Origin of the sequence: Desulfatibacillum aliphaticivorans DSM 15576 (genome assembly GCF_000429905.1) — a bacterium.
Taxonomy (GTDB): domain Bacteria; phylum Desulfobacterota; class Desulfobacteria; order Desulfobacterales; family Desulfatibacillaceae; genus Desulfatibacillum; species Desulfatibacillum aliphaticivorans.
This window is the reverse complement of sequence record NZ_AUCT01000027.1, coordinates 1-57,671: the sequence shown is the minus strand read 5'-3', so window position 1 is coordinate 57,671 and position 57,671 is coordinate 1. Positions and strand designations below refer to the sequence as shown.

General features: G+C 52.8%; 45 protein-coding genes, 1 tRNA gene and 1 pseudogene. 21 read left to right on the top strand and 26 right to left on the bottom strand.

What is annotated here, in order from left to right; genetic code table 11:
* Positions 1–315: 315 nt before the first annotated feature.
* The 4 genes from G491_RS0121095 (at position 316) to G491_RS0121080 (ending at position 6,973) form a co-directional block, all read left to right on the top strand.
* Positions 316–939, top strand: a complete 624-nt coding sequence (locus tag G491_RS0121095) for a TetR/AcrR family transcriptional regulator (RefSeq protein WP_028315982.1) — start codon at positions 316–318, stop codon at positions 937–939.
* Positions 940–1,012: 73 nt separating this feature from the next.
* Complete coding sequence (locus G491_RS0121090; RefSeq protein ID WP_028315981.1) at positions 1,013–2,350, top strand: efflux RND transporter periplasmic adaptor subunit; 1,338 nt, start codon at positions 1,013–1,015, stop codon at positions 2,348–2,350.
* Between the two features lie 13 nt (positions 2,351–2,363).
* Positions 2,364–5,558, top strand: coding sequence for an efflux RND transporter permease subunit (locus G491_RS0121085; protein WP_028315980.1), 3,195 nt, complete (start codon positions 2,364–2,366; stop codon positions 5,556–5,558).
* Between the two features lie 5 nt (positions 5,559–5,563).
* Positions 5,564–6,973: an efflux transporter outer membrane subunit gene (locus G491_RS0121080; protein ID WP_028315979.1), complete on the top strand. Its 1,410-nt coding sequence runs from the start codon at positions 5,564–5,566 to the stop codon at positions 6,971–6,973.
* 94 nt (positions 6,974–7,067) lie between these two features.
* On the opposite strand, the gene G491_RS0121075 is transcribed toward G491_RS0121080, so the two are convergent.
* The 8 genes from G491_RS0121075 to G491_RS0121040 all read right to left on the bottom strand — a co-directional run bounded on the left by G491_RS0121075 (position 7,068) and on the right by G491_RS0121040 (position 15,960).
* Complete coding sequence (locus G491_RS0121075; protein ID WP_028315978.1) at positions 7,068–8,579, bottom strand: long-chain-fatty-acid--CoA ligase; 1,512 nt, start codon at positions 8,577–8,579, stop codon at positions 7,068–7,070.
* A gap of 262 nt (positions 8,580–8,841) precedes the next feature.
* Positions 8,842–9,684 (bottom strand): prolipoprotein diacylglyceryl transferase family protein, encoded by an 843-nt coding sequence (locus G491_RS0121070; RefSeq protein ID WP_028315977.1) that lies wholly within the window; start codon positions 9,682–9,684, stop codon positions 8,842–8,844.
* A gap of 9 nt (positions 9,685–9,693) precedes the next feature.
* Entirely contained in the window at positions 9,694–10,308 is a 615-nt protein-coding gene (locus G491_RS0121065; protein WP_168161239.1) for a phosphatase PAP2 family protein, read from the bottom strand.
* A gap of 163 nt (positions 10,309–10,471) precedes the next feature.
* Complete coding sequence (locus tag G491_RS0121060) at positions 10,472–13,951, bottom strand: type II secretion system protein (RefSeq protein ID WP_028315975.1); 3,480 nt, start codon at positions 13,949–13,951, stop codon at positions 10,472–10,474.
* 33 nt (positions 13,952–13,984) lie between these two features.
* Positions 13,985–14,422: a type II secretion system protein gene (locus G491_RS0121055; protein ID WP_015949543.1), complete on the bottom strand. Its 438-nt coding sequence runs from the start codon at positions 14,420–14,422 to the stop codon at positions 13,985–13,987.
* Positions 14,419–14,916 (bottom strand): type II secretion system protein, encoded by a 498-nt coding sequence (locus G491_RS0121050; protein WP_028315974.1) that lies wholly within the window; start codon positions 14,914–14,916, stop codon positions 14,419–14,421. Before G491_RS0121050 ends, G491_RS0121055 begins: the two co-directional genes overlap by 4 nt.
* Positions 14,897–15,403, bottom strand: coding sequence for a hypothetical protein (locus G491_RS0121045; RefSeq protein WP_028315973.1), 507 nt, complete (start codon positions 15,401–15,403; stop codon positions 14,897–14,899). Before G491_RS0121045 ends, G491_RS0121050 begins: the two co-directional genes overlap by 20 nt.
* A gap of 2 nt (positions 15,404–15,405) precedes the next feature.
* Complete coding sequence (locus G491_RS0121040) at positions 15,406–15,960, bottom strand: RNA polymerase sigma factor (RefSeq protein WP_028315972.1); 555 nt, start codon at positions 15,958–15,960, stop codon at positions 15,406–15,408.
* A 196-nt stretch (positions 15,961–16,156) separates the two neighbouring features.
* On the opposite strand from G491_RS0121040, the gene G491_RS0121035 reads away from it, so the two are divergent.
* The 3 genes from G491_RS0121035 to G491_RS0121025 are packed head-to-tail and all read left to right on the top strand — an operon-like array spanning position 16,157 to position 20,171.
* Complete coding sequence (locus G491_RS0121035) at positions 16,157–17,080, top strand: glycosyltransferase family 2 protein (RefSeq protein ID WP_028315971.1); 924 nt, start codon at positions 16,157–16,159, stop codon at positions 17,078–17,080.
* Entirely contained in the window at positions 17,067–18,017 is a 951-nt protein-coding gene (locus tag G491_RS0121030) for a lysylphosphatidylglycerol synthase transmembrane domain-containing protein (protein WP_084511621.1), read from the top strand. Before G491_RS0121035 ends, G491_RS0121030 begins: the two co-directional genes overlap by 14 nt.
* Positions 18,018–18,077: 60 nt before the next feature.
* The gene (locus G491_RS0121025) at positions 18,078–20,171 is read left to right on the top strand and encodes a hypothetical protein (protein WP_157468453.1); all 2,094 of its coding nucleotides are present in this window, start codon (positions 18,078–18,080) and stop codon (positions 20,169–20,171) included.
* A gap of 71 nt (positions 20,172–20,242) precedes the next feature.
* Here G491_RS0121025 and G491_RS36575 read toward each other — a convergent pair whose 3' ends face one another.
* From G491_RS36575 to G491_RS0120980, 9 genes are all read right to left on the bottom strand, one after another.
* The gene (locus tag G491_RS36575; protein ID WP_051327425.1) at positions 20,243–20,644 is read right to left on the bottom strand and encodes a type IV pilin protein; all 402 of its coding nucleotides are present in this window, start codon (positions 20,642–20,644) and stop codon (positions 20,243–20,245) included.
* 261 nt (positions 20,645–20,905) lie between these two features.
* Positions 20,906–21,961 carry a sigma-54 interaction domain-containing protein gene (locus G491_RS0121015; RefSeq protein WP_211239166.1) on the bottom strand — a complete coding sequence of 352 codons (1,056 nt, stop codon included), beginning with the start codon at positions 21,959–21,961 and terminating at the stop codon, positions 20,906–20,908.
* A 348-nt stretch (positions 21,962–22,309) separates the two neighbouring features.
* Entirely contained in the window at positions 22,310–23,530 is a 1,221-nt protein-coding gene (locus G491_RS0121010; protein WP_028315967.1) for a type II secretion system F family protein, read from the bottom strand.
* A 22-nt stretch (positions 23,531–23,552) separates the two neighbouring features.
* Positions 23,553–25,265 (bottom strand): GspE/PulE family protein, encoded by a 1,713-nt coding sequence (locus G491_RS0121005; RefSeq protein WP_028315966.1) that lies wholly within the window; start codon positions 25,263–25,265, stop codon positions 23,553–23,555.
* 1 nt (position 25,266) lies between these two features.
* Entirely contained in the window at positions 25,267–26,862 is a 1,596-nt protein-coding gene (locus tag G491_RS34340) for an ExeA family protein (RefSeq protein ID WP_051327423.1), read from the bottom strand.
* Positions 26,863–26,882: 20 nt separating this feature from the next.
* Positions 26,883–28,583, bottom strand: a complete 1,701-nt coding sequence (pilQ, locus tag G491_RS31805) for a type IV pilus secretin PilQ (protein WP_051327422.1) — start codon at positions 28,581–28,583, stop codon at positions 26,883–26,885.
* A gap of 4 nt (positions 28,584–28,587) precedes the next feature.
* The gene (locus tag G491_RS0120990; protein WP_028315965.1) at positions 28,588–29,124 is read right to left on the bottom strand and encodes a hypothetical protein; all 537 of its coding nucleotides are present in this window, start codon (positions 29,122–29,124) and stop codon (positions 28,588–28,590) included.
* Between the two features lie 40 nt (positions 29,125–29,164).
* Positions 29,165–29,785 carry a hypothetical protein gene (locus G491_RS0120985; protein ID WP_157468451.1) on the bottom strand — a complete coding sequence of 207 codons (621 nt, stop codon included), beginning with the start codon at positions 29,783–29,785 and terminating at the stop codon, positions 29,165–29,167.
* 79 nt (positions 29,786–29,864) lie between these two features.
* Positions 29,865–32,102 (bottom strand): hypothetical protein, encoded by a 2,238-nt coding sequence (locus tag G491_RS0120980; protein WP_028315963.1) that lies wholly within the window; start codon positions 32,100–32,102, stop codon positions 29,865–29,867.
* A 465-nt stretch (positions 32,103–32,567) separates the two neighbouring features.
* On the opposite strand from G491_RS0120980, the gene G491_RS0120975 reads away from it, so the two are divergent.
* Positions 32,568–34,982: a penicillin-binding protein 1A gene (locus G491_RS0120975; RefSeq protein ID WP_028315962.1), complete on the top strand. Its 2,415-nt coding sequence runs from the start codon at positions 32,568–32,570 to the stop codon at positions 34,980–34,982.
* On the opposite strand, the gene G491_RS31800 is transcribed toward G491_RS0120975, so the two are convergent.
* On the bottom strand, positions 34,960–36,021 hold the full coding sequence (locus tag G491_RS31800; RefSeq protein ID WP_035219693.1) for an elongator complex protein 3: 1,062 nt from the start codon (positions 36,019–36,021) through the stop codon (positions 34,960–34,962). The genes G491_RS0120975 and G491_RS31800 overlap by 23 nt on opposite strands.
* 181 nt (positions 36,022–36,202) lie before the next feature.
* Between G491_RS31800 and G491_RS0120965 the strand changes: the two genes are divergently transcribed.
* On the top strand, positions 36,203–36,523 hold the full coding sequence (locus G491_RS0120965) for a DUF167 domain-containing protein (RefSeq protein WP_028315961.1): 321 nt from the start codon (positions 36,203–36,205) through the stop codon (positions 36,521–36,523).
* 254 nt (positions 36,524–36,777) lie between these two features.
* Positions 36,778–36,854 (top strand) — tRNA-Met (locus tag G491_RS0120960).
* Between the two features lie 92 nt (positions 36,855–36,946).
* Here the strand turns inward: G491_RS0120960 and G491_RS0120955 are convergent.
* The 6 genes from G491_RS0120955 to G491_RS31795 form a co-directional block, all read right to left on the bottom strand.
* On the bottom strand, positions 36,947–37,858 hold the full coding sequence (locus G491_RS0120955; protein ID WP_028315960.1) for a DUF5655 domain-containing protein: 912 nt from the start codon (positions 37,856–37,858) through the stop codon (positions 36,947–36,949).
* Between the two features lie 9 nt (positions 37,859–37,867).
* On the bottom strand, positions 37,868–39,568 hold the full coding sequence (locus tag G491_RS0120950) for a restriction endonuclease subunit S (protein WP_028315959.1): 1,701 nt from the start codon (positions 39,566–39,568) through the stop codon (positions 37,868–37,870).
* A complete protein-coding gene (locus G491_RS0120945; RefSeq protein ID WP_028315958.1) occupies positions 39,561–40,601 on the bottom strand; it encodes a PDDEXK nuclease domain-containing protein in 1,041 nt (346 codons plus the stop codon). Before G491_RS0120945 ends, G491_RS0120950 begins: the two co-directional genes overlap by 8 nt.
* The gene (locus G491_RS0120940; protein WP_028315957.1) at positions 40,598–42,064 is read right to left on the bottom strand and encodes a type I restriction-modification system subunit M; all 1,467 of its coding nucleotides are present in this window, start codon (positions 42,062–42,064) and stop codon (positions 40,598–40,600) included. The genes G491_RS0120945 and G491_RS0120940 overlap by 4 nt, the downstream gene beginning before the upstream one ends.
* 23 nt (positions 42,065–42,087) lie before the next feature.
* Entirely contained in the window at positions 42,088–44,475 is a 2,388-nt protein-coding gene (gene hsdR, locus G491_RS0120935; protein WP_028315956.1) for an EcoAI/FtnUII family type I restriction enzme subunit R, read from the bottom strand.
* 434 nt (positions 44,476–44,909) lie between these two features.
* Positions 44,910–46,322, bottom strand: coding sequence for a sigma-54 interaction domain-containing protein (locus tag G491_RS31795; RefSeq protein WP_035219690.1), 1,413 nt, complete (start codon positions 46,320–46,322; stop codon positions 44,910–44,912).
* A 327-nt stretch (positions 46,323–46,649) separates the two neighbouring features.
* Here G491_RS31795 and G491_RS0120925 point away from each other — a divergent pair, with 327 nt between their 5' ends.
* The 7 genes from G491_RS0120925 (at position 46,650) to G491_RS0120895 (ending at position 53,506) form a co-directional block, all read left to right on the top strand.
* Positions 46,650–47,510 carry an SDR family oxidoreductase gene (locus G491_RS0120925; protein WP_084511619.1) on the top strand — a complete coding sequence of 287 codons (861 nt, stop codon included), beginning with the start codon at positions 46,650–46,652 and terminating at the stop codon, positions 47,508–47,510.
* Between the two features lie 182 nt (positions 47,511–47,692).
* Positions 47,693–48,892, top strand: a complete 1,200-nt coding sequence (locus G491_RS0120920; protein ID WP_028315954.1) for a substrate-binding domain-containing protein — start codon at positions 47,693–47,695, stop codon at positions 48,890–48,892.
* Positions 48,893–48,970: 78 nt separating this feature from the next.
* Entirely contained in the window at positions 48,971–49,747 is a 777-nt protein-coding gene (locus G491_RS0120915; RefSeq protein ID WP_028315953.1) for an ABC transporter ATP-binding protein, read from the top strand.
* Complete coding sequence (locus G491_RS0120910; protein WP_028315952.1) at positions 49,740–50,462, top strand: ABC transporter ATP-binding protein; 723 nt, start codon at positions 49,740–49,742, stop codon at positions 50,460–50,462. The genes G491_RS0120915 and G491_RS0120910 overlap by 8 nt, the downstream gene beginning before the upstream one ends.
* Positions 50,463–50,481: 19 nt before the next feature.
* A complete protein-coding gene (locus tag G491_RS0120905) occupies positions 50,482–51,471 on the top strand; it encodes a branched-chain amino acid ABC transporter permease (RefSeq protein WP_028315951.1) in 990 nt (329 codons plus the stop codon).
* A 3-nt stretch (positions 51,472–51,474) separates the two neighbouring features.
* The gene (locus G491_RS0120900; RefSeq protein ID WP_028315950.1) at positions 51,475–52,596 is read left to right on the top strand and encodes a branched-chain amino acid ABC transporter permease; all 1,122 of its coding nucleotides are present in this window, start codon (positions 51,475–51,477) and stop codon (positions 52,594–52,596) included.
* Between the two features lie 46 nt (positions 52,597–52,642).
* Positions 52,643–53,506, top strand: a complete 864-nt coding sequence (locus G491_RS0120895; protein WP_248635467.1) for an alpha/beta fold hydrolase — start codon at positions 52,643–52,645, stop codon at positions 53,504–53,506.
* Between the two features lie 61 nt (positions 53,507–53,567).
* On the opposite strand, the gene G491_RS31790 is transcribed toward G491_RS0120895, so the two are convergent.
* Positions 53,568–53,951, bottom strand: a complete 384-nt coding sequence (locus tag G491_RS31790; RefSeq protein ID WP_084511618.1) for an amino acid racemase — start codon at positions 53,949–53,951, stop codon at positions 53,568–53,570.
* Between the two features lie 189 nt (positions 53,952–54,140).
* Between G491_RS31790 and G491_RS0120885 the strand changes: the two genes are divergently transcribed.
* The 4 genes from G491_RS0120885 to G491_RS0120870 are packed head-to-tail and all read left to right on the top strand — an operon-like array spanning position 54,141 to position 57,356.
* Complete coding sequence (locus tag G491_RS0120885; protein WP_028315948.1) at positions 54,141–54,857, top strand: alanine--tRNA ligase-related protein; 717 nt, start codon at positions 54,141–54,143, stop codon at positions 54,855–54,857.
* A complete protein-coding gene (locus tag G491_RS0120880; protein WP_035219688.1) occupies positions 54,850–55,782 on the top strand; it encodes a cysteine synthase family protein in 933 nt (310 codons plus the stop codon). The genes G491_RS0120885 and G491_RS0120880 overlap by 8 nt, the downstream gene beginning before the upstream one ends.
* Before the next feature lie 53 nt (positions 55,783–55,835).
* The gene (locus G491_RS34335) at positions 55,836–56,867 is read left to right on the top strand and encodes a serine O-acetyltransferase (protein WP_051327420.1); all 1,032 of its coding nucleotides are present in this window, start codon (positions 55,836–55,838) and stop codon (positions 56,865–56,867) included.
* 18 nt (positions 56,868–56,885) lie between these two features.
* Positions 56,886–57,356: a GTP-binding protein gene (locus G491_RS0120870; protein WP_028315946.1), complete on the top strand. Its 471-nt coding sequence runs from the start codon at positions 56,886–56,888 to the stop codon at positions 57,354–57,356.
* A gap of 134 nt (positions 57,357–57,490) precedes the next feature.
* On the opposite strand, the pseudogene G491_RS36765 reads toward G491_RS0120870, so the two are convergent.
* Positions 57,491–57,608: pseudogene (locus G491_RS36765) on the bottom strand (hypothetical protein); the annotation flags it as partial.
* Between the last annotated feature and the right edge of the window lie 63 nt (positions 57,609–57,671).

The window sequence follows — 57,671 nt, the reverse complement described above, 5'->3', positions numbered from 1 at the left end:
ATGCCTTTGGAAGCGGCCCAGGCCCGGGAAATATTTTCGCGTTCAAAAAACGACTCAGGCGGCAACTTTTTCCTTCCTGCTTGGCCCGAGAAGGCCCGCCATATTTAAAATACAACTATAATATAATTTTCAGGCAGTTAAAGCTGAGAACCAGCCAAAAGGCCTGGACCATAATATGTACGAGGCAGGTTTCTTTTTGGTTAAGAAAGAAAATCCCCTTGACTTTATGAGGTTTAGTTCTATTTTATGAATCTAAATTCACGGAATGAGGAATAGTTCATTCTCGTGAATTAATATTCTTTAAGAGGTAAAATCATGAAGGGAAAACGGCTTTCCAGGAAAGAAAGGGAAAGGGAGCGCCAGAGGCGTGAAATCATGGCGGCGGCCCACATCTTGTTTTCAGAGAGGGGCTATCACGGCGTTTCCATGCAGGAAATCGCCGACCAGGCCGAATTTGCCGTAGGCACCCTTTACAATTTCTTCAAGAGCAAGGGGGATTTGTACCAGGAGTCCATGCTCGAAGAAACGGAAAAATTTATGGGACAGTTAACCAAAGTCCTTGACGAACCCGTGGACGAGGTTGCAAAATTGCGGAGCCTTGTCAGGGCGAAAGGGATATATTTCTTAAATAACGCCTCCAAAATACGCATATTTCATGCAGAGCTTCGACAGGCCTCCGACAGCGCTATCACAGAACTGGATTCTAAAATCCAGACTAAACGCCTCAGCTTGATGAAAGATGTAGCGGCGGTTTTTGAAAGCGGCATGAAAAAAGGGACTTTCCAGCGCATCGGAGATTCCTATATTTTAGCCAAGTCTTTGGACAACATTACGCACTCTTTTTTATTGTCTTGGATAGAAAATCCCGAGCAGTATCCTTATCCGGAAGATCCCGACGTGATTTTAAACATCCTGTTTAAAGGGCTTATCCAAGACTAAATCCATATTCCACACACCGGGCGCATGATATTGCCTGCGCCCTTGAACCATTTTTTTTATTGGGAGAACATCAATGACATTGCCCCGCCAACAAGACGCCTACCGGTTGATCGGCTTATTAGCCTTTTTGCTGTTCGCATCCTTATTGTTCGGATGCAACGAGCAACAACCTCAGAACGCTGCTGCACCAGCAGCGGCCATGCCGCCGCCGGAAGTGGGAGTGGTTACGGTCTCGCCGCAGTCCGTCACGCTCACCACGGAATTGCCCGGACGCACCTCGCCTTTCCTGATTTCCGAGATCCGGCCCCAGGTAAACGGGCTGATCCAAAAGCGCCTGTTTGTGGAAGGCGCGGACGTGGAAGCCGGCCAGGTCTTGTATCAGATCGATCCGGCGCCCTTTGAGGCGGCTTACGAAAACGCCGAAGCCAACTTGTCCGCCGTCAAAAAGTCCGCGGACCGCGCTCAGGCCGGCCTGGAAGCGGCCATGGCCGGCGTGGCCCAGGCCGAGGCGTCATACAAGTTGGCTATGACCAACGGCGATAGATTTACCAAGGCTTATGAGCAGCAGGCCGTTTCCGCCAGCGAGCGGGACCAGGCGGTGACTCAGGTGGAAGTGGCTCGCGCCACCCTGGAGGCCGCCAAGGCCCAGGTGGATAGCGAGCGAAAGGCTTTAGCCTCGGCCAAAGCGAGCATCAAGCAGGCGGAGGCAGCCCTGAAGACCACACGCATCCAGTTGGATTATACACAAATCACGGCGCCCATTTCCGGCCGCATAGGCAGGTCCGCCGTGACGGAAGGCGCCATTGTCACCGCTTATCAGCCTACTGCTTTGTCAACTATTCAGCAGACCGACCCTGTGTTTGTGGATGTTCCCCAATCCACGCTGGACGTGCTGCGGCTTTCCAAGCTGGCCAAGAGCGGCGAAATCCAGACCGACGGAGAGGGACAGGCTGAAGTGGGCCTGATGCTGGAGGACGGCACGGAATACCCCCACAAAGGAACCTTGGAGTTCCGAGACGTTACCGTTGACCCCACAACCGGGTCCGTCACCCTGCGCATGGTCTTCCCCAACCCGGACCAGACCCTGCTGCCCGGCATGTTCGTCCGCGCCGTCGTCCAGGAAGGCGTGGCTAAGGACGCCATCCTGGCGCCCCAGGACGGGGTGCGGCGCAACCCCAAAGGGCTGCCTTTGGCTTACGTGGTTAACAAGGACAATGTGGTGGAGCAGCGGCTTCTGACTCTGGACAGGGCCATCGGGGACAAGTGGCTTGTGACTTCCGGCCTGCACGACGGAGACCGGGTTATTGTGGAGGGATCCCAGAAAATCCGCCCAGGAGCGACTGTAAGGGTCGCTGATATGGCAAAAACCGGCGCCGGCGCCGCCGCTCCCAAGGCGCAGCCAGAGGCTTAAAAGGAGAAAGACGATGTTAGCAAATTTTTTCCTGGATCGCCCGGTTTTCGCCTGGGTTATCGCCATTATCATCATGCTGGCGGGCGGGCTGGCAATCTACAACCTGCCCATATCCCAGTATCCGCCCATCGCACCGCCGTCCATCGCTATTGAGGCCATGTACCCCGGAGCCTCGGCGGAAACCGTGGAAAACACGGTGGTCCAGATCATCGAACAAAAAATGGTTGGTTTTGAAAACCTGCTGTATATGTCCGCGGAGAGCAGTTCGTCAGGCGTGGGCAGGATTGAAATGACCTTCGTGCCGGGCAGCGATCCCGACATGGCGTGGGCCAAGGTGCAGAACAAGCTGCAGCTTGCCATGCCCAGCCTTCCCGAGGTGGTCCAAAGCCAGGGCGTCAGCGTCAGCAAGTCCACCCGGAACTACCTGATCATCGTCGGCATCATTTCCGAAGACGGGTCCATGGACTACAGCGACCTGGCCGACTACGTGAACTCCAACCTGGAAAAAGTTTTGGCAAGGGTTCCCGGAGTCGGCGAGGTGGAGGCGTTCAGCCCCCAATACGCCATGCGGATCTGGTTTAACCCGGACAAGCTGAACAGCTACAACCTGACGGTTCAGGACGTGATCGCCGCCTTAAGGACTTATAACGTGGAGGTTTCGGCCGGGGCGTTCGGCGCGCAGCCGGCGGTGGAAGGCCAAAAAATGAACGCCTCCATTGTCGTGCAAAACCTTTTGCAAACGCCTGCGCAGTTCGCCGCCATTCCCATCAGGAACAATCCTGACGGTTCGGTCATCAAGGTCGGAGACGTTGCAAGGACAGAGTTGGGGTCGGAAAGCTACGCGGTCGTGCCCTTGTTCAACGGCCAGCCTTCGGCGGCCCTGGCCATTCGGCAGGCGGCAGGCGCCAACGCATTGGAGACCGCCCAAAACGTCCGGGACAAACTTGCAGAAATGGAAAAATACTTTCCGCCAGGACTGAAGGTGACTTACCCCTACGATACCACCCCCTTTGTTCGGGTGGCCATTCACGAAGTGGTCAAGACCCTGTTCGAAGCGGTCTTCCTGGTGTTTTTGGTCATGCTTCTGTTTTTAGGGAGCTTCCGGGCCACGCTCATCCCCACCATCGCCGTGCCCGTGGTTTTGCTGGGCACCTTCGGCGTGCTGGGTTTGTTCGGCTTTTCCATCAACATGCTGACAATGTTCGCCATGGTTTTGGCCATCGGCCTGTTGGTGGACGACGCCATCGTGGTCGTGGAAAATGTGGAGCGCATCATGGAGGAGGAGGGGCTGCCCCCCAAGGAGGCCACCCGCAAGTCCATGCACGAAATCACCAGCGCCCTGATCGGCATCGGCCTGGTGCTTTCCGCCGTGTTCGGCCCCATGGCTTTTTTCGGCGGCTCCACGGGCGTCATCTATCGCCAGTTTTCTCTGACCATTATCTCGGCCATGCTGCTTTCCGTGGTTGTGGCCTTGATTCTGACCCCGGTGCTTTGCGCTTCCTTGCTTAAGGAAGGGCATCAAACCCGGAAGGGTAAAAGGACATTTACTCCGCTTCGCGCCTTTGTGGATCTTTTCAACAGGGGCTTCAACTGGGTTCGGGACATCTATTTAATGATGGTGGGGGGCATTCTCAGGTTTAAAGTGGTTTTCATGCTTTGCTTCATTGGAATCGTGTTTGCTTTCGTTCATTTTTTCCAGCAAATGCCCACGGCTTACCTGCCCAATGAAGACCAGGGAATCGTTCTGGCTATGGTGCAACTGCCCACCGGGTCCACCATGGAGCAGACGGACGAGATTTTGGCTGAAATCCAGGATTATTTTCTGGAGCAGGAAAAAGAAGCCGTCAAATCAGTTCTGACGCTTTCAGGGATGAGCTTCGCAGGCATGGGCCAGAACAACGGACTTGCCTTTATTAAACTGAAGGATTGGGACCTCAGACTTCGGCCTGATTTGAAGGCGGACGCCGTGGCAGGCAGGGCCATGATGCGGTTCTTCCAAATCCGAAACGCCCGCGCTTACGCGTTTACGCCGCCCGCCGTGTCGGAATTGGGCACGGCCAAGGGTTTTGACTTCCAGTTGCAGGATCGAAGCGGTTTAGGACACCAAGCCCTCGTTGCCGCGGAGTATCAATTGCTGGGCATCGCGTCCCAAGACAACCGCTTGGCCAACGTGCGGCCCAACGCCATTCCTGACCAGGCGGAATACCGGGTGGACGTGGACTGGGAGAAAGCGGGAACGCTGGGAGTGCCCTTGTCGGTCATCCATAGCTCCGTTTCCGCCGCTTTTGGAAGCGCTTACGTAAACGACTTTATCCAGGCGGGCCGCGTCAAGCGTGTGTATATTCAGGCTGACGCTCCCCACCGCATGCTGCCGGAGGATCTGAACAAGCTTTACTTCCGGGGCAATTCCGGGACCATGGTTCCCTACTCCTCGGTGGCCACGGGACGATGGACCGAAGGCGCCCAGCAGCTTCAACGGTACAACGGCTTTCCCTCCATCAACTTTCAGGGGGAAGCGGCGCCGGGCAGAAGTTCGGGCGAAGCCATGCAAGCCATGGAGGAAATCATGGACAAGCTGCCGCAGGGCTTTGGTTTCGACTGGACGGGCATTTCGTACCAGGAGCGGATGGCAAGCTCTCAGACGGGCCTCTTGTACGCCTTTTCCATCCTGGCGATCTTCCTGTGCCTGGCGGCCTTGTATGAAAGCTGGCCCATTCCCATCTCCATTTTGCTGGCATTGCCTTTGGGCGCCATTGGAGGCGTGTTTGCCACGACTCTGCGCGGCCTGCCTAATGACGTGTACTTCCAGATCGGGCTGCTGACCACCTTGGGCCTGACCACCAAGAACGCCATTCTGATCGTTCAGTTCGCCAAAGCCAAGCGGGAGGAAGGCATGGATCTGGTCTCGGCCACCCTGGAAGGCGCCAAGCTGCGGTTCAGGCCCATTATCATGACATCGCTGGCCTTCGGGTTCGGCGTGCTTCCCTTGTTCCTGGCCAATGGCGCCGGCGCCGGCGCCCAGATAGCCATCGGCACCTCGGTGCTCGGCGGCATGGTGACAGGTACGGTTTTGGTCACCTTGTTCACGCCGTTGTTTTACGTGATAATCGCCAGGCTGTTCATCCCCAGAAAAAAACTGACCGGCGCTCAACCTCAATCGTCCGAAGCAAACGAGGAAGAACCCGAAACGGCGCCAGCCGAAGGATAGGAATTATGAAAAGATACTTGATAATCCCCGTTGTCGGTTTAACCCTGCTGGCTGCAGGATGCTCCCTCAAGCCCCAGTACACCAGGCCCGAGGCTCCTGTCAGCCAGGACTGGCCGGAAGCGCAGGCCGCGGCTCAGGCTGTGGCGGAGCGTTCCCAACCAATGGATTTGGAGTGGCGGGAGTTCATTACGGATCAGGCTTTGCAGGTGGTCATTCAAACCGCGCTGGAAAATAACCGGGACCTTAAGCTGGCGATCCTGAACGTGCAGCGGGTCCAGGCCTTGTACGGCGTCCAGAAGGCGGAGCTGTTTCCGTCCATTGGCGCCAGCGGGTCTTCGTCCCATACCAAAACCCCTGCGGACCTCTCCTACTCCGGTCAGATCACAGAGTCGGATAGCTACAGGGTGGACCTGGGCGTGACCGCCTGGGAAGCGGATTTTTTCGGCCGCATCAGAAGCCTGAAAGACGCCGCCCTGGAAAGCTACCTGGCGACTGAAGAGGCGCAGCGCAGCGCGCAGATCGCCCTGATATCCGCAGTGGCCAACGCCTACCTGAAACTGGCGGCGGACCAGGAGCACCTGAAACTTTCGGAATCCACGCTGCAAAGCCAAAAGGACGCCTACCACCTGATTAAAAGCAGGTTCGAGCTGGGTCTGGCTTCCGAACTGGACCTGCTCCGCGCCCAAACCCAGGTGGAAACGGCCAGGGGCGACATCGCTTTATTCACGCGATTGATTTCCCAGGATAAAAACGCCCTCATCCTTCTCAGCGGGACTACGGTTCCCCTGCCGGAGCGGGTGTTTCCTCAAAAGCTGGAAAACGTGCAGCCTTTTAAAAGCGTATCGGTCGGAATTCCTTCTGAAACCCTGCTCACCAGGCCCGACATCCTGGCGGCCGAGCATCAGTTAAAGGCGGCCAACGCCAACATCGGCGCGGCCAGGGCGGCTTTCTTCCCGCGCATCGCCTTGACCGGGTCCGTGGGAACGGCCAGTGTGGAACTAAGCGACCTGTTCGGCTCGGGTCAGGGAACCTGGAGCTTCATGCCCCAGATTTCCGTGCCCATTTTCGACCCCAGGGTTTACTCCGCCTACAAAGTTTCGCAGGCGGATATGGACATCGCCGTGGCGCAATATGAAAAGGCCATCCAGACCGCATTCAGGGAAACGGCAGACGCCATCGCCGTGGAAAACACGGTGGGCGAGCAACTCTCCGCCGGGGAGGCCCTGGTGGAAGCCCTGGACAAGTCTTACACTCTGGCCGGCGTACGTTACGACAAGGGCATCGACAGCTATCTGAGCGTCCTGGACGCCCAGCGCTCCTTGTACTCGGCCCAGCAGCAGTTGATCGACATTCGCATCGCCAAGCTGGCCAACCAGATTCGCTTGTACACGGTTCTGGGAGGCGGCGCCCAATAGCAATTGCAAGATAATTCGCCGCAAACCTAAACAGGCCGGGAGGATGTTTCCTCTCCGGCCTGTTTGTATTCAAGCTAATATTGAGAAATCAGGACTATTGATTGTACTGGTCTCTGAGGATGCGTTTGAGGATCTTGCCGGTGGGAGTCCTGGGGATTTCCTCGGCGAACACCACCTGCTTGGGAGTCTTGAAACGGGCCAGCTTGTCGCGGCACCATTCAATAAGCTCGTCCTGGGTCAGGCTTTGCTCCTTGTTCAAAACGATGACGGCCTTGACCGCCTCGCCCCATTTTTCATCCTGTACGCCGATGACGCCCACGTCCGCAATGGCGGGGTGGCTGAGGAGCGTGTCCTCCACTTCCGCGGGATAGATGTTTTCGCCGCCGGAGATGATCATGTCCTTTTTCCGGTCCAGGATGTACAGGTAGCCGTCCTCATCCATCTTGGCCATGTCGCCGGAATGAATCCACCCGTCAATGATGGTCGACGCCGTGGCTTCGGGATTGTTCCAGTAGCCTTTCATGGGATGAGTGGTCAAAAGAAGGAGCTCGCCCAATTCGCCAGTGGGCACTTCCTCGCCCTTGTCGTCCACCAGTTTGATGTCACAATGGAACATGGCCGGGCCGGTGGAGCCGGCTTTGACAATGGCCTTGTCCGCATCGATGACGGCCGCCGGACCGGTGCACTCGGTCATGCCGTAAAGCTGACGTACGTTCATGCCCTTTTCGGCGAATTCCTTGATCAGGGTTACGGGAACCGGCGCGGCGTAGACCAAGGCCATTCTGATGCTGCTCCAGTCAAAGGTCTCAAACTGGGGCACGGAGCGCAGGAACATGAGCACCTGGGGCACGGAACCGAACCAGGAGATATTTTCCGTGGCCAGCAGTTGGAGGAATTCCGCCGGGTCAAAGGCCCTCTGGAAAACCATGGTCATTCCAAATTGCACGCAATGGGGCACGGGCGCCAGAGCTCCGATATGGAACAAAGGCAACGGCATAAGCATCTTGGTTCCTACGTCGCCCAGAGTGGCCCGGAGGTTGACCGCTTCGTGGAAGTAGCCCGCGTGAGTCAGTTCCGCGCCCTTGGGCTTGCCCGTGGTGCCGGAGGTGTACAGGATGGTCAGGGTGTCGTCGTCGCCGCCCACATGCACGGGCTCGTCCGGAGAGCCGGATGCCAGGAAGTCACTGTAGCTTTGAGCCCATTCCGGGATGGAATCGCCAAGCGCATAAATGCTGTTGGTGCAAAGATCGCCCTTGATGGCGTCAATCACCGGGAAAAAATCCGTTCCCACCACTACTTTGGAGGCTTCGCAATTGTTGATGATGTATAGGACTTCAGGCGGGGCGAGGCGGAAGTTCACCGGCACCAGAATGGCGCCCAACTTTCCCAGGCCGAAATAAAGATCGAAAAACTCCGTTTCATTCAATCCAAGATAGGCCACCCGGTCTCCCGGTCCTATCCCTGCGGACTTCATTGCGTTGGCAAGACGGTTTGACCGCTCGTTCAACTCCTTATAGGTGAAACGGAGCCCGCCGATAACCAGGGCTTCCATGTTAGGGCTGTGTTGGGCGCGTTTGGTAAGAAAACTCCCGATGTTGATCTGCATGAAAATCCTCCTTACATAGTGGTGCGATTAAGAAATGCTACGGCTATGACTCTCCGCCCTACTATGGGCGGTTTGGAACTCACACAAAAATCTTGGGGGGTTGAAATTTGAAGACGGTCAAGGCCATCTGAATAGAACAGTAGTAGTCTCCGGGAGCAAAATTAACTCTGAAAAACAGGTTTTGGCAAGGTTTTTTTTGAAGAAAAAAGCAAAAAATTCAGTTTTTCAACTATTCCCCGCCTTTACACGCACTATTCGTTTATTACACAGTCGATGAAGTTTTTCTGCCGAACCTGCGCCACAGGCCGTATAGCAGAAAGATAAAGAGGGAAATCCACTGGGAGGCGGATAACGGGCCGTAGTATGCCCTGTCAATGTCCGCCCTTAAAAATTCAATGAAAAAACGGAATATTGCATAATAAAAAACATAATGAAAAAACACGTGGGACTTATTTTTTAAGGAGGCGCGCAAAGCGAAAAAAGCCAGGGCGAAGAGAAAAACAGCGCTGATAGCCTGTGTGGGAATGACCGGCAGGGAGGGAGGGGCCACAAAGCCTCTTGTAAGGCCGCGCCTGAGGTGCTCCCAGGCCGCCACGGAATTCATGGGGAAGCGGACGCCGAAGGTGTCGGAGCATATGCCGTAGCAACATCCGTTCAGAAAGCACCCCACCCTGGCGAACCCGAGAACCAGGAATATGATAAAGGTTTTTTTGTTCAGCAGATCATAAAAACGCTCGCTCCTGTCCACCAGGGAGATCAAAAAAATCCCCAGGGGAAAGGCGAAAATAAGCCCGTAAAGCACTTTGATGGTTTTTAGCGGATGGGCGAACACAATGTCCATCATGGACAGTTTGTCCCAAACCTTGTCGGATATGTTGTCAAAGATAAAATGAAAATAGACGGTCGCCTGGAGGCAGAGCACGCCAAGAAGCCAAAACGCCAGGGACAGGCCCAGCAATTTCTTGACCCTGGCCAAAGGAGTGGACGCCTCCCACAAGCGGGCGTCCCCCAGCACGTACGCAGCCCATCCGCACAGGACAGCCGTTAACAGCGCGACGTTGTAGGAACTGATATACCCTGTGCCAATGTGTATCTGGGGATACATATCCTCTCCTTAGGCAACGGCCCCGGCGGCGCCTTTCCAGGGGTCCAGGACCCACTCTTTAAATCGAATGGATAAGAGATAAACGCATAATCCAGCAGCCAGATCCACGATGTAATGCTGTTTGCACAGCACCGTGGAAACAATAATCATTCCTCCCCAAAAGCAAAACAACCACTGCCATTTTTTGCCCAGGCTATAGTGGATGGCCAGGGCGCAGTTGGCCGTGTGCAGGCTGGGGAAGCAATTGTTGGGAGCGTCGAACCACAGCCAAAAATCAAGGAATACTTTCGTGAACGCCGAGCCGGCGTAATACTCGTGCCTGGGAAATGAAACGGGAAAAAACACGAAAAACAGGGCGCACACCAGCAACTGGAAGTGTGTCAGGTAAAACAGGTCATTCAACTCCTGGTTATCTTTGGAGTTCGCCAGTATCAGGCAACCGAATAAAAGGTAGCTTACATAAACGGGCACAAGAAAGGAAACAAAAGGCAGGTTTGCATCCAGCCATGTGAATTCAAGTTGGGTGGGAGGGAACAAAAGGAAGCGGTTGGTAGCTTCGTAGACCAGGGTGTATGGAACCCAGTATAAATAATAAACCAAAAAACAACGCGGTTTTTTAACCAAGATATAATCCAAGCTCAACCCCGGGATCTCTCGAAATCCATTCAGCGCATTATTAAAGCGAAAAACGTTCGTCAGGCGAATCCAATATGACAGGAGGCGGTTTTTCAATAGCCGCACCGTCCGGCAAAGGCGTTTCCAGCCGGAGCGGTGCGGCCGTCACCCATTATTGCTGCTGCACGCCAGGCATGACTCCCGTGGCGCCGCCCTCCCAGAATGACCAGTACAAATCGTCGAAGTAACAGGTCTCCGTTGGGTTTCCGTTAGAGTCCGCCGTTGCGTCAATTCCCAATGTGTGGAGGCCGAATTCCACTTCCTCCACATTGGAGGTAAAATCGTAATCTTCCGTAGTGAAGGTGCCGGAATAGGTCACGACGTAGTCGCCATCGGTATCCTGGCCCCGGCCGGCCAGCCTGACAATGCTGTAGTCATCGCCGCAGCCTCTGGGCGCCGTAATCTCCTTGCTGGTGTAATGGCGTGAGCCCATGACGCCCAAGGTGAAATATTCCGCATCCTCCGGCCATTTGACCGGCGAATTTCTTGCATAGGCCGCCCGGTTGCCGTCCTTGTCGTCTGATGCGGCATTCGATCCGTTGGCGTCCGGAGACGCCGCGTACATGGCTATGGCGTTAACCCGGTTGTCTTCCGCGCCGTCGCAGTCAAAATCGCCTTGCATTTCAATGATCCGCACCATGAGCGTGGCCCATTCCTTGGGATAGATGCGATAATTGTTGGTTCCCTTGGATTGCTGATACGTGTCGCTGGTATTTTCCGGGTCTACGATGTAGGCCACGTTAGCCTTGGGGCTTCCAGCAGTGGAGGAGTTGGCGCTGACCGTTGCAGGATCGCGCACAACGGCGCCGCCCGGAATGCCCAGTACGGTGACGCCCTCCACATTGCTGGTGCGGAACAAGCCGTACTTGTCCGTGAGTTTCCAGGCAGTGTAAGGCCCTTGCCGATACCAAACATCTCTGTGCCTCCTACTGCAATCCCGCATCTCAGAGTTTCGGAGATCTCCGGAGATAGTTCCTTCATACCAGCCTCCGGCCCAGTTTACATCATGTTCATCCCTGTCTGCATAGTAGCAAGTGACCGGCTCGTAATAATAGATTTGCACTACCTCCACATTCACTAGCTGTACATAGGAAATCCAATCAAAAAGCGACTCTCCCCCTCCCCCGCAACCGCTTCCCGAGTCGTCGTCCGGATCCAGGTATTTTTGCCAGAACATAAGATAGGGGACGCCGTCCTTGGGCGCGATGTCATCCCAGCCGGAATAACTACCACACCTGGTGGATATATCAGTACTTCCACCGTGTTCCGTAAAGAAACCGTCTGCAATGTCGTCATCCTCTTCATAAGTGGAGTCGCCGCCGCCGCATCCATCGCCGCCCGAAGAGACTTCGGTCCTCCCTTGAACGCCCCGCATGAAGGAAAGGCCGTAGTAGTTGCACTGTCCTCCGCTGCAATACGTCCTGAAGGACAAGCCGGGCATGTAGCTTCCGGGCACATTCACGTAAGGCGCGGTCAGGTCGTCCTGGTTTTCGGTGAACTTGACCTTTACCTGGAGATCGTAGCTGAGCAATCTGGAGGACCTGTTCCAGATATCCTCCAGGTTTAGTGTATCGATGAGTTCGTCCTGCCAGTCCACGGCGATCAGGCTTTCCTGCTGGTAGACAACGGGTTCGGTGTAAGAATAAGTCTGCTCCGTGCCTGTAATCTTGATCGCCCCGTTTTCAATGGCCGCTGAGCCTAAAACGGGATCGACCTTGTTGATGTCATTGGGGTCGTTAAAGTCTATGCCGCCTTCCACGCCCCGGAACATGCTCACGGCGCCCATGGATTGGCTTCTCTTAATGGTGTCCTGGGCTTCAAACCCGCCTGAGCCCGCCTTTCCGGTGGAGATGAACTGGGCGTAGCGTTCCAGTTGGACCGGAGTCGCTGCATTTACGGTAATCCCGCCGGAGGGCAGCGCCGTCCTGCCAGGGCAATTTCTTATCCCCACCAGCTTGTCGCCGTCATAATCCACCGAATCGTACATGATGTACCAATCTTTGTTCGATGCATCGGTCAGGGTGATGATGCCCATCATTTTCGGGAAAAGGAAGGTGTCGTTTTCGCCGGCAAGAGAGTCCAGGTCGATTTCCAGGTTGTCGCCGGATGAATCGCCTAAATTCGCCGCCCGGATGGTCCCCGCAGATGGAATCTTGGCCGCAGGCAAAATGCGGCCGCGGGATTTATATGTTCCGGAAGGCGTCGAAGTAAGGCTAAAACCTATATCGTCCGATGCGGCGTTAACGGTTATGCTGTTGTACCTGACCAGTTCCGAGGATCCATCGGATTTTTCCACGGTAAGGAATCCTCCGGCGTCATCAGGGATTGTCAGCACTTTTTTGGGCAGCCCGCCCCAAGCGGAAGCGCTGAGGTTGGAAGACGGCGTTGTGGAGGTTCCTATGTCGTACCAGTAGGTAAGGATTTCCAGATAAAAGGAGTCATCATCCACGGCAAAGGTTTTTTTGTGCAAATCGGTGGTGATGAAGGTGTCATCGTTAAGGTTGTCTTCCAGAATCCACCCGGCGTAACGAAGTCCGGATTCGGCGATATAGTGAGCCCTGGCGGTAAAGGGGGTGGCCGCAGAAGACGTATTGGAGGCGCTGTACATGGAAACCATGCCTGCTCCGAGGGCGGCCATGACAACCATGGCGATCACCAGGCTTAAAAGCACCGCGCCCGAGGCGCCTGCAGGGGCGGCGCCCGCTTTCCTGCGCTCATTTCGGGCCGCAATGACCAGCCGGGCCAGCAGCCAGGCCATTGCGCCGATTAAAACAAATCCCAAGGGAAAGTATATGGCCAGGAAGGCGAATCCCGCCGCCGGGAGAAGAAGCAGCCGCACCAGGGATTTCAGCCAATAATGGGAGTGAAGCGTCTGGGCCATGCCCGGACCGTTCTCATTGTAAAAATTCAAAAACCAGCGCCCCAGGCTGTATTGCGTCAGGTATTGATCCCGGAATTGGGTGAGGGCGAAAACCCGGGAGTCGGAGTCGCTTCCAAAGGCCGCGGTGGCCACAAAACATCCCGGAGCGGACCCCGTGGTGGAGCCCGCCGGATAATAGCGCCTCTGGATATCCGGAATATATGTGTTTCTGGGCACCACATAATTGGCGAAGGACATGCTGGTCCCGTTCGGGCCTTCCATGGTGAGGGTGAACTCTATGCGTGCGAGGTCCTCGAGATTGGAGCCGAAGCTCCACGCCGAGTCATCGGCCATTTTGTAAGACAGGCTGAAAGAGTCGACCAGATCGGTGAGGGTGTTGGTCCCGGCGCCGGTTTCCGAGCTGGTAAGCATCAAGTCGCTTCCGCTGACATAGTAGCGTTCGGTGACAATGGTTTCGCCGCTCAAACGCGAAACGCCGATGGAACTTGAAGCGGCCGAGGAAATGTCCGTCAGGTTTTCCAAAGACCGGCGCAGGCGGTCCATGGCGAGCTCCGCTTTTTGCGAGAGCGCCGTCGCCTCGCTGTTGAACGCAAAGGCTTGCGCGGCTTTGACGATTCCCATGCCCGCCACGGCGGCCAGAACTCCCACAATCACCAGAACGGCGATCATTTCAACCAAAGTAAACCCGCTGTTCTTAGTATGTCTTCTCATGGATAATCTCCAATGAATAGGCGCGGGGCCTGCTTATCTCACAAAAAAGGCCGTGAGTTTGATGGTGGATTCTCCGGCCACTGGCTCCAAAACGACTTTGAGCATGGTGTCATCCGTTTGTGTGCTGGACGTAACTTCCTCACGGCTGGCATTGTAATACACCCAGGACTTGGAGGATTTGTAAGCGCCGAAACCGGTGGAAGGGTCCGTGTCTTCGCTTTCGATGGCGTTGTACAGCCTGGACAGAGCATCTTCTCCATGGGCCACGTCCACGTAATACCCGGTTATGTTCTCCATGACCTGCTGCAGGCCGTATATGTTGCTCAAACGGGCGGCCGGCTCGCCGGCGCGCTGGACCGCGGTCCCCGTGAATGCAATCAGCACGGTGGCCAGGACGGCGGCGACCGTCAGCGTCACAATAATCTCCAAAAGGGAAAAACCGCTGGAATTTTTAAAGATTAAGCATTTCATGGTATGAACCCCGTATTTTTAGTAACCGTTATTGTCCGGGACACACTGCCTTTGGATACGGTCAGGGTGAGATCGCTGGTGCGCGGCGAGGTTCCTGAGTCGCCCGTGCAAGGCCTGCCCCAAGAGTCAAAACTGACAATGGCGCCGGTCACGCTAATCCCCAACGATCCTAAATTGCGGGAAGTATCGGTCGCCCCCGGCATGGAAACCGTGTTGCGAGTTCCATCATACTGGAACATGGAGTAGGAGTTGCCGCTAATGTTGATTCCCCAGGGATCTCCGCCTGTCATGGCCCTTCTCTGGGCATAGCGCAACTGAGCCTTGAGCGCCTCCGCCTCGGCCACCATGGTGACGTCCAATGACATGCTGGCCCGGGTGATAACCACGGCAGAGAGAATGCCGATTATCAGCAGGACGCTCACCACTTCCAAAAGCGTGAAGCCATGCTGGGAGCCTGGAGTCCGGGCCGCCTTATTAATATCCGTGATACTCATTACGCCGTAACTCCTTCAATAAAATAAGAGCAATGGCCGCCCCGCAAGCTCCATATCCCAAAACAACAAGTGCGGCGGACAGGTCAGCCAATTTTAGGGACAGGCCGACGGAAGACAGGATGCATCCCGAAGCCGTGATTAAGCCTACTGCATAGGCGGTTCTGACTCCGATTCTCCCTCCGCGGATTAAACCGCACCCGGCAGCCCCCATAAAAAGGGAAACCATGAATGAGGCGTTCCGGGCCAGATTCAAGCCCTCCAGCCCCACTCCCTGCAGAGCCCAGTAGCGAACTCCCGCGGCCAAAACCACAAACAGGCAAAAGAAAAAAAATCCCGTGATAAAAAAGACCCAGGCCAGCGTCTGGGGAGGGGAATCCACGGCCTTGGCCGTAATTTGATCCATGACATGCCGGGTCAGGTCCTCCGGCGGGTCCGCTTGTTTAAGGTCTTTAATCCATTGCTTTACTGTTTCGTCCTTCGGTTTCATGATCAGCCTTTGTCCAACAAGGTTTCCGGTAAAATGGAACGCAAGCGGTCCAGCCCTCGGGCCGCCCGCATTTTTGCAGCGCTGTTGGAGATGCGTAAAATGTCCGCAATCTCATCATAGGTCAGGCCTTGAGAATAGCGTAGGAGCAAGGCCTCGCGCTGTCCCGTATTTAATTTCAGCAAAGCGGCCTGCACCTGGTCAGCCCTTTCCTTTGCCAAAAAGGCCTCCTCGGGACTGGCTTCTTTCGCCCCTTCCTTTTCCTGGTCCTGCAAAACCCGGCGTCTCCTGGAAACAGCCTTGAGGCGGCTTCGTATCAGGTTGATTCCGATGGTGTATAACCAGGGGAAAAAACGCTTTTCAGCGTCAAAGGATCCAAGATTGCGAAAAGCCCGCACAAATATTTCCTGAACAAGGTCTTCGGCGTCGGAGCGGCTGCCGGTCATGCGCCAGGCCAGGTTGAACAGCGCCCCTTTGTGCGCGTCCACCAAGAGGGCGAAGCGATCGGTTGCGCCCGCTTTGACATCCAAAACGGCCTGTCTTTCCTCTTCCTGGTCCATGGTTCCCCCGTCACGGTCCGGCTGTACGCAGGGGAGCCCAAGCCTTTACCTGATTTACTCCCCTTAAGGAAAAAAAGTCACAAATAATATTAGGATATTAACTTATTCTTTACACATTTTGGCTCAATATGCCATATAAAGTCAAATCAGGTTTCACTTTTCCCCAAATTTTCAATTCAATTCACGCAGGTTTACAATGACGCACCTTCAAGAGGAAGCAATTTCCGTATCCGTGATTATGCCCGCCTATGAAGAGGAACAAGCCATCGGCAAAATCGTGGAAAGAGTCCGAAAAGTCATGGAGCAACTGGGCCTGTCCCACGAGATTATTGTGGTGAACGACGGGTCCAAGGACCAAACGGCCCAGATGGCCCTTGCGGCCGGCGCCCGGGTTTGCACCCATCCCTATAACATGGGCAACGGCGCGGCCGTCAAAACGGGCATTCGTCACGCCAAGGGAGACTCCATTGTTCTCATGGACGCGGACGGTCAGCACCCGCCGGAGGAAATCCCCCGGCTGTTGGAAAAGCTGGGGCCTTACGACCTGGTGGTGGGGGCGCGGTCCACGGGCACTCAGGCCAGCATGCACCGCAGTTTCGCCAACGCCGTGTACAACCAACTGGCGTCTTACGTCAGCGACCGGAAAATCGAAGACCTGACCTCGGGCTTCCGGGCCGTCAAAACGCCCATCGCCAAAGAGTTCGTCAACCTGCTGCCCAATACCTTTTCGTACCCCACCACCCTGACCCTGGCGGTCATCCGGACCGGTTACAGCCTGGTGTATGTGCCTTTTGCGGCCCCGGCGAGGGAAGGAAAAAGCAAGATAAAAATTTTCAGGGACGGAGCCCGGTTTTTCCTGATCATCCTGAAAATCGCCACCCTGTTCGCCCCCTTGAAAATCTTTTTGCCCGCCAGCCTGCTCATGTTCTTGACGGGCCTGGGTTACGGGCTTTTTAAAATTTTTGTGCTGCACACAAGATACGGCCCCACCTCGGCCATGCTCATGACCATCGCCGTGGTGGTTTTTTTGATGGGCCTCATATCCGAACAGGTGACCCAACTGCGCTTCGACCACATGGGCCGGGTGATTTCCAGCGAAAAGGCAGATGATGGAGACTAGCCCGGAAACGGTCTCCGGCGCAAAACCGGGAAAGGCCCCCAAGTGGTGCGGCAGGGCCTTGCTCTTGCTTGTGCTCTCTTTTGTGGGATGGGTTATTTTCCGGCACGCCAGGGAGCTTGGCGCCTATACGCTCAATATCTCGCCCGCCTATCTTGCACTGAGCATATTGTGCTGCGCTGCAGGGTATTTGGCCAACCTGGCGGTTTGGATCAGGCTGGCCGCGGCCTTCGACATCCGAGAGGATTTCGTGACCACCGGCAGGGCCTGGCTGCTCTCCCGCATGGGCAGGCACGTCCCCGGCAAAGTGACGATTTTGCTGGTCCGGTTCAATCAGTATAAAAACCACCCCAACAACGCCATTACAGCGGCCACCATTACCGAGCACCTGTCCAGCACGGCCGCCTCGGGACTCATCGTAACCCTGGCCGTGACCTGGGGGTCTGTGGACGTTCCTGTGAGCCTCCAGTGGATTTCCGGTCTGGGCGCCCTGGCCATGCTGGTCAGTCTGACGCCCTGGGTCATGCCCTTTATGCTGCGCCTGGTTTTTCGCCTGGCAAAAAAGGCTCCGCCGGAAAAATATCCGCCCTACAGCATGGTTCTGCGGCTGGTCGGGGCATACGGAGTTCCCGCCTTGCTGACCGGCGCCTCTTTCTTTTTTCTGATAAGGGCGCTATATAGCGTGGAATGGCAGCATTTTTTGGTGGTTGCAGGCGTCTACTACGGCGCCATGCTTATTGGGATGGCGGCGCTGTTCGCGCCCGCCGGCATAGGCGTCCGGGAGGGGATTATCTTTCTGATTTTGCCGGTCATCATCCCGCAGCCGGTGGTGATCGCCGCAGCCATCGGCATGCGCTTGATCGACACCTGCACGGAAGCCGCCCTGGGAGGGGGATTCTGGCTTGTTTCACAATTACTTGAAAAAAGGCATCCGCATTAGCCCATCGCGCCAATTCCAGATAAGATCCAAACATAAAGGAAAGGAGTGAACCTCCTGGAAATGAATCAAGAAAATGCACTATCCAAATCCTTTGATCTAAATATAAAATGGTGGCCGCAAAGCCCGAATTCAGGACGTTACGCGTTCGCCTTTATCTCTCTGTTTTTTATATTGATCATTATTTATTCCAATTCCTTTCATGGGGTGTTTGTTTTTGACGATAATCCTAGAATCGTTAATAATGAATATATTCGTATGGAACGGTTGGACTTTGAATCCCTGACTGATCCGTTCAGGGATGAAGGCACAGGGGAATTCAGGTTATGGAGGCCTTTGGCCTTTTTGTCCTTCGCCTTGAACTATTATACAGGCGGCTTGGATGTGACAGGATTTCATGTCTTCAATCTGGGCGTCCATTACCTGGCTGCCTGCTTTTTGTTTTTGTTTATCCACGCCATGCTCAACCTCCCCATGCTGCGGGACAAATACGGGGACCTCTCCCACCCTCTCGCCTTGTTGACCGCTGTGTTCTGGGCGATTCATCCCATCCAGGTCACCTCCGTCACCTACATTGTGCAACGCATGACCTCCATGGCCGGCATGTTTTACATTGCGGCCATGTATTTCTACCTTAAAGGACGATTTTCCAGCGGGAAAGTAAAATGGGGATGGTTTGTCGGGTGCGGGATTTCCGGCCTTTGCGCCGTGGCCTCCAAAGAAAACGCGGTATTGCTGGCGCCCTCTTTGGCCTTGTTGGAACTGATCCTGATTCAAGGGGCAACCAAAGAACACATCATCAAGTTTGCAAGATGGACTTTCTGGATTTGCGCCTTGGGAGCACTAACGGCTTTCCTGCTGAACAATCCTTTCAAGATACTGCTGGATTACTCATTCCGTCCGTTCACCATGTGGGAAAGGCTGATAACCCAACCAAGGGTCATGATGCTGTATTTCGGATTGCTGCTGTATCCAACCTCAAGTAAGATGACCTTTTTGTACGACGTCCCTCACTCCACATCGCTACTGGATCCTATTTCCACACTCTGGAGTTTACTGATAATCGCGGGATTTTTTTTTTCAGCATGTGCATTCATTAAAAAAATGCCTCTGGTCAGTTTTTGCATCCTCTTCTTTTTGTTCAACCACGTGATCGAAAGCACCTTTCTCCCTATAGAAATAGTTTTCGAACATAGGAATTACATTCCTTCCATATTTTTATTTCTCCCACTATTTGTTTTTCTTTTCGCCATGCTAAAAATAGTCACGGATAGGAAAGAGATTCTGTTCCTCGCAATGGCCTTGGTTACCGCAGTTTTGATCTCAAACGGGCATACAGCGCGTATGCGCAACAGAGTTTTTGATAATAATATAGCGTTCTGGGAGGACAATGTTCAAAAATCTCCCGGGCTCAGCGTCCCTGCGATGAATCTGGCAAAATGGTTATGGAAAGACGGCAAGGCAGAGTCTGCAATGCAACTAAACACCCGTGCCCTGCATTTGGACCGTTATGACAACAACAATATTCGAGGAAGGATTCTTTATAATATTGGAATAATAGAATTGTTTCATCAAAAAGATCCTTTGGTCGCCAAAGCCTTTTTTTCAGCTGCTTACGCCCTTCGACCTGACTCACCTCTAATACACCAGCAAATAGCATTTTCATGGTTGTGGATAGGTGAAGAGACTCAGGCCATGAAATGGGTAGAAATGGGCCTTTGCTTAGCACCTCGCGATCATGAACTCCTTTGTCTTAAGGCGAAAATCCAATTTAAGTCTGGGCAATTTCAAGCTGCCTTGTCAAATGCAACCAGTGCAGCCATGCTAGCCCCTGACCAGATTTATCCCTACCTCATCATGGCGGAGTGCATGAAGAAGCAGGGGAGAACCTTCCTGGCCGTCAATATTTACAAATGCGCCCACAGGTGCATGCCAAACCATGTGGACCCCATCTTGGCGTTGATCGAATTGGGGAACAAAATGGATGACTTTGTTCTTGCAGAGTTTGGCGTTACTGTTCTTCTGGAATTGCAAAAGAACCTTAAGTTCTCGGAAACATTCCGGGAGATTGAAGCGCAGTCGGCAGTGCGGATTTATCATCCTGACTTCGCAACCATTATGAACGTCACAAGGGCAGTAATCGAAAGAAAAACCTAAAAGAAATAGTATGGCAAAAATGGCCATGGGCGGTGAGTACGCCCATGGCCCTAAGTTTTGCTCATAACAAATTATACGCTTCCCGGACGGGGAACAGAGGCTGATGCGGTGTATCCGTCGACCGGACCAGTGTTGCCGGTTGCAGTCACAACAATCGGACCTGCTCCATTGGCATCCCCACCAGAATATGAAAGATCAAAATCACCTGCATCTGTCCCCAGAGTGGTGCTGTCATACGTCACTTCACCAACTGTGGATCCCCCTAAAATTGCTTCGCCGAAGTGCTGGTTGATTCTGGAAATCCCTTCAGCCACTGCGCCTTCCGCGGCACCCTTTGCAGCATCCTCTTGCAAATCAAAGTACTTGGGCACGGCCACGGCGGCCAGGATGCCCAGGATGACCAGAACCGCGATGATTTCGATGAGGGTGAAGCCCTCTTGGCCTCTGACTTTTTTCTTCCATTTGTTCAACATGGCCCTACTCCTTTCCTGTTTAGTGTTTCAGTTTTTGGAACATGCGTTATATTTAAGAGCCTGTGCTTCGGTTTTACCGTCCTATAAAGCAAATACTGCGCCATTTTTCCCTAAATAATAGTTAATTTACAATTAACGCACACTATTAGAAAAATTTACAAATAGTTATATGCAAAAATTTCATTATTAAACTCTCGTCAAAAACCCTTTAAAAAGCCGTATCTCCATTTTTTGTAGGGTTATCCACCAAAAAATGAAGGACTATTGGCGCGTGTGGCGGCGAATTTGGGAAACATCAATTCCGTACTTCTTCACCCGATGCCAAAGACTCCTCTCCTTGATTCCCAACAAACGGGCGGCCTGAGCCTGCACTCCGTCCGATCGCTTTAAGGCCTCCACCAAAATCCCTTTTTCCAACTCCTGCAGCCGATAATCCAAGTCCAGGGATTCCTCCTCCCCGGAAATAAACACCCCGACAGGCGTCGGGATCGCCATGCTGCCGGAAAGGGCCGGAGGCAGATGTTCAGGCTCCACGATTTTTTGGCTGTACAGCAGGGCGCTTTCAACAACGTTTCTTAACTCCCTCACGTTGCCGTGCCATGGATGGGCGCATAAAATGTGCATGGCCTGGGGAGACACCGAGGCCTCTTTATCGGAATGCGATAAAAAGGCCTCCACCAAAAAAGGAATGTCCTCCGGCCGCTCCCGTAAGGGCGGCAATTGGATGGGAAAGACATTCAAACGAAAAAACAGGTCCTCCCGAAATTCATTATTATCGACCATTTCCTGAATATTTCTATTGGTGGCGGCGACAACCCGTACATCCACGGGGACGGGGCGCATCCCCCCAAGCCTGTCCACTTCCTTTTCCTCCAGGACCCTTAAAATTTTCGCCTGGGTTTCCAGGGGCATGTCCCCGATTTCGTCCAGAAAAACCGTGCCGCCGTTGGCTTGTTCAAACTTCCCGGGCTTGCGGGCCTCCGCTCCTGTAAAAGCGCCTTTCTCATACCCGAACAATTCGCTTTCCAGCAGGGTTTCAGGGATGGCGGCGCAGTTGATTTTCACGAAACGCCTTCCATTACGCTGGCTGTGCCTGTGAATGCTGTCGGCGACCAGTTCCTTGCCGGTTCCGCTTTCCCCTGTTATCAAAACAGTGGAGTCGGTCGGGGCCACCCGTTTTATCTGGGAAAGAACCTGGCGCATGGCTTTGCTTTGGGCCACGATTTCAGGGAATAGCTTCCTGGCCTCCACGCGATTCAAAACCTCGCTTACCTGCCTGAAAACCGTTGTATACCGGGCCATTTCGTCCTTTCCCAAGGCTTCGCCATCTTTTGAGCTTTTTGGAAGACCAACCCCCAGGCTTTCAGCCTCGACGACAAATTGCTCCACAGGACCCAAAATCACTCTGATCATAATCAGGCCGCAAACAAAAGTTCCAGCCCATAAGAGAACTCCCCACAATAGGAGGGGGGGAACAGGGTCTACTCCTGTCAATAGATAGGCGTGCGTAGTTCTGTAGGCCACAATAAATGACAGGAGAGAAATTCCTGAAAAAATTAGAGGAATAATTATATATAACTTAATATGGTATAGGGACTTTTTCATTTTTCCCGGAAAAAGTTAAATATAAAATGCCTACAAAAATCTTGAAAGAAAAACCGCGTCCTATCTTTTCACCATCTTTGTCATATCCCACATAGGCAAAAAAATGGCTAAGGCAAAAAAACCGACAACCGCTGCTAATGCTATTGTCAAAATTGGTACAATGGCTTCTGACAGGGCCTTTACAGCGTACTCCACCTCATCGTCGTAGTGGTCGGAAATCACTTGAAGCATCTCCTCCAGGTTTCCTGACTCTTCGCCAATGGCCACCATATTAATGACCATGGGGGTGAAGAACTCTGCCTCCCTTAGCGGCTCCGAGATGCCCCGCCCCTGTTCCAACCTTTGACGGATGCCGTCAAACTGCCGGGACATGGCTGCACTCCCAATGGTTCCGGACAAGATAGTGAACGAATCCAATACGGTCACCCCGCTGGACTGCAATATAGCGAAGATGCTCGCAAACCGCGACATGGCCGCTTTTGTGAACAAGTCTCCGAAGATAGGCAGTTGGAGTACAATTTTATTAAAAGTATATTTCCCTTGCTCGGTCCTTAAGTAGAAATACAAGGCTACCGCCAGCAAGGCAAAAGCGCCGATTAAAAAAGGCCAATACGTGGCTAAAAAAGTGTATATGTTTATACAAATTTTTGTGGGCAAGGGTAATTCGATATTCGCCCTACTGAACATTTTGGCAAAAACAGGCACCACCTTGATTTCCAAAAGAAAGAAGGCCCCCGTTAGAACAATGGTTACCAGCGCCGGATAAATCATGGCGCCCCGGATGTCCTTTTTGACCTTTTCCTCATGGTCGATGATGTATATCAAGCGCTCCAAAATCTGGGGCAGAGCCCCGCTGGTTTCGCCGGCGCGCATCATGCTCAAGTACAAGGGAGAAAACACGGAGGGATGCTTTTTCATGGCCTGATGGAGGCTGGCGCCCTCCTGGATGTCCTTGGAAATCTGCGCGATAACCCTTTTTAGCTTGGGATTTTCGGTTTGCGACTCCGCAACCTGAAAAAGATCAATGATGGGAATGCCCGCCCTCAGCATGGTGGCGAATTGCTTGGTGAACAGGATGATGTCCCGAGACCCCACCCTGCTCAGCCTGTCGCCCAGGCTTTCCTTTTGCGCTTTCTCCTCTCCACGGGTTTTGGTGACCTTGGTGGGAATGAAGCCTCGGGAGCTCAAAATCCGCCGGGCGCCGTCGGAGGTCTCCGCCTCCAGCGTGCCTGACACCTTGGTTCCCACTTCATTCATCGCCGTGTAATTGTATGTCGCCATGATGCTTCCTGTCGCCTTGTTCTTAAGTCATAACTGCAGAGGCCGCTTCTTCCAGGGTGGTTCTTCCTGCAAACACCTTGTCCAGGGCGTCTTCCTTTAAAAAACGCATCTTGCCCGCGGACCTGGCCGACCGGGCGATTTCCTGGGACGAATCCCGCCTGGAAATCAAATCCTGAATGGCCTCGTCGTTTTTCAAAACCTCGAAAATGCCGGTCCTGCCCTTGAAGCCGGTTTGCATGCACATGGCGCAGCCCTTGCCCCTTTTGAAGTCCACTCCCGCCACGTCCGCCTGGGAAAGCCCCCAGGCCGCCAGACTTTCTTCGGTGGGGATGTAGCTCTCCTGGCAGCCCGTGCAAACGGTGCGCACCAGGCGCTGAGCGAAGGATACCAAAAGCACCGAGGAGACCAGGAAGGGCTCGATGCCCATGTCCACCAAACGGGTGACGGCGCCGGCCGAGTCGTTGGTGTGCAGGGTGGACAACACCCTGTGGCCGGTGAGGGCGGCCTGGACCGCGATGGAGGCGGTTTCGCCGTCCCGGATTTCGCCGACCATGATGACGTCAGGGTCCTGGCGCAGGATGGCCCGCAAACCGCTGGCGAAGGTCATGCCCGCCTTGCGGTTCAGCTGGATCTGCTTGATTTTTTCCAGGCGGTATTCCACCGGGTCTTCCACGGTGATGATGTTGATGTCCGGCTTGTTCAATGCCTGGAGAATGGCGTAAAGACTGGTGCTTTTACCGCTGCCCGTGGGGCCGGTGGAAAGAATCATCCCGTAGGGCTTGACGATAACGCTCTCAATCTTGGCGCGGTCATCCTTGTTCATGCCCAACTCGTGCAGGGAATAGATGCCGCTGCTCATGTCCAAAAGCCTGAGAACCAGATTTTCTCCGTAGATGGTGGGCACGGTGGAGGCGCGGACATTGATCTCGCGATTCTCCATTTTCAGGGTGAACCTGCCGTCCTGGGGAATGCGGGTGGTTGCAATGTCCATGTTGCTGAGAATCTTGATGCGCGAAATCACTGGCATAAGCAGGGATTTGGGAGGCGCAGGCACCTCGTGCAATTTCCCGTCAATGCGGTAACGAACGTGGGAGTAAGTCTTCTCGGGTCCTATGTGCACATCCGAGGCCCCCTCCCGGATGGCCTGGGACAGAATGGAGTTCACCAGCCTGACGACCGGGGCTTCGTCCACCATGCCGGCCAGGGACTGCACTTCGATTTCCGTATCCGCAGATTCTTCCTGAACCTGGGATTCCGGCCCCATTTCCAGGCCCTGCACTTCTTCCATGCCGTCGGCTAAAGAGGAAAAGCCGTACAGGCTGCTAATCAGCTGAGTCAGCTCCCGTTCCGTACAAATGACGGCCTCGACCTCGGTGTTGGTGTAAATTTCGATGGCGTCCAGGCTTTCAATGTCCATGGGGTCCGTCATGCCGACGGTCAGCAGGTGGGGCTTTTTGGCAAGGGGGACCAACTGATTCCTCTGGGCCATGTCCATGGGGATGACCGAGGCCAACTCGGCGTTCACCGGGTATTTGTCGGCCCTGTACCGGTCGATTTTCAACTGGGAGGCCACCGCGTCGATCATGGCGTCTTCCCGCACGATGCCGCGCTGCACCAGGAACTTGCCAAGTTTCATGCCGGACTTTTTGTGCTGGGCCAGGGCGTCCTTCAGTTGTTCGTCGGTTAAAAGCCCCCCCTCAACCAGTAGCTCGCCCAGTCTTTTTCTGATTCTCATCTCAGCTCTTATCCTCTACACGGGGCTGTTGGTAATGATATAAGTTGACGATTATGCGAAAAGGATCATGTTCCACAAAGTGTTCGATTCCTTCCAGATTGGCAGGCAATCCGATGCGCGCCTGGACGTCTCCATCCCTCTTTTTCAACATCACCCAGCCTGGAAAACTGGAGTATTCCCTATAGGAAGCCACCTTGCTCACGGCGTTAAAAAAGCGGAATTCCGCTTCCCGGGAATGGAGCGCCGGCCCTTCAAAAGCAACTTCCTTATCGAACCAAAAAATTATCTGGGAGTAATCGGTAAAACGCCCTCCCCACATACTGACCAGACCGGCCGGAAAAACCGCCGGTTCGGGTTTGGCGGCCGCCGGCGCCGCTACAGGCTCTTTGACGGCGGCGTATAAGGGCTGAGCCCGGGGCGGCTCCTCAAGCTGGGATTCAGCAATCAAAGGCTCTTCCTCCGCAATGGAAGCGGCATCTGCAGGGCCGGGCGCCTCCTGGGCTGGCTGCTCAGGCGTCTCGGGGGCTGACGATGCAACCGCCGAAACAGCGGGAGCGGCCGGGGGCGCCGCAGCCTGCTTGACGGCCGGGGGCTTGACCGCCGGTTTGGGGGCGACCGCCGCCGGGGCGGCCGACATCAGTTCCACGTTTGATTGCGGCGAAAAGCGTTTCCAAAGACTCGCAACATCCTCCTTGGACGCCACGCTGAGCCCCAAGGCAATGGCTGCGATAAGCAGCCCGGTAAACACAGGCCTTAAAGTTCGCTCCTGGCGTTTGATCGGCGTTCCCCGTTTGGCGCAGGAGCGCACCAGGCGCCAGTTCGCCTTCCGTCTGCTTTGTACGATCAGGGCGAGCAGCACCCTGTATCCCAGTTCCACAATTTTCCGGGGATATCCTCCCGTGGATTGATATACGGCCCAAAAACCGCTTTCGGAAAAGATGGCGGGCACAACGCCTTCCGCGGCCTCTCGGAGCCGGAACTGCACCAACGCCTTGGTTTCCTTATAGGAAAGGGGCGAAAGTTTGTGGTAAAGGCTGACCCGGTCGGCAAAATTAGGGTGTTCCTGAAGAATCTGGTCAAATTCCGTTTGCGCAAAAATGATGATTTGAAGCAGCTTGTTGGAATTGGTCTCGTAATTCAAAAACTCCCGAAGCACTTCCGTACAGTGGTAGGGGAGCTTTTGCCCTTCGTCGATAATGAGGGCTATGACCTTATCCTTTTCCACGCCTTGTTCGAACAGGTATCCCTTAATTTTTTCTTTGAGGCGCCGTTCCGTATCCTTTTCCGGGTCTACCGGAAGATTGAACATCTGGGCGATGATGCATAAAAACTCGTGGGCTGAGGAGCACGCAGGGTCCAGCAAGAGATGGGTCCGGACGTCCTTATCCGCGGAGAAGCGCCTGATAAGCTGGCGGCATAGGGTGGTTTTGCCCATGCCCACGTCCGCCGTGATCACGTTCAGCCCGCGGCGAAGGCGGACGGAGAGTTCCAGTTTTTGGAGGCACCCCAAGTGTTGCCGCGACCCGTAAAAAAACTCAGGGTCCGGAGAGTTGGAAAAAGGCTCCTTCTTCAAGTCCAGCAGTTGAAAATAATCCATGGCGCCTTATTCCTGACTAATCAGGATTCATTACCCCCCACGGAAGCGGGCATGTTGACGTTTTGCTCCTGCACCATCGCTTCTCCCGGCTTGGGCAAAACATTGGGGGTGAGGAAAATCAGGACTTCCTCCATGGCCTCGCTTTTGCTCTCCCCTTTAAAGAGGTATCCCAGGCCCGGAATATCCTTCAACCAGGGGATTCCCGTATCCCCTTCGGAGCTTCTCGTTTTGGACAGGCCGGATATAACGACCGTCTCGCCGTTTCTCACAATCAGATTGGTTTCGGTGCGCTTTTTGAGGATAAACGGGTTGCCTTCCACGTTGCGGGACAAGTCAACCTCGTCCTTTTTGATGGACACCTTCATTTTCATCTGCCCTTCGTCAATGACGTGGGGCGTGATTTCCAGCATCAAGGTGGCGTCCTTGAATTTGACTTCCCGGTCTCCGTCCTCATTGATGGTCACATAGGGAACTTCCGTTCCGTTTTCCGTGGACGCGGTCTGGTTGTCCAGGGTCGTGATGGAGGGCGTGGAAAGGATATTGATCTTACCTGCTTCGGCCAAGGCGCTCAACTGGACTTCCAGGATGTTGCTGCCCACCTTGCCGAACATCAGGCCCATGGTGGCGCCCATGGCGTCTTCAAAATCCACGGGAAAGTTAATGCCGTTGCCTTGGCCGCTCACGCCCTTGCTTCCCGTACCCGCGGTGTAGGCGCCTGTAAGAGGGGCGTCCCGGCTGGCCGCCGATCCGGAATTGCCGCCCGGGGTGAGCCAAAAGTCCGTATCGTTTCCCAGGCTGTCGTACCGGCCGTACATCCAGCCCCATTGGATGCCCAGGTCGCGGGCCGTGTCCCGGCTGGTTTCCACGATATTGGCTTTAATGTGCACCTGATAGGGCGGGCGATCCAGCTTGTTGATGAGCGCAAGCATTTTTTCCAGGTCTTCCCGGACGGCCATAAGGACCAAGCTGTTGTTATGCTTGTCCACATCAACGGAGCCGCGCACTACGCTGCCGGATTTATCGTTTTTACTCTTGCTTGCGGCGTTTTCGCCGGCGGAAGTGGCCAGGATGCTGTTCAAAGGCTCCACCAGCCCTTCGGGGTCCGCATAGTCGATTTGAACCACCTTCATGAGCAGGGGCTCCACGCTTTTGGCAACCAGCTTCTGGCGTTTGGTCCGCTCCTGTACCTGCTGGACGGCCAAGTCCTTTTCCATGTCCCCGGCGGTCATGATGCGGATGATGTCGCCTTCCCAGGCATAGCGCAGCCCTTGAGAATTCAGGATGCTCAGGAAAACTTCGTTCCACGGGACGGCTTTCACTTCCACGCTCACGCGCCCTGAGACATTGGAATTGATCAACAGGTTTTGCCCCACGCCTCTGGCAATAGCCCTTAAGACCACTCCCACCTCGGAGTCCTTCATGCGCATGGTGACCGGTTGGCTTGGAAGAGGGCGCTCGGGCGCCATGTCCTCTTCCTCCGCTTCGCCGATCAACTCGTTGTCATCAACGGAGCTCACCACCTCCTCTGAGGCGTCAATGAAGTACTCCCTGTCAACAGGCGAGCTTCCCTTGGCGGTCATGGACATGGTTTTCCATTTTTCAAAAAACGGATCGGGTTGCGCCTCTTTTTCCGTTTGGGCGCAGCCGGCCCATACCAGGAGAACTCCCAAGGCCAGCAGCAGCCCGCTATACTTTTTCAGACCATGCTTGATAAGAGCCATGTGCTTATAACCCTTCTTCCACATAAGGAATTAGCGAGGTGAATGTGCCCTCGCGGCTGACTATTTCAACGCGATCCTGATGAATAGACTTAAGCAGAAAGCCTGTCGCCGCCACGTCGTCGCCGACTTCATATTCCAAGTTATTGATGATGGCTATGCGTTTTGCGCCGATCTGTATAAACCCGGTATAAAAAAGCGCTATGGAGGGCGTCGGAATTTCCTCCTCAACCGCTTTGGTCTCCTCCGGCTCTTCCACTTTGACTCGGTAATAAAACGGGTCCTGCGGAAAAGGGGCGTCCGAATTGGCCACAACATAAACAGCCAACGCCTCCGGCTTGGCCTTGCCAACCTTTGTCTGCGACTCTTCGATGTTCTTCCGCAATTCAGCGAGTTCGGCGGCCGAATCCTTTACCTGACTCGTTTTTGAAGCGGAGGCCTTGCGCCCTTTGTCGCCCCCTCCGCCGGAGAACAAAAAAGTCGCCCCGTATCCTAGCAATGCAAGGATGGCCACAATGACAATGAACTTTTCCCGTTTAGCCATTAATCCGCGTCCCCTTTATCAATCAACAATCGCTTGCGGCCTAAATTTCGGTATAAAAACGAACCTTCAGGTTCATTTCTCGGGATTCAGGAATTTCGCGCATGGTAATCTGCAGAAACTCCTTAAACGCAGGATGCGCCCCCAAGTCGTGTAAAAAAGACCAAAGGCCGATGTAGCTTCCCGTCACCCTGGCATCGACCACGATCTCCCCCTTGTCTCCCATAAGCGAGGTGACATCCGGACGAATGCTTTCGGGCGTAAGCCCCACGTTTTCGGCCATGGCGCTCAAAGCCGTCCCGATATCCGCAGTTTCCTGCAGGGTCAGGCCGCGGCGCTCAATTTTCAATAGGCTCGCCGGATCCAGTTGGCCGGCTTTGACGACAGCTTCTGGAACTCCGGCGCCGGCGTCCTCTTCGGACAGGGGGGATAGCCCTTCCCTGGCCGAGGGCGGCTGCGCCTCGCTTAAAGAACGATTATCTTCAATGTCCTTTTCCAGGGTTTTTACGGCCAGCTTAAATTGGACGGTGGCTTCCGCCAACAACTTCTGCTCTTCAATGTCCTGCTTCAGATCGGAAATTTGTTTGTCCAGTTTTTGAGTGGTCTTGTAAGACCAGAAAGGCCCCCCGATGATTAAAAGAATAAGCAGCAGCGTAAAAATCAAAATTATTCTTTGGCTGGATGCTGGCAATCTTTTTTTGTTTTCACCTGCCATGATGATAGCGCTCCATCAAAGGTCTGTATCAGGCAACATTCAACTTCATGAAGAAATGCAGGACTTCGCCGTCGTCGGCGTACTCCTGAATTTCGGACTTGTGGATTGTTGCTTCCGAGAACAGCGGGGAATTGTCCAAATGCATCCAAAAAGTCGCCAGAGTAGCCTCCAGGACGTCCCTCTGACCAATGACCACGCCCTCCAGGACAAGGCCCATGCCCGGTTTAACCGCGTCCTCTTGTTCATCCTTTTTGGAATTTTTGCTTTTCTTGCCGGCCCCCACAACCTGGAAATCCACAGTCACCCCTAAAAGCTCCACCCGCTGGGGCTGCATTTCCCGCGAAACCCGCGCCAGTTCATTCAAAGCCGCCAAAGACTGAAAGCGCATGCTGTTTTCCACGACGTTCTCGTAGGCTTTGCTTACCTTGGACGCTTCCACCAGCACCTGGCCAATATCCTTGGCCGCCCCGAACTGGCTTAGTTCCGCATTTAACCCGGCTATGACGGCTTTCCGGGAGTCCGCCGCTTTTTCCTCTATGAGGTACACGCCAAAAGCCGCTATGAATAAAAGCAAAAACACGCCGATGATCATTTTGTTGATGCTGTTAACCCGTTCTACGGCCTCGCGCTGTTCGTGCGTGTATAACAGGTTGGGAGTCTGTTCGTTGGTGGACAGGGCCAAGCTCAGGGCGGGAGCGGTGCAGGCCCGCTCGGACTCAAGGGCGGGAGGCTCATCACCCGCTGAAAGGGGCAGGCCGGGCGCCCAGGGATCCACCCCTTCGCTTTGTATGCCCAACTGCTCCCCGATGTAATTCTTAAAAGGAGCGTGCGAGCTAAGAAGGCCTGACACCAGAATTTTTGAGACCCTTTGACTTCCGGGGTTGTTCTGGAAATGGGTGAGCGTTCTTTCCAATTGGCGGACAAGGCGGTCGGCCGCAGATAGGGTGAAATCGAAAACCTCCTCCGCGCTCAATCCATAGCCTGGGTCTCCTGATTCCAGGGGGGGGCTTTCCCCCGTCTCCCACAACAACACCCTCCGGGCCAATTCCAAATCCAGGGACTGAGGCTCCTTGGATTCCTTGAAAGACGGACCGGCCGGCGCCTGCGTTTCAAAGGCGGGCGTTTCGGACCTGGAGACCGCGGAATCCGGCAAAGGAGGAGGCCCCTCCACCGGGGAAATTTCAACAACGCCCTCCGGCGTCTGTTCGTCCTGGTACGACGACTCCATCGTCAATTCATGAGGGAGGTCATAGGAATCCGATTCGATAACCAGTTCCTGCATGGGAGCGGACTCCAGAGAGGAGGCGTCGGTTGTCTCCGAAACGGATTCCATGCTTTCCGGGCTGAGCTCCAGGGTTATTTCCTGACCGAAATCCTCTTCCTTCTGTTCAGCCATATGCAAGGTGGAATACCGCCATTGTTCATTGTACGATTCCACCAGGGCTTCGCTCAGGCTGTGGATGCCCGCTTTTATCCCCCGGGTCAGCACCAGGTTCGAGCCCGAAAAAATGTCAATACGGGTCCGTTCATCCCCCACATACAAAACCGCCACCGCGTCATCCGGCGCTCTCAGCCAGCCGGAACGAAACAGGTTCTGTACAAAAAAGGGCGGCGCTGTAAGCCCGGCGAGAGGATACCCGGCTTTGTCAAACAGATCTCTAAGTCCGTTGACTTCCCCGCGATCCGCCGTGTATGCGATCACAGCAATTTTCAAAACTCCGGAGTCCCGAACTTCCCCTTCCACCTGAAAGTCAAAAACCACTTTGGCGTCGTCAAAGGGGGATTCTTTCTTAAAAGTCCAGAAAACCGCCTCAGGCAGCTCGTCCCGCCCCACCTTGGGGACGAAAATTCTTCGAATGTCAACGGATTGGGAGGGCACGGCGGCCCATACCTGCACCGAAGAACCGGAGCAGAAGTCGGAAAGCGAAGATTTGAGAAAAGCGGCGAAATCGGGGGAGGACGGATTCACTCCCACGGGATAAGGAACGATCTTCCGCCCCATGGTGCGCCAACGCTTTTCGGAAATCTGGCTGGCTTTGACCAAAACCAGACGTTCACGGCCAAAGGTTACCCCGACATTGACGACTTTACCGCCGCCCCGCACTTTTTTGGGCTTGGAGGGCTTTTGCTTCTTCTTGGCGGAAGAAGACTTTTGTGTGGAAGCATTGCGGCGAGAGGCGGACTTTGAAGACGCCTCTTCCTCTTCTTCTCCCCGAATAACATTCAACAGTTTTTCGGTTGACGAAATTTCATCTCGCGAATTCAATGGCAACTCCTGCTTGCAGCCCCCATCTCCCGGTCCTGTATTTTCTACTGCCTTCGCACATACCGGACCACTGGGAACCGCCTTAGTAATCAACCCAAGTGTAAACAGCTGAAAGTCAGTAAATTCCGTCTAAAGGTCCACATATTGTGGCAAACACAAGAGACATCCCCCCATCTGGTACATTTATCCCCTCCCAGGACCTACCGGATTGCAATTGAATTTTAGTTTATCTCAACATATCAAATAGCTATCACACTCGTCCTAAGTTATGCAAGTTAAATTTAAGAAAAATTGTGAAATAGCTCACCTCCCTTAATTTTAGAGCTGTATTACTTTTTTCCACGGCCGCTTAAAATATCTTCAAAAACCATAAACCCGATAAAAATACATGGTTTGTATTGACCTTGCACCCAACTCGCCATACAATGGTTTGCCATTATAGATTCCACTGCAAGGAAAGCGATTATGCCCAAAAACAACAACTCTGCGGCCTCCAAACAAAAAAAACGCAACAAGCCCAAGAAAAAAAGCCTGCTCTATAGACTGTTTAAATTTTTCTTTGCTCTCATGATCATAGGCGCTGTTTTAGCGGCCTGCGCCGGGGGGGCTTTGTATCTTCACTTCTCTCAAAACCTGCCGCAAATTTCCAGTTTAGCTGACTACCGCCCCCCCATTGTATCCACGGTTTATTCTGATGACGGACGCAAAATCGGAGAGTTTTTCAAGGAAAGGCGCATTGTCATCCCCTTGGAGCAAATGCCTCCCATGCTGCTGAAAGCCTTTGTGGCTGCTGAGGACTCCAGATTTTACAAGCATGCCGGAACGGACTTTTTAGGGATCTTGCGGGCCATGATAAAAAATATAGAGGCCGGAGCCATCGTCCAGGGAGGAAGCACAATCACCCAACAGGTGACCAGGTCGTTTTTGCTGACCAGGGAAAAAAGCTATGAAAGAAAAATCAAGGAAGCCATCCTGGCCCGGCGCATAGACAAAGCCTTTTCCAAAGAGGAAGTTTTATACCTGTACCTCAATCAGATATACCTGGGCCACGGGGCCTACGGGGTTGAGGCTGCGGCCCAGAATTATTTCGGCATTCACGCCTCCCAAATGACGTTGGCGCAATGCTCCATCCTGGCCGGCCTTCCTCAGGCGCCCAGCCGGTACTCGCCTTTCCATCATTGGGAAAAGGCCAAAGCCAGAGCGGTATACGTCCTGAATCGGATGTTTGATGAGCAATACATCACCAACATGGAAGTGGCCAAGGCGGTCAGCGAACTGGATACGCTGGACATCAAGCCCCGCCGCAACCTCTATATGGAGCAGATTCCCAATTACACGGAGTATGTCAGGCGTTATGTGGAGGATAAATACGGCCAGGAGATGCTGTTGACCGGAGGCCTGACCATCACCACGGCCGCCAATATTGAAATGCAGAAAATCGCCCGGGAAGTCATTGAAAAGGGACTGAGAGACCTGGACAAAAGGGAAGGCTACCGCGGCCCTTTGGAACACATCCAGCCTGAACAGATAGAGGGTTTTTCCGCTGAGCTCCCTCAAGAGCCTCCCGCCGCGGACTCCATCGTCAAGGGCGTGGTGGTCTCCATTGCGGACGATGACAAACTGGCCATGGTCCGCATGGGGGCGTCCATGGGAACGCTAGTCATAGCGGACATGAAGTGGGCCAGAAAGCCCAACCTGGATATCGCCCCTTACGACTGGGGCGGAACCATCCAAAGAATATCCCAGGCCCTGGAGGTGGGGGATGTTATTGAAGTAAAAATCAAGGAAAAAGCGGAAGACTCCGACCTGTATTCCGTTGCCCTGGAGCAGGAGCCCAAGGCGGAATCCGCCCTGTTATGCATAGAAACCGAGACGGGCCATGTAAAGGCCATGGTGGGCGGCCGGGATTTCAACTCCAGCAAATTCAACAGGGCCTATCAATCCCGGAGGCAGCCGGGATCGGCCTTCAAGCCCATCATATACAGCGCGGCTATCGACAAGGGCTACACCCCGGCGACCATCCTCCACGACACCGCCGTGGTCTTTAACGATTCGTCCAATGATTTCACGTGGAAACCTCAGAATTACAAGGAAAAATTTCACGGCAAGACTCTCCTGCGGGACGCGCTGGCGCAGTCCAGAAACGTGCCCACGGTCAAGATCATGCAGGATATTACGGTTCCTTACGTCATTGACTACGCCAGGAAATTCGGCATCACCTCCAACCTCTCCCCGGACCTGTCCCTGGCGCTCGGGTCTTCGGGGCTTTCCGTGCTGGAGCTGGTGCAGGCTTATTCCGTATTCGCCAACCAGGGCTTTTACATCGAACCCTGCTTCGTCACCCGGATTACCGATCGGGAAGGCAATGTGCTTGAGGAATACACCCACAACAGCCGCAAGGCCATCGACCAGAGCACGGCCTACGTTATGACCCATCTCTTGCAGGGGGTTGTGGAGCACGGCACCGGCTGGCGGATCAAGGCGCTTAACCGGCCCGCCGCCGGCAAGACCGGCACCACAAACGATCTGTACGACGCCTGGTTTGTGGGCTATACGCCTCGATTGGTGACCGGAGTCTGGGTGGGCTACGACAACGAACGCCCCATGGGCAAGGGGGAGACGGGCTCCAGGGCCGCCAGCCCCATTTGGCTGGATTTCATGCAGCAGGCTTTAAAGGACAAGCCGGTGCGGGTGTTCCCCGTGCCCGAAGGCGTGGATTGGGCGAAAATCGACGCGGAAACCGGCCTTTTGGCCATTCCCGAGTCCAAAAAAACCGTGTTTGAGTGTTTTAAGCAAGGAACCGCGCCCACAAAATACACCCCCAGGCCGGGCGAGGTGGAAGAAGCGAGCGACTTGTTCAGGAACGATCTGATCCAGTAAAACCGGAGAGTTTGGAGGGGCGCTCAAGGGCAAGCTGATCCCGCTGCAGCCCCTGATCTTCTATAACGCCGGGACGCTCTCCCAGCCGCCCTTCCAAGGCGTCCATATTGGAGTTTTTCAGGCCGCGCAGCACCGACACGCTTTGGGGATGCACCCTAAAGGCAACCCGTCCGCTGGAAAGGCCTGCGTCTTTTAGCAGGATGAGAGCCTTTTCCAGAAACCAGGCCGAAAGCGCCAAATGCCCGAAGGCCGGGTGATAAGGTCCGGCCAGAACCGCGCCCTCCTCGTCCAGGGAGTCCGAGACGGCCAGCCCCATGCGCACAACCGGAATATTCGCCTCATGAAACATGCCGTACGCCTTCGAGCATAAATCCACGGCCCGATCCAGAGTTAAGGCCTCGTATCGCCCGCTTCGCCACATTTCCGCCAGGGGGCTGTTTTCCAAAACCACCGTGGGATAAATCCGAACGAAGTCCGGGGAAAGCGCGGCAATTTCACGGGCGCTGGCCAGGGATTGGGCGCCGTCGTCCCCGGGAAGGCCGATCATCATCTGAAGGCCGGTTTCGTAATCTCTTTCCCGCAACAGTGCATGAGCAGTCCTGGTTTCCAGGACTGTATGCCCGCGTTGAGACGCAGCCAAAACCCCTTCATCCATGGATTGCACGCCAAGCTCCACGGTTTTAACCGGATACCCTTCCAATAGGGACAGGCTTTGGGGGCTCACCGTATCAGGCCGGGTGGAAAAACGGATGCCGTCCACCCTGCCCTGGCTGACATATTGGCTCGCCAAGTCCAGTAGGTCCCGGATGCGCTTCCGGGAAATACCCAGAAAATTGCCGCCGTAAAACGAAATGATGGTTGGCCCCTTGGACTTGCGGGGAAAGGAAAGGTAACGCTCCACCTCCGCCCGGGCGCCCGCGACGCTGAAGGGGTGGGCGGCGCCGGTGATGGCCCTTTGGTTGCAAAACACGCACTGGTGCGGGCACCCCGCATGGGGCAAAAAGAGGGGAATGACAAAGGGCCTTTTTTCTTTTTCCATTTCAACGCACCGCCGACATTAAACTTACACGGAAACGTTTCACCCATAAAGGAAAAAACGCTTTGCCCTTTGACCCGGCCCGCTAAACTGCCTCTGGCGGGGGCCTGCCATGTATGCTATGAATACTTTGTTGAAATTAACGCCCAAACAACTCTTATCTGTCCTGAAAAAGAAAAGTGTTATGATGCCCGGCTTGGTTGCAGAAAAGGACGGAGGCTTGGTTTTTCCCATTAAAGTGCTGCCCCGATCCAGCGTGAACGCAGTCGTGGGGTTGCAGGACGGAGCCCTGAAAATCAAGCTGAAAGCCCCGCCCGTGGGGGGCGCGGCCAATAAGATGTGCATCCAGTTTTTGGCTAAAACCCTTAAGCTGCCTAATTCCTCCATTAAAATCCTGAGCGGCGAGACAGGCCGGACGAAACAGATAATGGTTCGCCCCAGAGAGGAAGGCTCCAAAAAAGAATTGGCCCGCCTGCGGAAGATCATCGAAGAGCTTGCCGTATAAATGATTTGCGAAAGCGAATTTTTTTGCTGACAATGGGACCGGATGTATGGTAGAGGTCCCTTTCGCTGATTCTCGAAGAGACGGCGTGTTCAAGCGCGGCCCCACAAGAGGCCGTTTGGAGGGCGCAAGGAATAATGAGCGCCGGAGCCCCTGAAATCACTGGATAATGCAAGCAAAATCCCTTGATGGATGCGGACTTTTCAAATAATATCTTGACATATGAACCGCCTTAATCTATAAGGTGGAATTCCTGTTGCGGGGTGGAGCAGTCTGGTAGCTCGTCGGGCTCATAACCCGAAGGTCGTTGGTTCGAATCCAGCCCCCGCTACCATAGAAAAGCCAAAGGGATTAGGCGAAACCGCCTGATCCCTTTTTTTATGCCTAAATTGAAAGCAGTCGGCGCAAAGCCAAGGCGTCCTTATCTCAACTCGCTTCGTAACTCTTCAAAATTAGGTCTTTGGCTTTTTCCAGATCCTCCCCGGAACGGATGGTGATCTCCAGGTCTCCGGTGCCAAGGTGTCCAATTTTGCGCACATCCCGCGTAAAGCCTTCCTTGAGCGCAATTGCATCCGGATTCACCTTCACCCAAAGGCATACTGCCCCGGATTGTGGATACAGGCTTACACAGGCAAAATTCTTTATGCGTTTAAAGGCGACATAGTGCTTAAGCGTTTTAACCTGTACATCATCCCCCAGCGCTTCCATATAGGACTTTAAGGCCTCATACAGGTCGGACAACTCCTGGCTGGCGCCATCAAGGCACTCGGAAACGGTTTTATGTTTGGACGCAGACCCATTGCCTTTTGCAGAGCCTGAGTCGTCCGTGATGGCGGTGGTGGCATTGACCAAGTCAAGAAGCAGCAATTCATCGCCGTATTTTCGATAGCGGATCAGCTCGATGTTCCGGTTGATCTGGGCCACGGCGTGTTCGTCGTATTTGGTAAAATCGCCGGCGATACACAAAAGACGCGGACCGCTCCATTCAATGGATTCGAATGCTTTCTTGCCAATATTTTTCATCACCAACAGCTCGAACTCGGCTTTGTGATCCATAAGCCAGTCCAGATAAAACAAGCCCTGATTGATGACATTCTCGTTGAGGGTTCTTTTGTACTCGATAATGACCGGGCAGCCGTTTTCGTCCAGCCCCAAGGTGTCAATCTTGCCTCTGAAGGCCTTTCCCGTGTAATACTCCGAGGCCAGGAACCGAACGCCCAAAAAGGCTTCCAGGTTCGCCTCCATGAGATTCTGCAAGGATTTCTCCAAAGCAACCGACTTTCCCTGAAGCTCGGAAACCTTGCCGCCGGATATTGAAAACAACTTGATGTCGCTCATGGGATCTCCTTATATCTTCGCCATCACGGCGTTTAGCAGTTCGGTCTGCTTGTCTTCGGCGGCGGCGATCTGCTGGTCGAGCGTGTCGCATAGAGACATCAACCGATTGATGCGGGCGACGATGCGGTGTTGTTCGGGTAGCGGGGGTAAACTAACAATTGTTGAAAAAAGTTTCTTGGAATCAAGTCGACATGTTCCATGTGTCGAACGCTCAACCAAATTTAAAAAAATGTTCTTCATTCCTTTTAAGTAGAACAGTAGGTATTGTTGACTTCCTTGGACATATGGGCATAGTGCTTTCATATCTTGGTTTATTGTCACAGTTGCCTCAGTAAGAGATGTCGGGAATGAATGCGCGAGAATCATTCCTCTGACAACCATGAGAATTGCATTAATTGGTATTAATTTTAAAGTGCTATTCTTGATTCCTTTTGGCGAAACGTGATCTTGAGTATCAATCATGTAATCTACCTTCATGTCTTTAGGACTGACCCAAGGAATTGTACCATCCCAATATATTGGATTGGTTTTTCTTGGAGTGCCCCCACCCATTACGTGTCCAAGTTCTCCAAGCCTCGTCCAAGCCCATCCTTGCGGCAATCTGTAGGGAGCCTCCTCCGGTGCGATAGGCGGCAGGGGCTTGGGCGTTTTAATTTCACCTGCCCTAACCAAGCGTTGTTTTTCAGCTTTGATCTCCTTTAGTAGTTCGCTAGCGGGTGGATCGTTGGGGTCCTGGGGAACAAGGCGGCCCATGACGGCAAGCTGGAGGATGGCCTCACGGAGTTCCGTCACGTTTTCCTTGACGGCGTAGAGTTCGCCAAAGTGCCGCTGAAGAAAGTCCCAAGCCGGAGCGCCCGGCTCTTCAAGAAGTTTCTTGATCGCGGAGGCGTGGACGGCCAGCCGCTTTTCGGCCCTTTCTTTCTTGAGCTTTTCCAACTCGTCGCAACGGGCCATTAACAGGTCGATTTTGGCTACGATCCGTTGTTGTTCAGCTATCGGCGGAAGCGGGAACGGTTGCGCAGTGAAGTATGGCGTCGGTACGCGCTTCTGACCTGCGGAACCGGTCATATTTGGAACAGCCTTGGAGATGTTCAATGGGTTCTTTAGATAATATAGCAAGAATCTCGCTATAACGGCCTTAAATGTATTCCTAAAAATGTGAAGTTCCGTCGTTCCCGCACCAATTCCATTGGGTAAATCCGAAAACACACAGGACTTGGCATTTTCAAAGCATGGCGTAATCTTGGCCATGCCGACATCACCGTTAGCAAAATGCGTGTACCCCTTTTTAATATCACCCCACTGTCGTTCCTCAAATTGATGGGTTTCGGAATACCCCTCAGGAATTAAAGGCATTGGAACAAAACCGGCGAGCGTTAAGTCCTCGGCGTCATTTCGAGGATTGATAATTCCAATTTCCCCCAACCGCACCCATTCCCACCCTTGGGGCAATTCGTAAGGCATGTCCTCCGGCTTGACAGGCGGCAGGGGTTTGGGCTTTTTGATCTTTTTTGCCTTTACCAAGCGCTGCTTTTCAGCCTGGATTTTTTTCAGAAGCTCCGAAGCGGGCGGGTCGTTTGGATCCTGTTCCACCAGCCTGCCCTGCATGGCCAGGGTCAGGATCACTTCCCGAAGTTTCTTCACTCCCTCAGGCGCGGCAAAGGCAACGTCAAAGCGCTGTTCCAGGAGTTGGACGGTTTTATTATTCATTACCGCCCTCCAGTTCCTTTTCGATTTGCTCGATGCTGGGCAGGCTGGCCTGCAAGGGTTCGGGCAGAGATTCCATGAGACTATATTCAGCAATGCCCATGGGCTGGGTTTTGTCGCCCAAAGCGTATTCGGCCACCACCTTGTTCTTGCTTTTACACAGCAAAAGGCCGATGGCGGGACTGTCCTGTTCGTCCTTTATTTGACGATCCACAGCGGTCAGGTAGAACCCTAACTGCCCCAGATGTTCGGGTTTGAACTTACTCGCCTTGAGTTCGATCACCACATAGCAGCGTAGTTTGAGGTGGTAAAAGAGCAGGTCTAAAAAAAACTCCTCCCCCCCCACGTTGAGCAAAACCTGACGGCCCACAAAAGCAAAACCCGCGCCCAGTTCCAACAAAAATTTGGTGACATGCCGCACCAAGGCGGATTCGACCTCCCGTTCCTGAGCTTCCTCCGTCAAACCGAGGAAATCAAAACGGTACGGGTCTTTAAGGGATTCCCGGGCAAGGTCGGAGTCGGGCTTGGGCAGGCGCTGTTCGAAATTGGTGACGGCCTTGCCCTGGCGTTCCAGCAGGCGGGCTTCGATCTGCATCACCAGCACGTTGCGAGACCAGTTGTTTTCAATGGCCTTGCGGGCGTACCAGCGGCGTTCATCCGCCGCTTTCAGTTTATCGAGCAGGGCGAGTTGATGATACCAGGGCAATTGTGCAAGCACCTCTTGCACAAATTCAAATTCGGGCCATGCTTCGGCAAAGGCGCGCATATACTTGAGGTTGCGGGGTGAAAAGCCTTTCATGTCCGGAAAGGCCTTGCGGAGGTCTTGAGCCAGGCGGTCGATCACTTTGGAGCCCCAGCCTTGCTCCGCCTGCCGGGCCAGGATATCGCGGCCGATCTGCCAATAGAGCGTCACCAACTCGCTATTAACCGCCAGGGCGGCGCGTTGCTGGGCCGCATGAATGCGGGCTTTCAGGTCCGCCAGCCAGTCCGCGTAACCTATCGGAGGGGTAGTCAGGGAAACCGGTTTGTCGCTCATGCCTTGCCTCCCAGGCAGGCTATCAGCTCTGCCTTGAGGGCCTGCTGAGCTTCTTCCAGTTGCCTGACGATCTCTTCATATTCGGCCATCAACTCTTCCGGATCCCGGTGGTTGACTTCCACTTCATAGGGGTTTTTGCAGTCCAGGTTATAGTTGCGCTCGACCAGTTCCTTGGCGGGGATCTTCCATGCATATTCAGTAGTTTTTCGACCCCTGCGGGAGGCGCCCCCCCACCAGGATTTTTCCAGATCAAATTCCTGGATCGTCAATGGCTTGGAACGGGAGTACGACTTGTAGCCCTCAGGGTAAGGGTGCTCAAAGAACCAGACGTCTTTCGTCGGGCCGCCTTTTTCGAAAAACAGGATGTTGGTAGCGATGCCGGTGTAAGGGCTGAACACGCCCTTGGGCAGACGCACGACGGTGTGGAGGTTGAACTCCTTGAGCAGTTCACTTTTGATAGTGGACTTAACTCCTTCACCGAACAGAAAGCCGTCGGGTAGTACAACGGCGGCGCGCCCAGTATCATGCTTCAAGAGGTGCATGATGAACGCCATGAAAAGGTCGGCGGTCTCGCGGGTCTGGTATTTGCGCGGAAAGTTATTCTCAATGCCGTCCTCTTCCATGCCGCCGAAGGGGGGATTGGTAATGATCAGGTCCACTCGGTCTCGGGGGCCGTAATCCTTTAGCGGCCGACTGAGGGTGTTGTCGTGGCGGATGTTGGTGGGCACCTCAATGCCGTGCAGCATCATATTGGTCATGGCCAGCATGAATGGCAGGGGCTTTTTTTCATAGCCGTTAATGCTGGCTTGCAGCGTTTGCTTGTCGGTAGTTGTTTTTACCTGGCGTTCAAGGTGCTCAATGGCGCAAGTGAGGAAGCCGCCGGTGCCGCAGGCGGGGTCGAGGATGACTTCGCCTAATTGCGGATTAATCATGTCCACCATAAATCGGGTGACGGCGCGGGGTGTGTAATACTCGCCCGCATTGCCGGCGGATTGCAGGTCGGAAAGGATCTTTTCATAGATGTCGTTAAAAAGATGGCGATCGCTTAAGGAATTAAAATCGACGTCTTCCTCTATGGTGTTGATCACTTGGCGCAGCAGGGTGCCGGACTTCATGTAGTTATAAGCATCCTCGAACACCGAGCCCACCACCTTGCCTTGGGGGGAAACTCCGGCGGATGTCGCCAATTTTTTTAAGAACGGAAAAAGGTCGTTATTGACGAAGTCAATCAGTTCATCGCCTGTCATGCCTTCGGAATCCTTGGCCCAGTTGGACCAACGAAAACGGCTTTGCAACGGCGACTTGTATCCTGGCGCAGTGATTTGCCATTCCTCTTCCCTGTCGTCAAATATCTTCAGGAACAGCAGCCAGACCATCTGGCTGATCCGCTGGGCGTCGCCGTCAACGCCCACGTCCTTGCGCATGATGTCCTGAATGACTTTTATTAGGGTGGATAAAGACATTAGTATTCTATCTCCAATACATATTAACAGGCGTTATAAAGCGCCTGTTCCAGTTCGTTGATGGCTTGCTGGTATTGTTCCAGCCCGCCGAATGAGCGGATAATTTCCATTGGGGTTCCCAAGTCAGTGAAGGGGGCAATGGTAAGGATTTGGGTCTCTTCAATATGGGTCACGCCTTCATCGGCGTACTTGTCTAACAGGGCCTCCAATACCCGGCGAGCCTGCTCCCCATATTTTGTAAAGTAGTTACGTTTCTTCACTTGTTCCGCCCGTTCCTTGCGGGAGAGAGGCGGCATGTCCCAGGCAACATGGCAGATCAGGTCGAAGGGATCAAACTTTTTGCCCGAACGGCGGCCGATCTCTTCGGACAAAGCATCAAAGAAAACCCCTTGCTCTGTCAGCTCGTCAATGATGGCCCGCTTTTTCTCGGCGCTGCCCCATCGCCTTAAAAAGTCATCCAGCGATGCAAATTCCTTAGTCAAAGTCTTGCAGGTATAGTCTTTGAGCGACTCGGTGATCAGTTTGCCGTTGGCGTCAAAATACTGCACTCTTTCGGCCGCAACCGCTACTTCTACATTGGCCACGACATAGCGGCGCACCCCTTTGCCTTCCGTTTCAGCCCCGGGTTCTCTCGCTGCTTGCCCGCCATGGTCGTCCCCTAACCCCAGTTGAAGGTCGTTGTTATCCTCCGGATCGTCATTGGTAAAATCAGGCGGCACAGGAGATTCATCCTCCTTGGGCTCATAAATTTGCACCGGGTCTCCATCGAAATTTGGATCAGCAAAGAGCTCGGTCGCCTTTTTGAAATCAATGATAGTGAAATAGTATTTGCCATAGTCCTCGTTGATGCGGGTTCCGCGGCCGATAATTTGTTTAAACTCGGTCATGGATTGAATGCGTTGATCAAGGACAATCAGCTTGCAGGTTTGAGCATCCACACCGGTGGTCATCAGCTTGGAGGTGGTGGCAATAACAGGATATTTACTTTCCGGAAAAATAAAATTGTCAAGCTCTGCTTTGCCTTCCTCGTTGTCACCGGTGATGCGCATGACGTATTTGCCGTTTTGCGCGGATAGGTCGTTATTCTCGTTCACCAACATCTGGCGCATCCGCTCAGCGTGGTCTATGTTTTCACAGAAAACGATGGTTTTATCAAAACGGTTGGTCTGGCGAAGGAATTCACTAATTTTTTTTGCAACCAACTGAGTACGCTTTTCCAACACCAAGGCCTTGTCGAAATCCTTCTGGTTGTATATGCGGTCCTCAATTTCGTTGCCGTACTTGTCAAGCATCCCTTTGTCCGGTCGCCAACCGGATAAGTCCTTGTCCAGGTCTATTCGCACAACTTTATAGGGGGCGAGAAAGCCATCATCGATTCCTTGCCTTAATGAATAGGTGTATATGGGATCGCCAAAGTAATCAATATTAGAAACTTCTTTGGTCTCTTTGGGGGTGGCAGTCAAACCGATATGAGTGGCTGAAGAAAAATATTCAAGTATTTCGCGCCAAGCAGAGTCCGCGGCAGCGCTACCGCGATGACATTCATCGATCACGATAAGGTCAAAAAAAGTGGGGCTGAACTGCTTGTAGATGTTCTTCTCATCTTCACTGCCGGTAATGGCCTGATAAAGAGACAGGTATATTTCATATGATTTATTGGCCTGACGCTTCTGTATTTTGGTCATGGCCGACCCGAACGGTTTAAAATCGTTGGTCATGGTTTGATCAACCAGGATGTTGCGATCGGCGAGAAACAGGATGCGCTTTTTCTTCTTTGCCTTCCAAAGTCGCCAAATAATCTGAAATGCTGTAAAAGTTTTTCCGGTGCCAGTCGCCATCACCAACAGAATTCTGTTCTGGCCATGGGCTATGGCTTCGATGACTTTGTTTATTGCCAGTAATTGATAATATCGAGGATTTTTCCCGCTGCCGTCACTGTAGTAGTCCTGAGTGACAAGATCATTTTGATTCTCATCTAATCCCCGATAATTTGCCCAGCAGCGCCAAAGAGCATCGGCCGTGGGAAACTCATTTAAACCTAATTCACGTTCTATAATGCCATCGGCTGCAATTTTATTATGAAATAAAAAACCATCCCCATTGGAGCTGAACACAAAGGGGACCTGCAACATTTCAGCATAACCCAGCCCCTGTTGCATGCCGTCTCCAAGGGAATGGGTGTTATCCTTGGCCTCAATAATAGCAATAGGAATATTGGGTTTATAAAACAACACATAATCAGCGCGTTTATTTTTTGCCCTTGTGTGCAGTTTGCCTCTAACAATAATTCTTCCATTGGTAAGGGGATACTCTTCTCTTATTTGCGTTGCGATATCCCAGCCAGCCCTTTCAAGAGCCGGAGTAATAAACTTGGTGCATATATCGCGCTCAGAGAGTTGTTTTTTATTCATTGCCTAACTCTCCTCATATTTAACCGCCAAGAAAGACTGCTCACGTTTGTTCACCATCAGCATCGGAATTGCATCATATCAACATGAGAGCGTCCAATCAGGCAGAATTTTGTTCAGACCTTGGACACTGCGTAAATTTTCATAATTGAAATAGTCCTGCGTATTCGGGGAACAATGCATGGTTTATAGGTTATTCTGGGAGAAATGGCAAGGAAAGGGGTAAATCATGGGATTCAGGATAAAGGGATAGTTACGACAAGGGCGCAGCAAACAGACGCCCCTACACGAAATAACGGTTGGCTTGCGCGGAGCGCCATTCAAAGGTTTTTGATCGAACTTTTTCCAAAAAGTTCGCCGCCGGAGGCTCTTTTTTGCAGTTAGGCAGTTTACCGCCGGAGGCCTACTATTACATTTCAATTCTTTTAGAATAGGCTCTATTCTCTTCGGGGTTCTTTTTCCAGGGGAATGGCGTATTTTTTTATTTTTTTGTAAAGCAGGGTGCGGTGGATGCCAAGCAGTTCGGCGGCCTTGACCTTATTGTACCCGGTTTGCTCCAAGGCGGAGCAAATGCTTTCCCGCTCTATGCGGGCCTGCACGGCTTTTAAGGAGGAAGAGCCTCCGTTCGAGAGGGGCTTGCGATCCTGGTGGAGATAAAAGGGCAGATCCGACAGGCCTATCGTCTTGCCGTTTAAGGCGGACAAGGTTCTCTCAAGCACATTGGACAATTCGCGGACATTGCCCGGCCACTGGTGGTTTCGCAAGGCGGCTTGCGCGGATTTATCCATGCTGATGTCCGGCAGATTGGCTTCCGCCGCCAATTGCCTGAGAATATATTCGGCGGAGGGGATAATATCGTTTTTGCGCTTGCGCAGGGGAGGGATATTAATAGGTATGACGTTGAGCCGATAGAAGAGATCCTTGCGAAAGCGGCCGTCCGCCATCATTTGGTCCAGATCCTGATTGGTGGCGGCGATGATGCGCAGGTCGCTGCGAATAATCTTGTTCCCGCCCACACGCTCGAACTCTCTGTCTTCCAGGGCGCGAAGCAGTTTGGGCTGCATTTCCAAGGGCAGGTCGCCCACTTCATCCAAAAACAGCGTGCCTTGGTGGGCCAGTTCGAACTTGCCGGGTTTGCCGTCGGACCGGGCGCCGGTGAAGGCGCCCTTTTCGTAGCCGAACAGCTCGGCTTCCAGGAGATCCTTGGGGATCGCCGCGCAGTTGATGCGGACAAAGGGGAAGAGCTTGCGATTGCTTGCATGGTGGATGGCTTGGGCGAACAGCTCCTTGCCTGTGCCGCTTTCCCCGCAGATGAGCACCGGATAATGCGTTGCGGCGGCCCGGAGGGCTTCCTCCTTCAACTCCTTGATGGGACCGCTGACTCCGATGATGCTGTCCAGGGTGTAGCGGGTGGATCTCAGGTTGAGGAGTTCCGCCTCATAGAGTTTGACCTTGGATTCCAAGACCTTGAGTTCGGACGCGAGCCTGGACAAGTCCTTGACGTCCTTAAACAGGACCTGCCCGAATACGGCGATGACCCGGCCGCCGCGTTTGATGGGGATGCGCTGGACCACCATTTTCTTGCCGATGATGTTGTGGGACTGGTTGATTTCGGGCTTGCCGGTGCGGGCCACAATGTGCATGCGGCTGTTGACCACCGATTCGGTGCAGTGCCGTCCGATTTGCGATTCCGGGTCTACGCCCAGAAAGTCGCCGTAGGGCTTGTTGAAATGCGTGATGATTCCCTTTTCATCGGTGACCAGGGCGCCGTTGAAGATGCTGTCGAATATGGCCCGGTGCATCTCCAGATCCTTTTCCAGCGCTTCTATTCTGAGGTCTTTGTCGTCCACGGCCGCCTCCTTGAGAACATAGGGGTTTCGTGAATTATGGAGATATTTATTTGAAGTCTTGCCGGATAATGGACCGTTTAAGTGTAGCAATTCGGGGACATGTATATCAGAGGATACACTTTTCAGGGCCTGCTGTCCAGGCCCGTATTTTCATAAAGATCTTCGCGCGACTGGAAAATTTTATGACGAAGCTATTATTTCAGATACTTATGCTTTTTACGCCCGCAATCATCTCAGGTTATCCCGGGGGCAATATCAGGTGGCACGGTACTTGCTCTACTTGATTTGCACAACTTTCCGCACACTCTTTTCCGCAGGAGGATGTCCATGGAAGAAACCATCAAACCGGAAGACGCCAAGGAACCGACCATCGGGAGTGAGGATATTCTAATCCTGTCAGACCCGCAATTCAACAGTTCCAATGTCTGCATCGTCACCGGCGCCGGCACCGGCATCGGCCGGGCCACGGCCATTGCCGCCGCGGCGAACCAACTGATGACCATCGGCCTGGACATCAATGAGGAAGAAGGCCGCAAGACGCAAAAGCTGGCCCGGGACATGGGCGGGCAAATGGTTTTTTTGCCGTGCGATTTGTCCAGGGACGCGGACATGGACAAGGCCGTGACGGAAGCGGCTAAGCTGGGCGCCATCAAGTATCTGGCCAACATCGCGGGAATTCAGCATATCGACTCCGTCGAAAACTTCCCCATGGATAAATACGATCAGATGCAATCCCTGATGCTTAGGGCGCCTTTTTATCTTTCCAAGCTCGCCATCCCCCACATGAAAAAAAGCAATGACGGATGCGGCGTCATCGCCAATATGGCCTCGGTGCATGCTCATATCTGCACCAAGAACAAGCCGGTCTACAACATCACCAAATTCGGATTGCGCGCCCTGAGCCAGTCCATTTCGGCCGAAGGCGAAGGCCGGGTCCGTTCCTTTACGCTCAGCACGGGTTTTGTCAAAACCCCCCTGGCGCTGAACCAGATCAACGCCCAGGCGACGCAGCGCGGCATCACGCCTGAAGAGGTTGTTCGCGATGTCATGATGGGGACGTCCCGGATCAAGGAAATGATGTCGCCCATTGAGGTTGCCAATCTGATGCTTTTCGGCTTTTCGCGGTTCGCCAAATATCTCGTGGGAGGGGATATGCTGTTTGACGGCGGCATGGTCCTCACCTACTGATGTATCATATTTGCTACATATCCAAATAACGGCCGCTTATGAAGAATTTCTTCGTTACGGCAAACGCCTGCCGGCTCCAGGCGCCGCCTTGGGCGATGCGGCGACAGGCGGCCGGAATTAGGGCCGCTTACCACGACAGGTTGTTTGGATTCTCTTTAATCAACCCACAAGGGAGGTATCCGATGAAAGCAAGAGCGGGGATCATATTTTTACTGGTCATAGGGGCGTCGATAGCCATGACGGCTTCCACGGCGCTGGGAGCGGAACCCATCAAGATCGGCATCATACAGGGGCTCAGCGGACCTTTGGAGATCTATGGCAAGGCCGAGGTCACCGGCTTTAAAATGGGGTTGGAGTATTTCACCAAGGGAACCAATCAGATTAACGGCAGAGATGTGACTCTGGTCATCGAAGACACTCAGCTCCAGGCGGCCAGGGCCAAGATGCTGCTCACCAAACTTTACAGCGATGACAAGGTTGATCTGGCTATCGGACCCACCAGCAGCGGCGTGGCCTTGGCGGTGCTGCCCGTGGCCCGGGATTTTAAGAAAATATTGATTGTGGAGCCTGCGGTGGCGGATTCGATTACCGGCAAGGACTGGAACCGGTATGTTTTTAGAACCGGGAGAAATTCCAGCCAGGACGCCATTTCCAATGCGGCGGCCGTGGCCAAGCCCGGGGTGAGCATCGCCTGCATCGGCCAGGATTACGCCTTTGGCCGGGACGGCATCGCAGCCTACAAAGAGGCCGCCGAAAAGCTGGGCGCCAAAATCGTGCACGAGGAATATTGCGATCCCAAGGGAACGGATTTTGTCGCGCCCATCCAAAGAATCATCGAGGCCATGAAAGACCTGCCGGGACCCAAATACATCTGGGTGATCTGGGCCGGAAAAGGCGGCCCCATTCCCCAATTGATCTCCGCCGGACTGGATAAATACGGGATCGAAATCACCAGCGGCGGAAACGTCCTTGCGGCTCTCAAGATGATGAAGCCGCTGGACGGCATGCAGGGCGCCACTTATTACTACTACGAAAATCCTTCAAATCCGGTGAATGACTGGCTGGTGGAAGAGCATTTCAAACGTTTTAATGAGCCCCCGGATTTCTTTACCTGCGGCGGTTTTGCAGCCGCCGGCGCCGTGGTGAAAGCCATCACGGCCGCCGGGAGTACGGACACGGAAAAACTCATTGCCGCCATGGAGGGCATGGAATTCATGACGCCCAAAGGGATGATGAAATTCCGCAAGGAGGATCATCAGGCGCTGCAAACCATGTTCGCTTTTAAGCTGAAAGTGGACCCCGATGTGGAATGGGCCATCCCGGTGCTCACCAGGGAGCTGACCATGGAGGAAACTGCTCCGCCCATTGTAAACCAAAGGTAATTTGAGGCCCAAGCGACCCAATTCGCCCGTCTCCGGATGGAGACGGGCTGATTCCAGCGGACCGCCGGAGCGAATGCCATGAATGCGACGAGTACCGATGCGATAATCGCCACGGAGGATCTTACCATCCGTTTCGGAGGCCATGCGGCCGTGGACCAGGTAAGCCTGGAGGTTAAGCCGTTTACGTTAAAATCGATTATCGGCCCCAACGGAGCGGGCAAAACGACCTTCTTCAATTTGTTGAGCGGTCAGTACAAGCCCACCGGCGGAAAGGTGTTTCTAAAGGGAAAGGACATCACTCATCTGGGCGCTCCCATGCGGTGCCGGCTGGGATTGGGGCGTTCTTTTCAACTCACCAACATCTTTCCCTTGTTGACGGTCCTGGAAAATGTCCGTTTGGCCATCCAGGCCCGAAAGGGGTACGGGTTGAATTTCTGGCGTCACTATCTCCATTTTTCGGCCTGTGAGGATGAAGCATACCAGATTCTCAAGGAAGTGCTTTTGGATGAAAAATGGTTGTATCCGGCGAATTTACTGACGCATGGCGAGCAGCGCAAACTGGAAATGGCCATTTTGATGGCATTGAAACCGGAGATTCTTTTTCTGGATGAACCCACGGCGGGCATGTCCCAGGAGGAAGTGCCCGCCATTTTGGAGATTCTGGAGCGCATCAAATCCGTCGGCGATAAAACCATTTTATTGGTGGAGCACAAGATGGATATGATCATGAATCTATCGGATTCCATCGCCGTTCTGCAGGACGGCCGCCTCATCGCCGACAGCGATCCGGAAACCATCTATCGCAGCAAAGAGGTCCAGGAGGCGTATTTGGGAGGGGGGGCGAAACATGAATGAGGTCGTGTTGAAAGCAGACAATCTGCAGACCTATATCGGCCACCACCATATCCTTCAGGGTCTTTCCTTCGAAGCCCAGGCCGACGCCGTCACCGTGCTCATCGGCCGCAACGGCGCCGGCAAGAGCACCACCCTGAAAACCTTGATGGGGCTGCTTCCGCCGTCAGAGGGGACCATTGTCTACAATGGCATGAGCATACAAGGCAAGCGGCCCTACGAGATCGCCCGCATGGGAATCGGGTACGTCCCGGAGGACATGGGAATCTTCGCCGATCTGACAGTGGAGGAGAATTTCAAAGTGGCCAAGCTCAAGGAGGATGAGGCCACCGCCGGAAGGCTGGCCAGAATCCTGGATTTATTCGGCGCATTGGGCAAGTTCTGGCATTCGCCGGCCGGAAACCTGAGCGGCGGACAAAAACAGATGCTGGCCATTGGCAGGGCCATTGTAAACGATATTTCGCTGCTGCTCATCGACGAGCCCTCCAAGGGGTTGGCGCCCATCATCATTGAGGCCCTGATCGAGGCAATCAACCTGATAAAGGAAGAGTGCGTCGTTGTTCTCGTGGAACAGAATTTCTACATGGCCAGCGCCGTGGGCGATTATTTTCACATTTTGGATGACGGGCGCATCGTGCACAGCGGCCGGATGGAAGCCCTGGTGGAGGATGAGGAATTGAAAAGCCGCTACCTGGGAATATCCAAATCCGAAAGCTGACCATATTGAAGGAATGCCAATGACAGAGACAATACTTAAACGCTGGGACAGGGAACTCGTCATTGCCGGGGTCGCCGTTCTGTTTCTGCTGCCCCTTTTCGGCATCCCCCCAAAAATCTACCTGACCCTGACCATCGCCGGATTGGCCATGGGCATGCTGCTGTTTTTGGTGGCGTCGGGAGTCAGCATTATTCTGGGATTAATGGATGTGCTGAACTTCGCCCACGGCGCCTTGTTCGCCTGGGGCGCCTATGTGGGCTTCAGCACGTTCAAGTTCCTGGAACGATGGGTCCAAGCCGATTCGGTGCTGCTGAATTTCGGGGCCTTTGCAGCGGCTATCGTGTGCGCCATGGCGGTGGTCGCGGTGTTGGGGATGGTGCTGGAGCGCGTGCTGGTGAGAAGAGTCTATGGCAATCATCTGTTTCAGATTCTGATCACCTTCGGCGCCACCATCGTGCTGGTGGAAATGATCCGCGTGATTTGGGGCCCCAATGACGACGTCATGGCGGTGCCCCTCACCTTTCAAGGCAACTGGGACGTCTTTGACGTCATCATCGACCGGTACCGGATCATCTGCATCCTGATAGGGGCTTTGGTTTTCGGCGTCGTTCAGCTTGTTTTAAAGAAGACCAAGCTGGGGTTGATCGTGCGGGCTGGGGTTGAAAACCGCGACATGGTGCAAGCCATGGGGCACAACATCTTTCTGCTTTTTACAGGCGTCTTCGCCGTGGGTGCAGGCTTGGCGGCCCTGGGCGGGCTGGCCATGTCCATATTCAGCCTGCAGGTGTATCCGGACATGGGATCGACCTATCTTCTTTTCGCCTTTATTGTGGTGATCATCGGCGGGCTGGGCAGCGTCACAGGCTCCCTTGTCGGGGCCCTGATCGTGGGGCTGTCTTATAATTACGTGGCGTATCTGGTTCCCTGGGCGGCGGCCGGCGTCAATATCATCATCATGATCATCATTCTACTCATCAGGCCGAAAGGCCTCTTCACCGCGGGGAAGTAAACCATGGCAGACATAGCAGCAACAGAGCAAACGCCGGTCAGTATGCTCCGGCGCGAACAGCGCAAAAAAAGGTATTACAGCATTGGGATTGTATTGCCCTGCCTTGTTTTGGCCATGTTTGCGCTGATCCCCTTTCTGTCCCCGTCCTATAAGACCCTGGATCTGGCGCTGAAAATCATCATCTTTGCGTCCCTGGTTGCCAGCTTTGACATTATGCTGGGGTACACGGGGATCCTCTCGTTCGGGCATGGCATGTTTTTCGGGATCGGGGCTTATTGCGTGGCTTTCTTGAACGGCAAATACGGCGATCCCACGTATTTCCACCTGTTTTTGGGGTTGCTGCTGGCTGTAGCGGTCGCTTGCGTCCTGGCATTGATCGTCAGCCTGATCTCTTTGCGGGTTAAAGCGATCTTTTTCGCCATGATCACCCTGGCCCTGGCGGAGTTGACCATCGTTCTGGCCAATAAACTCAGCCATTTCACCGGCGGAGAAGACGGAATCAGCATCAGCCTGCCGGGGATCTTCTCGGCGGCGTTCAATCCGGGGAGTTTTCTGGGGCTGGATATCAGCGGCCGCGTGATAACCTATTACTTCATCCTGCTGGCGTGCCTGGGGCTGTTTGCACTCATGCTGCGATTCACCCACTCGCCTCTGGGCAGGGTGTTGCAGGCCATTCGGGATAATACCGATAGAGCCGAAGCCCTTGGATACAAAACCTTTTATTTCCAGACCCTGTCCATCGTGCTCGGCTGCACCGTGGCCGCCATGACAGGCGGGTTATACGCCATGTGGGTTGGGTATGTGAACCCGGAGTCGACCCTCGAGGTCATGGCCATCATGCTCAATGTCCTTCTAATGGTGATTATCGGAGGGATGGGAACATTGTACGGCGGCATTGTAGGAGCCGCTTTTCTGCTGATCACCCAGACCTTTCTGCCGGATCTGCAAAAGATAGCGATTGACCTTTTTCCTAACGCCTCATTGTTGCATACCATATTGGAGCGTTGGTTGCTGCTTTTCGGCATTTTATTTATATTGGTGGTTATCTTCTTCCCCAAAGGCGTTGTCGGATCGGCGAGAGAGTTCATCGCCCGTGCCAGGGGGGAGGCGTTTTTCAGTTCTTGAGTAAAGGAACATCTAACGAAACATCAAAATTTAGGGGGTGACGACCATGCCTGAGCCGGTCATGAAAAAGGTGAAAGGGGACGGAGTCAATATCAATCTGGCGGTTTGGGAGGGCGGCGGCAAGCCGATCCTTTGCATCCACGGGATAACGGCCAATTGCCGTTGCTGGGATGTTTTCGCCGGCCTGCTGGCGCCCGCGCGTCAGGTCATGGCCATGGATTTGCGAGGCAGGGGATACTCGGACAAGCCCGACCATGGTTACTCCATGGACTATCACACGAAGGATATCAAATGCCTTTTGGACGACCTGGGCTTTGAGAAAGCCGTCATCATGGGACATTCCCTGGGGGCCTTTATCGGCCTGGCCTTTGCCGCCGAATATCCTGAGTACACCGATCGCCTGGTGCTGGTGGACGGCGGCGGAGACCTTTCCCCCGAGCAATTCGAGGAGGTTTTCAAGGGGATCAAGCCGGCTCTGGATCGCCTGGGGCAGATTTTCGACTCGGAAGAGGCTTACATGGAGAAGATGAAAGCCGCTCCCTACCTGCACCCATGGAGCGAAGCCATCGAAACCTACTGCCGTCACGAACTGGAAGCGGCGGATGGAGGCGTACGCACCAATATCGATGCAGCCCATATCGCCGAGGAAGCCGCCAATGTGCGATTGCTGCAATGCGCCGACTATTACGGCAAGGTGCAGTGCCCGGTGTTGATTCTACGGGCCACGGAAGGGCTGCTGAGCGACAAGGACTTGCTGCTGCCGGAAGACGTGGCGGATAGGATGACCCGGCAGATACCCGACGCCGCGATGTTTGAAGTGGAAGGCGTCAACCACTACGGAATTGTTTTTCAGCCCCACCCGGCCAGGGACGCCGCCCTGAAAGGCTTTCTGGAAATGGAAGGCTCTTAAGGTTTTCTTCTTTATAGGGCTTCCTATTTTCAAGAAAAATAATACCCCCAAAGTTGAGATATTACCCTTTCAGGGCATAAGAAACGGCCTGGGCGGCGTGGATGACGGTGGTGTCGTACAGGGGAACCGGAGCGTCCTTTTGATCCAGAAGCATGCCGATTTCCGTACATCCCAGGATGATGGCCTGGGCGCCCTGGGCGGCCATGTCCGCCGCGATCCTGGCGTATTCCTCGCGGGACTGACTCAATACCTGGCCCAGGCAAAGCTCCTGAAAAATGACGTCATTCACCAGTTCCCGATCCTCCTTGTTGGGAATGACCACCTCCAGCCCGAAATCCCGGGATAGACGCCCCCTATAAAAATCCTGCTCCATGGTGAAAGCCGTGCCCAGCAGCCCGACCTTGGAGTATTCGTCCTTCACCAGGGCCTGAGCCGCGACATTCATAACGGAGATTACTCGGAGGGAAAAAACCAATATGGTGTACCAAAACGAAAAATTGATGATATTTTAAAAGCAAACATTTTTTATTTTCTTTGCATCGGTTTAAAAACAGACATATTCATACTTGCAAAATTATATATTTTAAGGTAACTGTACAAACAAATGATAAAATTTTGGGAGGAGGATATTATTATGACAGAAAAAACGTACTATGATGATCCATATCTGAGGGAGATAGAAGCCAATATTATTTCAATAGACAACAATGGAATAGTTCTAGACCGCACTATATTTTATCCTGAAGGCGGGGGCCAAATTGGGGATTCTGGTACAATTTCAAACATTAAAGTTTGTGATACACAAAAAAAAATTACCGCCTCCACAAAGTCGCTATTCCACCCAGATTTTCCAGTCATCCAAATTAACTCGGATGTTCTTCATATTTGTGAGAATTTCCCAAATGAATGTGAACTTGAGCCAGGCTCCAAAGTCAAAATTCGAATTGATTGGGAAAAAAGATACAGGATAATGAGATATCATTCGGCTGCACATGTTGCATACTTCTATGCAATGGATATACTACAGAACCCTCATGTTAAAGGATGTAAAATTGATCAAAAATCTGCAAGGTTCGATTTTAAGTGCAAAATTACAAGTGATCATGTTGCTGAGATAGAATCATTGTCCAATTCTTTTATTAAAAAGAAATATGATATATGGGCTCAACCTCTCCACGATGAACCAGAAGCTATTTACTGGAAATGTCATGATATTTCAATACCTTGCGGGGGACTCCATGTGAAGAATACCGATGAAATCGGCCCCGTTCAATTAAGACGTAGAAGCCAAGGGAAGAGTATTGATAGATTGTATATTTCGATTTCTGAAGAGGAAGCTCTTAATGACTGATATAGAAAATAATCCATACATTAATAGCTTTAAAAAAATTTTATCACGAACGCCCTTATTGGAATTTATTGATCCGAGTATTGGCAATGAATGTCGTATATTTATCAAGCTGGAAAATCAAAATGTTCTTGGTAACATGAAAACAAGAGTAGCTTATCAAATGATTGAGGATGCTGAACTGAATGGCATAATTGATAAACGGACCGAGGTAACGCTAATTGAACCTACAGGCGGGAATACTGGGGCAGGATTGGCTTTAATAGGGGGAATGAAAGGATATAGAATAGTTTTAGTAATTCCCGACAATTTCAGTTCAGAAAAGATAAAATTACTGAGGATATTAGGAGCAAATGTATTTCTTTCGGACAGCACTAAAGGTAGCAACTCACATATTTTAAAAACGAAGGAGTTAGTAAAAAAGAATCCAAGCTGGATATACCTCAACCAATTTGAGAATGAATCAAACATGTTAGCGCATTATCTAAATACCGGAAAAGAAATAGCTGATAATTTGCCAAAAATCGATTACTTTTTAACAGGTGTAGGGAGTGGTGGGTCAATTTCTGGTATAGGTAAACGAATAAAGGAAAGGTGGAGTTCTGCTAAGGTTGTTGGAGTTCAACCTTTAGGATGCAACATTCTAACCGGAACTACAGTAAATCATTGCATCGAAGGCATATCAGTTGGTTTGGTTCCAAAAATTTTAGACTTAGAAATCATTGATGGATTGCACAGTGTTGAATCACATAAGTCTATCAACTACTTGAAGTACTTACTCAAGTACAAAGGCCTTTGTGTAGGAATTTCTTCTGCTGCCAATATACTTGCTGCTGTTGAAATCTCGCAAAAGGTGGAATCCGAATCAGTAATTGTAACATTGGCCCCAGATACGGGAAGGAATTATTTCTCATATTTGGATTTTTAGGCGAAGTCCTACTATAAGCCTAGTTGACCCATAGCTGGAGGTTTGCTAAAAATATGGAACAAGAAGTTGATTTCGATTTGGTGGGCAAGGTCTACCAACGGATAGGGGATTTGCTGGATCAACATCTTCCAAAGACATATCGTCCCACAATTGGGCTTACAGATAATGATACTTCTATTATCCTATCATCAACAATTGATTTTGTTATGTCGGACCTTGAGGCGCTAACCAGAAGAGATCCTGCTGCAAAAGGGGATTCTGTATTTGTTCTTGATACGTACAAATCATTCGAGGCTGTTATGAATTACCGTTTAGCAAATAATCTTATTAATAGCGAGTTAATTGGAAAACAACTTAGGTTAAAATATGCAAATAAAATTCAAGAAGAGTCAAAAGTTGCTACCCAAATAGACATTAACCCTTCAGCTCAAATAGGCAAAGGATTTATTATTGATCATGGCATAGGTACTGTAATAGGAGAAACTTGTGAAATTGGGGAAAACTGCTATTTTCTCAATGGTATAGTATTAGGAGCAACTGGGATTGCTGATAACGAGTCAGGTAGGCGTCACCCAAAAATTGGAAAGGATGTAAGTATTGCTTCTTTTGCTAGGCTATTGGGTCCGATTTCGGTTGGTGATCGTGTCACTATAAATTCCTTTTGTGTCATTACAAGCGACATCCCAAATGATTGTAAAGTTTCTATTGTTAATCAATTACAAGTTTCTTCGCATAAAAGTTTTGAAATTTATGGGATTGTGCCTGCTACTAATGGAAATTTTTGTATTTATGGGAGTGGATTTCCAGATGATGTGGATGTATCGATTTTGAATATACACTGTGATGACACAGGTTGTTTTATTATTGAGAAGTATCCTTTAGTGAACATTGAGATAACCGATAAAAAAAATGGGGTTATAAAGTGTCAACTGTCCTTATCTTCTGAAAACATGGATAAAAAGGAGATTGCAAAAGACATTAGTATGAACAAAAATAGATATCATCTTGCATTATCTCATGCTGAGGAATATGCCTATATTACTCCTCCTTTGGCTCTTATAAGAACAATAGAAACACTCAATTGAGTAAATAGAGAGGCCACTATGTCAAACAATCTCGTAATATTTGGCCCCGCTCATGCAGGAAAAAGTACACTTGCAGGGTATCTTCGAGTTAGACTCGACTCTTCCTTTAATTTTAATAAGCATGTCGATTCAATCAAAGATGAAAAGTGGTTTACTGATGATAAAGCCCTCAGCAGTATTGTAGATACAGCAAAAAAGGAAAGAGAATTACGTGACACATCAAGCAAATTAGGAACAAGTCGTTTTATTCATTCATATGGGATAGAAAATCAAAATAATAGCAATAAAATATATAGTAACTTAACAATTATTGATACTCCAGGAGCACAGCATAAATATAAAGAGCGGATTAAAGGGATGTATTTCGGTGAAATTGGTGTCTTTGTTATAGAGGCTAAAAAAGTTTTAAATACCACAATCGATAACATACATGAGTACTATTCGCCTTTGATGTTATGGAAAAAGTTGGAAGGCAAACATCGTCTGTAAGCCTTCAGGGGGTAGTTAGCCCGGGTTACTGATCCATGCAAGGTCTGTGGGTTGGTTTTTCAGGAAGTCGGAGATAATTTGGACGAGTCTGGGATACACAGGAAGGCCGTGCATTCTTAAGGTATGTTTGAGGCTGAGGATGCGTTCCACCCAGCGGTCGCCTTTTTCGCTTTGGGTTCCCAGGCTCCGTTTGCGCCAGATCACCCCGTAACGCAAGGCCCTTTCCGCCCGGTTGTTGGTAGGGTCAACGCCCGGCTCGGACAGGCAAAGCCAAAGGCTTTCCATTTCCAGCATGAGTCTGCGCGCAAAAACTCC

Bases quoted from the DNA above. Each gene is read 5' to 3' on its own strand.
- G491_RS0121095 (WP_028315982.1), top strand. From the start codon at position 316: ATGAAGGGAAAACGGCTTTCCAGGAAAGAAAGGGAAAGGGAGCGCCAG.
- G491_RS0121090 (WP_028315981.1), top strand. From the start codon at position 1,013: ATGACATTGCCCCGCCAACAAGACGCCTACCGGTTGATCGGCTTATTA.
- G491_RS0121085 (WP_028315980.1), top strand. From the start codon at position 2,364: ATGTTAGCAAATTTTTTCCTGGATCGCCCGGTTTTCGCCTGGGTTATC.
- G491_RS0121080 (WP_028315979.1), top strand. From the start codon at position 5,564: ATGAAAAGATACTTGATAATCCCCGTTGTCGGTTTAACCCTGCTGGCT.
- G491_RS0121075 (WP_028315978.1), bottom strand. From the start codon at position 8,579: ATGCAGATCAACATCGGGAGTTTTCTTACCAAACGCGCCCAACACAGC.
- G491_RS0121070 (WP_028315977.1), bottom strand. From the start codon at position 9,684: ATGTATCCCCAGATACACATTGGCACAGGGTATATCAGTTCCTACAAC.
- G491_RS0121060 (WP_028315975.1), bottom strand. From the start codon at position 13,951: ATGAGAAGACATACTAAGAACAGCGGGTTTACTTTGGTTGAAATGATC.
- G491_RS0121055 (WP_015949543.1), bottom strand. From the start codon at position 14,422: ATGAAATGCTTAATCTTTAAAAATTCCAGCGGTTTTTCCCTTTTGGAG.
- G491_RS0121050 (WP_028315974.1), bottom strand. From the start codon at position 14,916: ATGAGTATCACGGATATTAATAAGGCGGCCCGGACTCCAGGCTCCCAG.
- G491_RS0121045 (WP_028315973.1), bottom strand. From the start codon at position 15,403: ATGAAACCGAAGGACGAAACAGTAAAGCAATGGATTAAAGACCTTAAA.
- G491_RS0121040 (WP_028315972.1), bottom strand. From the start codon at position 15,960: ATGGACCAGGAAGAGGAAAGACAGGCCGTTTTGGATGTCAAAGCGGGC.
- G491_RS0121035 (WP_028315971.1), top strand. From the start codon at position 16,157: ATGACGCACCTTCAAGAGGAAGCAATTTCCGTATCCGTGATTATGCCC.
- G491_RS0121030 (WP_084511621.1), top strand. From the start codon at position 17,067: ATGATGGAGACTAGCCCGGAAACGGTCTCCGGCGCAAAACCGGGAAAG.
- G491_RS0121025 (WP_157468453.1), top strand. From the start codon at position 18,078: ATGAATCAAGAAAATGCACTATCCAAATCCTTTGATCTAAATATAAAA.
- G491_RS36575 (WP_051327425.1), bottom strand. From the start codon at position 20,644: ATGTTGAACAAATGGAAGAAAAAAGTCAGAGGCCAAGAGGGCTTCACC.
- G491_RS0121010 (WP_028315967.1), bottom strand. From the start codon at position 23,530: ATGGCGACATACAATTACACGGCGATGAATGAAGTGGGAACCAAGGTG.
- G491_RS0121005 (WP_028315966.1), bottom strand. From the start codon at position 25,265: ATGAGAATCAGAAAAAGACTGGGCGAGCTACTGGTTGAGGGGGGGCTT.
- G491_RS34340 (WP_051327423.1), bottom strand. From the start codon at position 26,862: ATGGATTATTTTCAACTGCTGGACTTGAAGAAGGAGCCTTTTTCCAAC.
- pilQ (WP_051327422.1), bottom strand. From the start codon at position 28,583: ATGGCTCTTATCAAGCATGGTCTGAAAAAGTATAGCGGGCTGCTGCTG.
- G491_RS0120990 (WP_028315965.1), bottom strand. From the start codon at position 29,124: ATGGCTAAACGGGAAAAGTTCATTGTCATTGTGGCCATCCTTGCATTG.
- G491_RS0120975 (WP_028315962.1), top strand. From the start codon at position 32,568: ATGCCCAAAAACAACAACTCTGCGGCCTCCAAACAAAAAAAACGCAAC.
- G491_RS31800 (WP_035219693.1), bottom strand. From the start codon at position 36,021: ATGGAAAAAGAAAAAAGGCCCTTTGTCATTCCCCTCTTTTTGCCCCAT.
- G491_RS0120965 (WP_028315961.1), top strand. From the start codon at position 36,203: ATGATGCCCGGCTTGGTTGCAGAAAAGGACGGAGGCTTGGTTTTTCCC.
- G491_RS0120955 (WP_028315960.1), bottom strand. From the start codon at position 37,858: ATGAGCGACATCAAGTTGTTTTCAATATCCGGCGGCAAGGTTTCCGAG.
- G491_RS0120950 (WP_028315959.1), bottom strand. From the start codon at position 39,568: ATGAATAATAAAACCGTCCAACTCCTGGAACAGCGCTTTGACGTTGCC.
- G491_RS0120945 (WP_028315958.1), bottom strand. From the start codon at position 40,601: ATGAGCGACAAACCGGTTTCCCTGACTACCCCTCCGATAGGTTACGCG.
- G491_RS0120940 (WP_028315957.1), bottom strand. From the start codon at position 42,064: ATGTCTTTATCCACCCTAATAAAAGTCATTCAGGACATCATGCGCAAG.
- hsdR (WP_028315956.1), bottom strand. From the start codon at position 44,475: ATGAATAAAAAACAACTCTCTGAGCGCGATATATGCACCAAGTTTATT.
- G491_RS0120925 (WP_084511619.1), top strand. From the start codon at position 46,650: ATGGAAGAAACCATCAAACCGGAAGACGCCAAGGAACCGACCATCGGG.
- G491_RS0120920 (WP_028315954.1), top strand. From the start codon at position 47,693: ATGAAAGCAAGAGCGGGGATCATATTTTTACTGGTCATAGGGGCGTCG.
- G491_RS0120915 (WP_028315953.1), top strand. From the start codon at position 48,971: ATGAATGCGACGAGTACCGATGCGATAATCGCCACGGAGGATCTTACC.
- G491_RS0120910 (WP_028315952.1), top strand. From the start codon at position 49,740: ATGAATGAGGTCGTGTTGAAAGCAGACAATCTGCAGACCTATATCGGC.
- G491_RS0120905 (WP_028315951.1), top strand. From the start codon at position 50,482: ATGACAGAGACAATACTTAAACGCTGGGACAGGGAACTCGTCATTGCC.
- G491_RS0120900 (WP_028315950.1), top strand. From the start codon at position 51,475: ATGGCAGACATAGCAGCAACAGAGCAAACGCCGGTCAGTATGCTCCGG.
- G491_RS0120895 (WP_248635467.1), top strand. From the start codon at position 52,643: ATGCCTGAGCCGGTCATGAAAAAGGTGAAAGGGGACGGAGTCAATATC.
- G491_RS31790 (WP_084511618.1), bottom strand. From the start codon at position 53,951: ATGAATGTCGCGGCTCAGGCCCTGGTGAAGGACGAATACTCCAAGGTC.
- G491_RS0120885 (WP_028315948.1), top strand. From the start codon at position 54,141: ATGACAGAAAAAACGTACTATGATGATCCATATCTGAGGGAGATAGAA.
- G491_RS0120880 (WP_035219688.1), top strand. From the start codon at position 54,850: ATGACTGATATAGAAAATAATCCATACATTAATAGCTTTAAAAAAATT.
- G491_RS34335 (WP_051327420.1), top strand. From the start codon at position 55,836: ATGGAACAAGAAGTTGATTTCGATTTGGTGGGCAAGGTCTACCAACGG.
- G491_RS0120870 (WP_028315946.1), top strand. From the start codon at position 56,886: ATGTCAAACAATCTCGTAATATTTGGCCCCGCTCATGCAGGAAAAAGT.